The following is a 49,546-nucleotide window of genomic DNA, read 5'->3' as shown; positions in this document are numbered from 1 at the left end:
TGGGCGACCAAATTGTAGCCGGCGGTGCCGGACAAATACTGCTGGACGACAGCGAGCTTAAATTGTTCGGTGTACTTCGACATGAAAAACCCCAAAAGTTGGTGTCCAACTTTTGGGGTTCAGTTCAATTACTGGCGGGGCGTTTTTTTTATTCGAACTGGCGTTTGAAGGACTCGAACTGCGCCTTGAGCTCGTCGACCTCGCTGCGCAAGGCCGCCACTTCCTGTTCAAGCTGCGCGGTACGGCCGCCCGACGCAGGCGCGGATACCGTGCCGAACGCCGACTCTTCGCGCGCAAGCGCCGCTTCGCCGCCAAGCAGCTGGCCGTAGCGCGGCTCCTTGGTCCCCGGCGCAAGCGCGAGGCGCGCAACTACCGGCGGATATTTATCGATCAGGAACTGGAGTGCGGATTCGACTTCGGCCACCGATTTGAATTCGTGGATACGGCCGCTGCGGGTGCGGATCTCGCCGGCAGTCTGCGGGCCACGCAGCATCAGGATCGCCAGCACCGCCAGCTTATCCTGCTCCAGCGTCCACTTGATCCGCATGCGGTGTTCGTACTTGGTCACACGTGCGCCGGCCTGCGTAATGCCGTTGACGTACTTGCGCTGCATGAGGCGCTGCAGCACTTCGGCCACTGTCTCGTCCGACAGGTGCATGACCGGGTCGCGGCTGGACAGCTGGTTGCAGCCGTTGGTCAGCGCATTGAGCGACATCGGGTAGTTGTCGGGTGTGAGGGCTTCTTTTTCGGCGAGCACCGCGAGCACGCGGATCTCGAACGGATCCAGCTCGGCGGCGCTATCCGCGCCGCCAGTTGATTCTTCAATAGTCATCGATGTCCTTATTCGACCAGTTTGTTCAACTCTGCCGAATCCAATTTATCACACTCGGGCATGTGCGGGCAGGCGATACCGGCGGCCTTCAGGGTCGCCATCAGGCGCTCCATCAGGTCGTCCTGGCGCGCCGCGTGGTTGATCAGGCCGTGCAGCGCCTTGGACATCGGGTCATCGCCGTTGGGCGTGACGCCGTAAGCGGAGAACAAGTGGGCGCTGCGCGCATCGACGTCCTTGCGCACGATGTGGGCCGGGTTGCCGACCGCAGTCGCGCCCGGCGGCACCGGCTTGATGACGACCGCGTTGGAGCCGACCTTGGCGTATTCGCCGACGGTGAACGCGCCAAGCACCTTGGCGCCGGCGCCGATGATGACGCCGCGCTCGAGCGTCGGATGGCGCTTGGTCCCGCTGCGCAACGAGGTGCCGCCCAGCGTGACGCCCTGGTAGATGGTGCAGTCGTCGCCGATGATCGCAGTTTCGCCAATCACCACGCCGAAGCCGTGGTCGATGAAGACGCGGCGGCCGATGGTGGCGCCGGGGTGGATCTCAATGCCGGTGATGATGCGTGCAAGGTAGGAGATGAAGCGCCCTACCCACTTGAGGTTCGCGCGCCAGCAGGCGTGCGCCCAGCCGTGCATCATGATGGCCTGGAAACCCGGATAACAAGTGATCACTTCCCATGCATTGCGGGCCGCAGGGTCACGTTCGATGATGCTCTTGATATCGTCGCGGAGCTTGGAAAACATAGGAGGGCGGACAGAAAATGTTGCGATGCAGTCATGGTAGCGCATTCGCACCATGCTTGCTTACGAGGGGTCAAGAATGGCTGGCGGGGATTTCGTGCCGTTCGACACTCCCCCCACCCGCCGTCACGGCGCGAGCGCGCCGCGGAAGGATTTATCCTTCTTTCGCCATGCGCTGGCGGCGTGCTTCGTACAGGCACACGCCGGAGGCGACGGACACGTTCAGGCTCTCAACCGAGCCGAACATCGGGATGCTGATAAGCACGTCGCAGGTTTCGCGCGTCAAGCGGCGCATGCCCTCGCCTTCCGACCCCATCACCAAGGCCGCAGGCCCGCTGAAATCGGCTTCATACAGGCCGCGGTCAGCATCGTCGGAGGTGCCGATCAACAGAATGTCGCGTTCTTTCAACTCGCGCATGGTGCGCGCGAGGTTGGTGACAGTGATGTAAGGCACGGTCTCGGCAGCGCCGCTGGCCACTTTGGCAGCGGTGGCGTTCAGGCCGACCGCGCGGTCCTTCGGCACGATCACCGCGTGTGCGCCAACGCCGTCGGCAACGCGCAGGCAGGCGCCCAGGTTGTGCGGATCGGTGATGCCGTCGAGGATCAGCAGCAGCGGCGGACCTTCGATCGCATCGAGCAGTTCGTCCAGGTTGCGCGCGAGCGCCAGCTGGCTGGCGAACGCGATCACGCCCTGGTGGCGGCGGGTTCCGACGATCTTGTCGAGGCGTGCCGAATCGACCGGCATCACGCGCACGCCGGCTGCCTTGGCGGCGGCGATCAGGTCGTGCATGCGGCGGTCCTGGCGGCCCGCATCGACAAAGATTTCTTCCACCGATGAAGCCTCATGACGCAAACGTGAGGTCACCGCATGGAACCCGAAAATCATTTTGTTTTTCATTTCTTGTTATCGCTTCTTATTGCTAGTTTTGGATGCTGCTTTTTTTGTTGGCCGCTCCGCCGTCTTTTTTGCCGCCGGAGCCGGAGCCGCTGCCTTGGCGCGCTTCTTCGGCTTGGCCGGCGCCTGTTCGGGTACGTCGTACGCTTCGACGAGCTGGTAGCGCCCCGCGTTATCGCCGCCCTGCTTGCGCGACTTGGCCGGCTTGGCGTCCAGTGCCTTGTGCGCGGCGCTCTTCGGCTTGCCGGCGCCGGTGTCGGCAGCGGCGCTCGAACCCGCGAGCACGAGGTCGATCTTGCGTGCTTCGAGGTCGACGCGCGAGACCTGCACGGTGACGCGGTCGGTCAGCTGGAAGCGCTTGCCGGTGCGTTCGCCGCGCAGTTCATGGCGCGCTTCGTCGTACTGGAAGTAGTCGCCGCCAAGTTCGGTGATATGCACCAGGCCTTCGACATACAGTGCATCGAGCTGCACGAAGATGCCGAAGGTGGTCACGCCCGACACCACGCCGGTGAATTCCTCGCCCAGCTTGTCCTTGATGAAGAAGCACTTGAGCCATGCCTCGACGTCGCGCGACGCTTCGTCCGCGCGGCGTTCGTTGGCCGAGCAGTGCACGCCGAGCGCGTCCCAGATGGTCAGGTCTTTTTCCTGCTTCTGCGTGCCGGCCGCCTTGTCTTTCGCCTGCTGCTTGCGCGTGGCGTTCGACACGTTGGTGTTCAGGCCGGACAGTTCGATGCCCTTCGGCTCGTACTTCTTACCGAGCAGGATGGCCTTGATCGCGCGGTGCGTCAGCAAGTCCGGATAGCGCCGGATCGGGCTGGTGAAGTGGGCATACGCCTCATACGCCAGGCCGAAGTGGCCGATGTTGTCCGGGCTGTAGACCGCCTGCTGCATGGAGCGCAGCAGCATGGTTTGCAGCAGCGGCGCATCCGGGCGTTCCTTCACTTGCTTCATCAGTTCGGCGTAGTCGTTCGCAGCCGGCTTGTCGCCGCCGTTCAGGTTCAGGCCGACCTGCTTGAGGAAGGTGCGAACCTGCGTCAGCTTCTCTTTGGTCGGCGACGCGTGGATGCGGTAGGTGCCTGGATGCTTGTGGCGCTCCAGCAGGTCGGCTGCGCAGACGTTCGCCGCCAGCATGCACTCTTCAATCAGGCGGTGGGCGTCGTTGCGGGTGCGCGGGATGATCTTTTCGATCTTGCCCAGCGAATTACAGACGATGTAGGTTTCGGTGGTCTCGAAGTCGATCGCGCCGCGCACCGTGCGTGCTTTGAGCAGCGCGTGGAACACGTCGTTCAGGTTCAGCAGGTGCGGAACGATGGCCGGACGGCGCGCCGCTTCAGGGCCCGCGGTATTACCGAGGATGTCGGCAACTTCGTTGTACGTCAGGCGCGCAGCGGAGTGGATGACAGCCGGGTAGAACTGGTATGCCTGGATATCGCCCTTGGCGGAGATGACCGCGTCGCAAACGAGCGTCAGGCGGTCGACCGCAGGGTTCAGCGAGCACAGGCCGTTCGACAGCTTTTCGGGCAGCATCGGAATCACGCGGCGCGGGAAGTACACCGAGGTGCTGCGCTCGAGCGCATCGGCGTCGAGCGCATCGTTCGGCTTGACGTAGTGGCTGACGTCCGCGATCGCGACGATCAGGCGGAAGCCGTTTTCCTTGCCCAGCTGGACCGGTTCGCAGTAGACCGCATCGTCGAAGTCGCGTGCGTCTTCGCCGTCGATGGTCACCATCGGTACGTCGCGCAGGTCGACGCGGTCGGCCAGGTCGCCGTCGCGCACTTCAGCCGGCAGCCTGGCTGCGGACTTCAGCGCGGCGGCCGAGAAGATGTGTGGCACGCCGAACTTGCGCACCGCGATTTCGATTTCCATGCCAGGGTCGTCCAGCTCGCCCAGCACTTCGACGATTTTGCCGACCGGCTGCTTGAAGCGCGCCGGCTGTTCCAGCAGTTCGACGCTGACGACCTGCCCTGCCTTGGCTTTGCCAGGCGAACCGGAGACCAGGATGTCCTGGCCGATGCGCTTGTCTTCAGGCGCGACGACCCAGGCATCGTTCTCCTTGAGCAGGCGGCCGATGACGTGGGTGTTGGCGCGGGTGACGACTTCGACGATGCTGCCTTCAAGGCGGCCGCGGCGGTCGGTGCCGGTGACTTTCGCGAGGACGCGGTCGCCGTGCAGGACCTTCTGCATTTCTTTGTCGTTCAGGAACAGGTCTTCGCCCGGCGCATCCGGGATCACGAAGCCGAAGCCGTCGCGGTGCGCGCTAACCTTGCCGCTGATGAAGCCGGACTGGTCCGCCAGCACATAGGTGCCGTCGTCTGAAGCGCGGATCTGGCCGTCGCGTTCCATCGCGTTCAGGCGGCGTCCAAGCACGCCCAGTGCGGACGGCTTTACCTCGAGCATGCTGGCGATCGAATCAACATCGAGCGCTGCCACTGCGGAACGGAAAATGCCGAGAATTTCCTCGCGGCTGGGAATGGTATGTGTAGGTTGGTTCAAGTCGTTTTCTGTATTATTTTTTGGCGGCAGCGGCGCAGCATGCGCAGTGGTTGCCGACACAGTGAATATATTGACACGGTGATATGCGTAGTGTAACGGAAGGCTGCGGGATTCGCCTAACGAAGCGTGCTCGAAAAATACCGTGGCGAGAGCTTTGACATTTCAAATTGTTCCGCCTATAATTTTGGTCTTTCGCGGCGACGGCAACGTTGCAAGCGAAGAGCAGCAGGCGTATCAGGCGGAAGCGGCGCGGCGATAACGAAAGTTAATCTGGCGCAAAACTGCAAAGCCTAGTATGATAGCACAAGTCGGCGGCAACGCCGGATGTAGCAAAGCAGCATCAGTGCCCACGTGGCGGAATTGGTAGACGCGCATGGTTCAGGTCCATGTGCCGCAAGGTGTGGGGGTTCGAGTCCCTCCGTGGGCACCACTCTACCGGATGTACTTCCGTAGTCTTGCTCTTGCGCCGTGATCATCGGATTACGGCGTTTTAGTTTGGCGACAAGTAAAATGATGTTGTTGAAGTCGTAGTATCAGTGCCCACGTGGCGGAATTGGTAGACGCGCATGGTTCAGGTCCATGTGCCGCAAGGTGTGGGGGTTCGAGTCCCTCCGTGGGCACCACTCTACCGGATGTATATGTCCGCATTTGTATGCCGCAAAACGCCGTAATCTTTGTAAAAGGATTACGGCGTTTTGCGTTGCGCGGCCCGTTTCCCCTTAGTCCGCCAAAAACCGCCTTGTGTTGTACGCTTGACTTGGATCACAGACAAGCTATGCTCAGCACAATGAAACCCCTGATTTGCACCTGTACTGCCGCCCTGGCCGCCAGCCTGGCCGTTGTCGCACTGGCCGCGCCCGCCTCCTGGTTCCAGTGGCGCAGCAAGCTCGATGGCAAGCTGGTTTGTTCGCAGACCCCGCTCGGCCCGGGCTGGGCAAAGGCCACCGGGCCCTATCGAGACAGCCATTGCACAAAGTTAATCGCCGGTAAATAATACAAAAACGTTTAGGAGAAAACAGAAAGTCGTCGTTCCGCCGCAATTAATCCACCGAGGAGAAGTTAATGTTTACGAATCCCGAACAATTTGCATCCGCCACCAAGACGCTATTCGAACTCCAGATGACCACTTTTAACGCGCTGACCAGCAAGGCTGTCGATGGCGTGGAGCAGGTTCTCGCGCTCAACATGGCTACCGCAAAAAACTCGGTCCAGGGTTCCATGGCAGCAGGTAAGGAAATGAGCGAGGCCAAGGATCCGAAAGCTGCCATGGATGCAGCCGCTTCGCAGGTCCAGCCAGCCGTCGGCGGCGCGGTCGTCTACGGCGAGCAGCTGAAAGTCATCATCGAAGACATCCACAAGGAATTCACCGAGGCCGCCGACCATCACATGGCCGAAGCGAAGAACACCCTGTCGGCGCTGATCTACGACGTGACCAAGAACGTCAAGCCGGGCTCCGAGAATGCCGTCGACGTCATCAAGGCGGCCATCGACAACGCCTTCAAGGGCTACGAGGAAGTCACCAAGGCGACGCGCGAAGCGGTGAGAACCGTGGAGCAGGAAATCGCCAGGGCCACCGCACAAGTCAACACCGCAAAGACCGACAAGCAGGCGTAACAGCGCCCTGCCATCCTGCACCGCATGAAAAGCGCGGGCCGCCCTTCGGGACGGTCCGCGTTGTCGCATGCGGGCATATAAAAGAACAATAAGGAGACCTGAATGAGCAACTTCATTACGCTGCTGCCCACCCTGCTGATCGGTGCGCTGGCCCTGATCATGTTCGGCCTGGGCCTGTCGCTTACCCTGTCCGACTTCCGCCGTTTGCTTGGCCATCCGAAGGCGGTGATCCTGGCGTTGGTGCTGCAGGCGATGGTGCTGCCGGCGATTTGCTACGGATTGATCGTCGGGCTGGGCGTAGCGCCAGTTTACGCAGTCGGCCTGATGCTGCTGGCGGCTTCGCCGGGCGGCGTATCGGCCAACCTGTTCAGCCATCTGTTCGGCGGCAATGTGGCGATGAACATCTCGCTCACCGCCATCAACACCCTGCTTTCGATCGTCAGCCTGCCGCTGATCGCGAACTTCGCCATCGAGACCTTTGCAAAGTCAGGCCAGGTGGTGCCGATGCAGACCGGGAAGGTGATCGAGGTAATCGGCATCGTGCTGGTGCCGGTGGCGATAGGCATGGTCGTCAAGAGCCGGGCGCCAGGCTTCGCCGCTCGCATGGATGCGCCGATGAAGCGTTTCTCGATGGTGGTACTGGCGGCGCTGGCACTGATTGCGATTGCCAAGGAATGGACCGCGCTGACCGAGTCGTTCGCGTCGATCGGACTGGCCGTGGTCGCGTTCAACGCCATCAGCCTGGGAATGGGCTACTACGTGCCGCGCATGATGGGCCTCGATAAACCGAACGCGATCGCGATCGGGTACGAGATCGGAATTCATAATTCGACCCTGGCGATTTTCGTGGCGCTGTCGGTGCTGGGCGACTTCCAGCTGATGCTGCCGGCTGCGATCTATTCGGTCAGCATGTATGTGCTGGCGACCGCGTTTGGCTTCCTCGTTTTGGGAAGGAAGCAGGCCGTGGCTGGGGCTCCGGCCTAGCTCAATTCCCCTGTAACCCGAGCAGTTCTTCGATGTGGGCGAACGCGGAGTCGTCCTTGATGACGCCGCGCAGCCACACATGCAGCGGCTGCTCGCCCCACGCCGCAGCCTTGTCGGCCAGGTAGGCTACAGGACTGTGCGGCTCGGTGCGGCGGAAGTAGTCGGCCACTTGCCGCAGCTGCGCGATGGCGTGCGCGCGCGTCTGAAGCGGGCCTTGTCCGACCTGGCTCTCGTGCGCCATCGGTGTCATCGCCAGTGGTGTATCCGACGATTCAGCCACGGGGGGCCCGATGGCGTGGATCACATTTTCAATCGCAGACCGGGCTGCCGAAAATCCGGGGCCGTCGGCACCGAGGCGGTCATCCACGATCCGTTCCAGTTGAGCGATCGCCTCGGCGCAGTATGAGACGTCGGGCAAATGGGCCACCGGAATTTCCTTCACCAGCTGCGGCAGGCGCGCGGCGATCCAGCACAGGTTGCCGATACGCTGCTCGCAGGTGCCTTCGTCGGGCATTGGGTGGAGATTGTCCCAGTAGCGCTCGCAAAGTGCGGACGCCAGCATCAGGCTGTCGCCCAGGCCACGGAACGACGAAGTCTTCGCCTCAGCCTCGGCCAGCCAGACCGCCAGCCGCAGATCCTTGCTGCGTTGTTCGATCAGTTGCGCGCAGCGTGACGCGACAAACTTCCAGTCGGCTTCCTTCAGGCTGGTGACCCAGGCGCCCTGCTCCAGCGTCGGGTCGTCGGCCTGGCGCGCCTTCGAGATCGCGTCGACCTCGGGCGAGAACGCGATGTCATCGCCGCACGGAGCTTGTTCGCTGATCGGCGCGAGCATCTGCTCGATATCCAGCATGGCGGTCTCCTTAAGCCGGTTCGACGGCGTACTTGAACTTGCCCGCCTTGGTGGCCCCGACTTTGATCGATGACATCGCCCTGCCCTCGGCCATCCGCGCCAGCACGGTCCCGGCGATTTCGGGCAGCAGCGTGCCGTTCAGGATGGTATCGACATTCCGCGCGCCGGAATCGACTTCGGTGCAGCGCGCCAGGACCGCCTCGACCAGCGAATCGTCATAGCGGAACTCGGCCTGGTGGTTTTCAGCCACGCGGCGCTTGATGTGTTCCAGCTTGAGCCGGATGATATTGGCCAGCACGTCATCGGTGATCGGATAGAACGGCACCACGGTCAGCCGGCCCAGGAACGCATGCTTGAAATGCTTGACCAGCTGGGGGCGGACCAGATCAGCCAACTGCCCGGGGCCCGGCACTTCGGATGGACTCTTGTTCAGGCAGGCCTGCATGATTTGCGGGGACGCCGCGTTCGACGTGCAGATGATGATCGTATTGCGGAAGTCGATCTCGCGCCCTTCCGCATCATCCAGCACACCCTTGTCGAACACCTGGAAGAACAGTTCGAGCACGTCGGGATGCGCCTTTTCGATTTCGTCGAGCAGCACCACGCTGTATGGATTGCGGCGCACGGCCTCGGTCAGCACGCCCCCTTCGCCATAGCCGACGTAGCCCGGCGGCGAGCCCTTGAGCCCCGAGACGCTGTGCGCTTCCTGGTACTCGCTCATGTTGATGGTGATGAGCTTGCGCTCGCCGCCATACAGCAGGTCGGCCAGTGCCAGCGCCGTTTCGGTTTTACCGACGCCCGACGTGCCGACGAACAGGAACACGCCCTTTGGCTTGTTCGGGTCGTCCAGGTTGGCGCGCGAGGTGCGCACGCGCTGGGCGACGACCGAGCTGGCGTGCGCCTGGCCGAGGATGCGTTCATCGAGTAGCCCCTGAAGGTTCATCACCGTCCTGATCTCGTCCTTGACCATGCGGCCGAGCGGGATGCCGGTCCAGTTGGCGATGATCTCGGCGACCACGTGGCCGTCGACCTGCACCGGCACCAGTGGCGCTTCGCCCTGCACCGTGCGCAGTTCTTCGACCAGCTTGCGCAACGCGCCGGTATCGCCCTTGCCGCCGCTTTCCTCCAGCCTGCTGCGCAAGCGTTTGATCTCGGCGCAGATCGACTGCTCTTTCTCCCAGCGCGCACGCTGGCGGTCCTGTTCTTCGGTCGCCTCGACCCGTTGCGCGCGCAGCAGCGCGAGTCTGACGCCATGGTCAGCCCCGCCGGCTTCCTCGCGGGCCAGCGCTGCCGCCTCGACGTCGATCCGCTCCAGCATGTGCGTGCCGATTTCGATCAATGCCGGCGTCGCGTTCTGGCCCAGCGCTACTTTCGCACAGGCGGTATCGAGCACGCTGATCGCCTTGTCCGGCAGCTGGCGTCCGCTGATGTAACGGTGCGACAGGCGTACGGCTTCGGTGATGGCGTCGTCGTAGACGCGCACGTTGAAATGCTTCTCCATCAGCGGCGCCATCCCGCGCAGCATCGCGCAAGCGATTTCCTCGCATGGCTCCTCGACCTTGATCACCTGGAAGCGGCGGGCCAGCGCGGCATCCTTCTCAAAATACTTCTTGTACTCGCCCCAGGTGGTCGCGGCGATGGTACGCAGTTCGCCGCGCGCCAGCGCAGGCTTCAGCAGGTTGGCGGCGTCGTTCTGGCCGGCCGCGCCGCCGGCGCCAATCATCGTGTGCGCTTCGTCGATAAACAGGATGATCGCGCGCGGGCTTTTTTTGACCTCGTCGATCACGTTCTTCAGGCGGTTTTCGAACTCGCCCTTGACGCTCGCGCCGGCCTGCAGCAGGCCCATGTCGAGCGTATGGATTTCGGTTTCGCGCAGCACTTCCGGCACGTCACCGCTGGCGATGCGCAGCGCGAGGCCTTCAACCACGGCGGTTTTTCCGACGCCAGCTTCACCTGTCAGGATCGGGTTGTTCTGGCGGCGCCGCATCAGGATGTCGATCGCCTGGCGGATTTCGGGATCGCGCCCGATCACCGGATCGAGCTTGCCGTCGCGCGCGCGCTGGGTCAGGCAGGTGGTGAACTGGTCGAGGGCGGGCGTCTTGCCTGGCTCGCTCGCGGCCAGCTCGCCGACCGGATCGGCCCCGCCCTGCTGCGGCGATTCAGGCCGAGACTCGTCCGAACCGCGCGTGAGTTTGTCGAAATCGTGCTTCAGCTTGTCGAGCGGGATTTGCGCGAACAGGCGTGAGCCGCGGTGCGCCAGCTGCGACAGCTCGGGTTCGCTCAGGAGCGCGAGCAGCAGGTGTCCGCTGCGGATCTGGTTGGGCTGGGCGTTGCCGAGGGACGCAATCAACCAGGCATGTTCGAACAGCGTCGGCAGGTGGCGCGAGAACACCGGCGTGCGCGCGCTGCCGGCCTGGAAGCGGCCGATCTCGTTGCGCAGGTCGGTCTCGAGGCCGGTCAGGCTGATGCCGCACTGGTACACGATGCGCACGAAGTCGCTATTCTGCTGCTCGAGCAGCGCGAGGAACACGTGCTCGACATCGACTTCATACTGGCCCAGTCCGACGCAGATGTTCGCCGCTCGCGTCGCTGCGGTGCGAGTCGTGTCATTCAGCTTGCCGATCAGGGTTTTCAGGTTGATGTCCACAGCTGGTTTCCTTTTAAAAGATCCGAATGCCCGCTTATCCGATCCGCTTCACAGCGGGCCGATGAATTGCGAACATCTGGCGAGACATGGCAGGCGGTGATCATTGAATAGACGCGACGAGCATGGCGTGGCCGACGACCACAAATAGCAGGCCAACGACAGTTAGTTTTTTCTTGATCTTGACTCGCTGCAGCGCCAAGCGCGTGATATTGCGCACCGGCCTCGCTGACATGGTTGGGGTAGTAGTAGCAGACATGGTTATTAGCACACGGAGCCACCGATACTTTTTCCCGTCCGCAGATCAAACCCGAAATAACACATGTAGCCTGTCTCCTTATCATAGCTACATGAAATGCCGTCCTTCTGCCGAATACGAATACCATTGGCGCCGCATGCGCGTCTTATATCCGGTCCGATAGAATTGAATATCTCCTTCGCGAGACCCTCCTTGACTTCAAAAGAAATCTTCTTATTCTCTGAGGTCGGAGCGATGGGATCACCAATATTTCCGCCATAGAGCGAATATTTTCCCGAAAACGGCTTGAAACTCATTTCCCATTCCGGGATAGGTGCCGCGAACGTGGCGGCGCTAACGCAAGCTAGAATAAACAGGGGCAGATGTTTCATTGGAAACCTTTTACACCATGATCGAAACATGCAGATGATCGTCATGGTTTAACCATGGCTTCACTTTGGGAATCGATGAATCATTAAAAAGAATTACTCTCACGACACCCGTTTCCCATAGCAGTCCGATCAGTTTTTTCGTCGCATCTCGATCGTATGCCGGGTCGAATCGCGTTACGCGCGCTTCCTTGCCGTCCTTCCGAATCAACCGAATATCCTAATTGAGGCAGCCAGACGTCCTGGCTGCCTCGACTGATTAGACGATCTTGTTGGAAGACAGGTCCCAACCGCCCGAAGTGTTGCCACCGGAACCACCGCCAACTTTTTGTTGGGTGTACTTCCACTTGACCTTGGAGAATTTCAGTCCGAGGCTTTCCGTCAGGATATCGCCCTCGCCCACAGCGGGGCTGACATCGCCGATCAGCACGTTTTCCAGCTCGATCTCGAAATACTTGATGCGCTCGCCCTGGCCGTCCGCACGCATGAATTCCAGCTTGGCGCGCGGGATCGTCTTGCCCGACGAGCAGGTCTGCAGCAGGATCGGCGTGGCCAGGTCGGCCAGTTTCGCCACCTGGATCTCGCTGTGCTCGCAACGCTCGGCCGTGTGGCCGCCGCCGGTCGAGGCCGTCGCCGACTTCGGCTGGCTTACGCTCCAGGCCACCGATTTGCACTCGATCCAGTCGCGGTGTTTGTCGTCGGTCGACTCGCCCTTGATACCATCGATCTGCAGATATACGTCAATTGCCATGTTGAACTCCTAATGTGGGTGGGATGGTTCAGTTTTTGGTCGACTGCGGCAACTCCGCGACCAGTCGGAGCGAAACAGACAGCTCGTCGAGCTGGAAATGCGGACGCAGGAAGGACACGGCGCGGTACACGCCAGGCCGGCCGGGCACTTCGCTGACCTGCACGCTTGCTTCGCGCAGCGGGAACTGGGCTTTCTGGTCCTGGCTCGCGTTGTCGTCAAGCAGGACGTACTGGGTCAGCCAGCGGTTCAGGAATTCCTCGACGTTCGATGCGGCCGAGAAGCTGCCGATCTTGTCGCGCATCATTGCCTTCATGTAGTGCGCGATGCGCGAGACGGCGAAGATGTATTGCAGCTGCGACGACAGCACGGCGTTGGCATTGGCCGCCTCGTTGGCGTACTTGCGCGCCTTCTGCGCGGACTGGGCGCCGAAGAAGGCTGCGTAGGCGGTGTTCTTGCAGTGCACCAGCGAGATGAAGCCGAGATCGGACAGTTCCTTTTCGCGCCGGTCGGTGATGGCCAGTTCGGTCGGGCACTTGAGCGCGACTTCGCCTTCGTCGGTCTTGAAGGTGTGGGTCGGCAGGTTCTCGACCAGGCCGCCGCCCTCGACGCCGCGGATCGCCGCGCACCAGCCGTAGTTCTCGAACGCGCCGGTCAGCTTGGTCGCAAAGGCATACGCGGCGTTGCACCACAGGTATTTATGATGGTCGGTGCCGTCGACGTCCTCGACGAAGTTGAAGCCTTCGGTGGTGATGCCGTCGACCGGGTTGAACGGCAGGCGGCCGAGGAAGCGCGGCAAGGTCAGGCCGACATAGCGCGCGTCTTCGGATTCGCGGAAGCCCTTCCACTTTGCGTACTCAACCGTGTCGAACACCTTGGCGAGGTCGCGTGGCTTGCTCAGGTCGCCATAGCTTTCCAGGCCGAACAGTTCTGGCGAGGCCGCAGTGATGAAAGGCGCGTGCGCGGCCGCGGCAACGTGCGACATCTGTTCGACGAAATACATGTCCTCCGGCTGGCGCGAGATTTCGAAGTCGCCGATCAGCGTGCCGTACGGCGCCCCGCCGAAGGTGCCGAATTCTTCTTCGTAGACTTTCTTGAAGATCGTGCTCTGGTCGAATTCCAGCGCGGACTGGAAGTCCTTCACCAGCTCTTTCTTGGTCGCATTCATCATGCGGATCTGCTGGTTGGCGCCGGTGGTCGAGTTCTGGACCAGGTAATGCAGGCCGGTCCAGCTGCGCTCGAGCTTCTGGAATTCTGGCGCGTGCATGATCGCGCTGAGCTGCTCGGAGAGCATGCGGTCGATTTCGGCAACACGGGCGTCGAGGGTGGCCGACAGGTTGTTCGACATGACGACCGTGCCATCCATCACCTGGCTGACCAGTTCGGTGATGATGTCGCGCGCACGTTCATGCTCGCTGGTCGACTTGGCCACGCGGCTCTGTTCGACGATCTGGTCGAGCAGGCTGGTATCGAGCTCGACGGTTTGGGTGGTTTTGGTATCGGAGAGGACGGCTGACATTATTTGCCCTCCTCAGGTTTGGCCTTGCGCAGGCCGTCGAGCTTTTCCGTATTGCTGAGCACGTCGCTGAGGATGTCTTCCAGCTTGTCGTTGCCGGCCAGCTTGTTGCGCAGGTCGGCGAGCTTGGTGCGGGCTTCGAGCAGGCCCTTCAGCGGCGCGACCTGCTGCACCACCGATTCCGGACGGAAGTCGGCCATCTCGCGGAACTGCAGCTTGACGGCGAACTCGCCGCCCTCCCCGCTGAGCTGGTTCGGCACGCGGAACTGGGCGACCGGGGCAACGCCGCCCAGCACCTCGTCGAAGTTGCTGGCATCGACGTTGACGAAGTTGCGGTCCTTCAGCCGCTTCTTCTCGACATCGGGATTGTTGCCGAAGTCGCCCATGACGCCGACCACGAAGGGCAGTTCCTTGTTTTCGATTGCGTCGCCGACTTCGACGTCGTACGTCATCTGCACGCGGGGCGCGCGCACTTTTTGCAGACGCTTCTGCACACTATCATTTTTGGCCATGACAACTCCAAAGGGTGGCTGGAAAGTGGCCGGCGCTGGGCCGGCCCGGCGAGGGAACTACTTGAGGCCTTCGAACGGGTCGTCGCTCGAAGCCTTCTTTTGTGCCGAGGAAGCGGCAACCGGCGTTTGCGGCGGCTTCTTTTGCGGCGCGACCGTGGCAGTGCGTCCGGTGCGGTTGCCCGGCACCAGCTCGTCTTCGCCCAGGCTTGCGCGCAACAGCTTCGCGAGGTCCTGCGCTTCGGACCGGATTGTGCCGGCGAGATTGTGCTTACGGGTCAGGTCAGCCAGCGCCTTGCTCGCGACGCGCAGGCCGCTCACGGCAACAATGCTGTGCGAGACCATATCGCTGGAATCGCGCTGCAATGCCTGCTGGGCGAGGACGATGGCCTGGCCGTAGTCGTCGGCGTCGTAACGGATCTGGGCCATGCGGATCCATGGCGCTTTGTCGGTCGGGTAGGCCTGCGCCGCGTCGTGCAGGATGCCGAGGGCTTTGTCTCTCTGGCCCGCTTTGGCGGCAGCGTTTGCCGCTGCGACCGCCTCGGCAACCGTGCCGTGCGACCTGGCCGACACGGAAGGGTCGGTGGTGGCGCAGGCCGACAACAAGGCGACAACTGCAAGGCCGGGAATCAGTCGTTTCAACATGCTTACTCTCCAGTACCGTTTGTCCAGCCGCTATTATTGGACAGCAGAAATCCAGCAAATTGCGAAGAGTCAATAGAAGCTGGTTTCTCGATTGCATCGCAAAATATCCGGGGAAGTTGCGCAAGGTCACGGGTGCGGGATGCGCTTCGCTTTAAATAAGCGTTTCGGCTTTTCAACACCTGAAAGGTGAACATGGCGAAGACTTGTCTGCTTCCACTTCTGCTTGCTGGTTTCGCGCAGACCGGGTGTGCCGGCGGCTCCGCGCTGGAGACGATCGGATTGCGCAGGCCGCCCGAGCTTGCCGACGCGCTCAAGCCCGCGCGCAATGTTCCGATCAGCTTGCATGCGGCGAGCAAGTTGAATGTCGATGCGCAAGGCCGACCGCTCGCACTGGTCGCGCGCATCTATAAGCTGCGCCAGGAAGCCGCATTCCAACAGGCGCCCTACGATGCCTTCCTCAGTCCGCAAAAGGAAAAGGATGCGCTGGGGGCCGATCTGATCGACGTCAAGGAAGTGATGCTGGTGCCGGGGCAGCGCTACGAGATCGTCGAGAAAGTCAGCCGCGAAGCGTATTTCGTCGGCGTGGTCGCGCTGTTCCACTCGCCCACCCCGCAGCGCTGGCGGCTGGCTTACGCGGCAGCGGACGCGGCGCAAAGCGGGATTGCAGTCGGCGTCCATGGCTGCGCGCTCAGCAACGGCGGGGGTGCCAGAGCGATCGGAATTGGTGCGAAGCTCCTCTCCCCTGTCCTCTGTCAATAAAGCCGTGCAACATTTCCCGCAAGCTAGATCCCGGGGCAATCGTGAAAACTTTCAAACCATGAGCAAGGTGACCGAATGACGCCGCACATCGAACGCCGGGCCGCGAGAGAGCCCGCACGCAAGGATGGTGCAGGACCGCGCACGCTGGTTGACCTGATGTACGAAGGGTTTTATGCGCTGTTCCTGTTGAAGAACGGCTGCGGGCCGCACGACAAGACTGGATTCGTCGACCACATCACCCAGTTCCTGGACGACGTCGACCGCCGTGCGAAACAGCTTAGCGTCCCGCCGGAAGATGTTGAGGCGGCAAAGTACGCGTACTGCGCGGCAGTCGACGAAATCATTCTTCGCTCGCAATACGACATCCGCGACGCGTGGGAAACACGGCCGCTGCAACTCAGGCTGTTCGGCGACCAGCTCGCCGGCGAACACTTCTTCCAGAAGCTCGAGGAACTGCGCGCACGCGGCATCGTGCACCTGCAGTCGCTGGAGGTGTTCCATCTGTGCTTGCTTCTTGGATTCCAGGGAAAATACGCGCTCGACGCCCCGGACAAGCTGAACTACCTGTGCTCGCGGCTGGGCGACGAGATCGCCCGCATGCGCGGCAAGAACCGCGGCTTCGCACCGCATGCCGACCGGCCCGACCAGATCGCCAACAAGCTGCGCACCGACCTGTCGCTGTGGGTATTGACCTCGGTATTCGCCCTTGCAGGTCTAGGCGCCTATCTCGGATTCAACGCCATGTTGGGCCGCGATACGGACAAGACGCTGGCCGCGTACAACGACTTGGTGAAGCTGCCGCCACGCGCGGCAAATGTCACCATCACACTCCCTTAAAACCTCCGGGCAATGTTGCAAAACCAATCGGGGTCTGTCCCCGGGGTCTGTCCCCGGGGACGGACCCCGATTTTTGGAACTGTTATTGGGCGACTTTGAACTCGATGCGGCGGTTGCGGGCGCGGCCTTCGGGGGCGCGGTTGTCGGCTACCGGCCGGTCAGGGCCTTCGCCGGAGACGGCGATGGATTCAGGGTCGATCCCTTTCGTCACCACGTAGACTTTCACGGCCTCGGCCCGCGCCTGGCTTAGCGACAGGTTGCTGGCGCGCGAGCCGGAGTTGTCGGTGTGCCCGATCACCTCGACCTTCTTGTTCTTCAGCTTGAGCAGCACGGCGCTCATCTGGTCGAGGATTCCCATGCCCGATTCAGTCAACGTCGCCTTGCCCGACTCGAACTCGATGATGCGGTCGGCCAGCGCGGCGTCGAGCAGGCTTTGTTCGGAGGCGACCACGCGCAGCCCGTTGTTGACTGTGTAGGTCGGATTCAGGCTGGTGGCGATGTCGCTGGCGATGCGCTGCCGCTGCACCTCGTTGGCGACGTCGCCGCGCAGGCTGACCGCGTTGCCGTCCACCTTGAGCTGGCCGCGCGTGATCATCTTCAGGTTGGGACCGACCAGCCGCTGCACGTAGCTGTCCCAGTTGGCCGGCGTGGCGACCATGCCTACCGCGACCTGGTCAACGACACGCTCGGCACCATAGACTTCGCGCAGCCGCGCCAGCAGGCCAGCCTTGCTTGCTTCGTCGGCCACGGTGCCTGAAACAACCACCGGGGCGTTGCCGGTCGAGGCCAGGCAGCCGGCAGCCACCAGCCAGGCACCGGCGAACAGGATGGGCTTTTTCACGTTGTCACTCCGGTGAAGGTCTGCAGGAACAGCTGGCGTGCGAGCTTGAGCGGCAACTGCGGCTGGTCGAGATAGCTGGCGAGCGCGCGGACGTCGATGTCGCAGCCGACCTGTTCTTCGACCCAGTCAGTGTCGGCGAAGCTGATCTGCTGCTCTTTCGCGGCCAACGGGTCGATGATCGCGTGAAGCGTGCTCGCGGCCGTGCCGCTGAAGCCCACGACCAGCACAGGCTTGAACTCGATCTGTGTGATGAACAGCGCGAGCTCGAAGTCGGCATTTGCGAGGAACGGCGCGATCAGCTCAAGCCAGAAGGCGGCAACTGCGTAACGGGCGTCGTCGTTCAGCGGCAGCGGCAGGACCAGGCTTTTCTGGAGGTCGGCCGCACCGCTTTGCATCACCGGCTGCAGCAGCAGGCCAAGCGCGAGGATCAGCTGTTTGACGTCCGTGCGGAACAGCAGTGCCCCCAGCGAACTGACAGTGCCGGTGGCGAGGAATGTCGCCAGCGCGTTACCGTTTTGTTCATCGAGCTCAATCAGCGTCTCCGGGATCGCCTGCAGCTGCGGCGACGGGTCCGCTGCACCGATGACGTCCTGCGCCAGCCCTTCCAGCCGGCCCCAGAGCGGCTCGAGCACCAGCGGACAGCGCGACACGAACTGCGCCGGGTCGCCCACCTCGAGCATGCGCATCATCAGGAACGGAAAACGCCGCCCCGACTGGTCGCTGCTGGCCACCAGGTGGCCTGCGATTGCATGCTTGCGGCGCGGCCCGACGAAGGCGAAGCTGACCGGCGCCAGCGCGTCGTAGTTGATCTTCCAGCGCGCGTCGGCAGGTAGCTTGCTCATGACCTGCGCCATCCAGTTGTCGAGGACTCCCATCAGCGGCGAGTCCTGCGCGGCTTTGATAAAGTCGCTGCGCGCCGGGATCTTGCCGATGAAGCCGATCCGGCCAAATGCCGGCCCGCGCATCATTGCGCCACTCCGGCAGATACGACGGCCACCGTTGGCGCGGACGTTTCCATCGTTCGCCCGACAATCGATTCAGGCAGCCGCATGCCGTGGAAGCCGCGCCCTTGGGACGCCGCGTCGCCGTTACCTGAGGCCGAGGCGCTGCTGGTGATCTTCAGGTCGACCGCGACCGAGACATTACCGTTCGCCCAGCGCAGTTCGAACACTCCGCCTTCCTTGCGCTTGCGCGTCGCCGCATCGATCATCCGCTTCAGGCCGAACTGGCCCGCTTCATTGAACAGTTCCACGGTGCGTCCGTCGAAGGTCACCGCCGTAATCCTGACACCCGGGACGCCAGCAGGACTTGGATGGACCATATTGGTCCATGCGGGCGGCGTATTGCGGTAGCGGAGCAACTGGCCGTCGATGTCGATCGTGTACTCGGTGGTGCCAGGCGCCGGCAGCGCCTGGAGCTGGAACACGGTCTGCGGTCCGCTTTGCGCCGCCACGCCATTTGCCGACAGTGGCGCGACCCAGCCCGGGAAGGCAGCCACCGCTTGCGGCGCAAGGGTGATTCCCATGTCGGCCCAGGTGCGCGGCGCCAGCACGTCGCCGCGCCTGACGACCAGTGGACCCATCGACGTGTTGACGAACTTGGCGACGACGCCATCGGGGCCAAAGAACTGGCCAATTTCGGCGGGACTCGCTTCAACCTTCGACGCTGGCGCGAACGGATATTTGGTCGCCAGCGATTTCTGGAATGGTTCGAGCACCTGCACCTGCCAGGTCTTGTTGATCTCCGATTCGCTCGGCCCGACGATGACGGCGAATACCTGGATCAGCGGACGCACGAGGATCGGACGCAGCGCCATTTTCTGCGTGTCGGTCATCCCTGTCAGCATCTGCTCGTCGACGAACTTCAGGCCGTCGGACAGCTCGGAGCCGGTGCCTTCCAGCGTCTGCTGCATGAACTGCTTGGCGCCAGGCCCCGGATCGCCCTGGTTCTTCAGCTGGTTGAGGCGCGTGCGCAGCCTGGACAGGCTGTCGAGGTATCCGGTCATCAGGGAGGAATCCTTTTCCTTCATGCCTACCAGGCGCGCGACGCCAGCGAACTCGCGCCCGATCGGTCCCACGACCGAAGCGGCAGTTCCGCTCGCATTTGCCGGCTGGTCGATCACCGTCCGCGCCTCGCTCGGCGCGCGCCGCAGCACGGACTCCTTGAACCACGCGAACACGCCCTTCTCGACCTTGGCCATCGCGCCAGCGGCCGACGGGTTATCCCACGACGTCTGCTGGTGGATCGTGACCAGCAGCTTGGCGAGCGGCGAATTCTGCGGGTCGCCGAGCCGGTTCATCGCACGCACGCTGGCATCGAATCCATTCAGGTCCGCGATCGCCACGCCTTGCACGAACTTGAGCCACTCTTTCGAATACTCGTTCTTGTACATGTCGACCAGGTGCTTCTGGATTTGTTCCGGGCTGCCTTCCAGCGTCAGGTCGTTCTGCGACACCGTCTTGAGCACCCAGTCGGTGCTTTGCAGCTCCTTGTTCGACGCCTCCCTGATCGCGCCGGCCACGAACTTGTCCCACGCTTCGCGCGTGAAGGCGCCGGGCACCGCATGGCTGCCATTGAGCAGCTGGTGGTCGGGTTCACCCACGATGCGCGCCACCGTGACCGACGGATAGCGGGTCGATGCGCGCGCCTTGATGTCGGCATACACGCGCTCGCGGGCCGGCGTGCCGCGCACCACGCGGCGCAGGTTTTCGCGCGCGGTATCGAGCAAGCCCAGTTTCAGGGTGACCTGCGGCCAGGCCTGGTCTTCAATCTGTCCAAGGTAGAAGGTCATCATGCGTTCGGCGCTGCGGATCATCTGCTCGCGTGGCATCGTGCCACGGTTCGATTCGAGCCAGCCGCGCCAGTAACGCGTCATCTGGTCGTTCAGGTGACTCGGCTCGGCGCGCGTTTTATCGCCCAACATGAGGTAGGTCTTGAGCGCGGCGTAGGCGTCGGCCACATTGGTCGGCGACGCGTCCTGGAAAGGCCGGCCGGGTTTGACCGGGGCCGCAGCAGGCGCGTTACTGGCCTGCGGCTGGAGCTGGGCGGCGTTTGCGCTCATCTCCGTCAGCAGTCCTTCGATGCCGGCAACCACCGGTTCGACCAACACCGCGCGCACTCCCGCAAAGTATTCGTCGCGCAGCGTGCGTTCGAGCGTGTCGCCCTGGTACAGGCCGAACGACAGCATCAGGGGCCCGCTGGTGCGGTACTGCTCCAGCTGCGCGATGCGGTCCTGCAGGATGTCGAGCGCTTCGAGCCGCGACTGCAGGTCGATGCGCTTCTCCTGCAGCTTGACGACCTTGTCGAGGTCCGCCTGGACATTCGCCACCAGCTGCGCATTGCCCATGTACGACCAGCTCCACGCGGCGAGCGAACCGCCAAGCAGCAAGGTCGAGGCGAAGAAGGCGCCGTACTTGAAGCGCTGCGCATTCGGGCTGGTGTAGCGCGCAACCAGGTCCCTGTCCGCGAAGATCACCTTGCGGAACAGCTCGAGCAGGAAATAGCCGGACTGCTCTTCCGCCTGCGCCGCGCCCTTCTCTTCATGCAGGTCGAGGTCGAAGCGGCTGGCGACGCGCTTGGACGACAGGTTCTGCACCTGTCCTTCCTGCAGCGCGCTGGTGAAGTAGAAGCCCCGGAATACAGGTTTGAACTGATAGGTATTCTCTTCGAACAGCGTGGCGAGAAAGGCGCGCAGCGGGCTTTTGATCGATGCGAATTCAAGCGGGAAGGTGAATACCCCCGGCCGCATCGGCGCGCTGCGGTTGCCGGCCATGCTGGCCAGGCTCATTTCCTTGAGGCCGTCGTGGAGTTCGTCGAAGTGCTCGTCGAAGAAGCCCAGCACGTCCTGGTGCGTGCGGCGGCGGTTGTAGCGGATCGTCGCGCCCCACACGCGATCGCGCTCGGTGCGGCCGGTATCGTGGAAGAAGTCGCTGAAGCCGGCGATCAGGTCGGCCTTCGTGAAGATCACGTACACAGGCGCGTACACGCCAAGGCGTTCGGTCAGTTCCTGCACGCGCGTGCGCAGGTTCTTCGCGAGGTCGACCGCCTTCTCCGCATGCTCGCCCGTCAGTTCGGACACGCTGACCGCAATCAGGATGCCGTTGATCGGCGCGCGGCTGCGGTGTTTTTTCAACAGGTCGAGGAAGGAGAACCACTCGGCGCGGTCTGCCTCTTCCACCGAATAGCGCCCGGCCGTGTCGAGCAGGATGCCGTCGGTGGTAAAGAACCAGTCGCAGTTGCGGGTGCCGGCCACGCCGCGCACCGCCTTGCTGCCGGCGATGGGGAACTGGAGACCGGAGTGGCCGATCGCGCTGCTCTTGCCCGCCGCCGGGTTCCCGATGATCATGTACCACGGCAGTTCGTACAGCGCGGCGCTGCCGCTGACGAGGCCAAGTTTGGAGGTCTTGATCGTGGTGATCGCTTCCAGCATGCTCTTGCGCAGGGTCGCCACTTCGCCGGAGCCGGCCGCCGCCCTGGCTTCCTCGCCGGCCGGCATGATGGTGGCGCCCAGTTTGCCCGCGGCTCGCTTGCGGTACTGGTAGCGCGCGCCCCAGAAAATGGCCCAGCCCGCCATCAGTGCGAACGCGGCGGCCCCGACCCAGATCGCACCGAGCTGCAAGGTGTCGGCGCCAAGGAACATGAATGCCGCCAGCGCGGCCAGCCCGATGATGCCCAGGACGCGGCTATCGGTGAGGAATTGCCATAGTCGGCGCATAGTGGGCGGTCTCGAGGGTTGGAAAGATAAATCCGGCAGGCAATGTTGGCACCATTCCCGCAGCGGAAATTTGACGGTGGACAAGAATCCGCCAGCCCTCGACGGCCGCTACCTGCGCATCACGCCCTTGACGCGCAGCTCGGCGTGGCCGAAATCCATCATGGTCCAGCGCCCGCCCCAGGTCAGGCCGAGCGACTCGGCTACTTCACCGTAGAGACGGTAGCCGCGCATCGCCCACGGATCCTTCTCGGAAATGATCAGCTTGCCGTCGCGCCAGAAGGCGCAGTCCGCAGCCAGGCCGTACTGATGCCAGCTCTGGAAGGCGCGCGCGTTGGTGACCTGGGTGCCGATGCTGGCCAGCAGGTTCTGGCGCCCCGGGCTGCGGTAGCCTTCCAGCAGCGCCATCTCGTAGCCATGTTTTTCTTTCATGATCTTGAAGGCCAGCAGCAGGCGCTGGTGGAAGTCGGGATGCAGCAAGCCCCAGTTGCGGCTCGCGTCGACCAGCATCGGGCGCACCAGTTCGACCTCGCGCGTGGTGAACGCCATCGGCGGCAGCGCGGCGGGCGGCGCCAGGTTCTCGCCGGCAAGCAGCGCGACGACTGTCGGGTCCGGCGCCAATTCGGCCGACTCATAGCCGGGCAATGACTCTGGCTTGCCGACCATCAGCACCACGGCCATCGGAATCAGGATCGCAACGAACCCGGCGCTGAGGGAAATAGCGTGGCGCCGCACGAACCTGAGCTTCCGGGCCAGCATGCGGCCCATCCCGTGCCGTAATTCCGCCGCCTCGCGCACACCTGCATGGTGCAGGCTGGCGAGCCGCTGGTCGACACGCGCCCAGTGCCCGCTAATGATTTGCGCAACAAATTCCCTGCCCGAGGGAAAAACCACCAGCCAAATCGCGCTGCAAGCCAAACAAAAGTACAAAAATGCGATAAAGATCAGCATCGGATTCCCCAGTTTGTTTCTAATCGGAATGGCGAAGCCCCATCATAGGAGTTATACCGTGCGCCCTTCAGACGAAAATCAAAACGGGTCAACAAGGCCGAACCTCATGTCCTCCTCGCGCCGTTCAGCTGGCTCCGAGGACAGTATCCTGGCGTCGCTCGAGCGCGGTTCGCCGGGGACGCGCGCGCATCGCAGCTGGCTGATCATCGGCGGATCGGCGGCGGCGGTGCTGACCTTGATGATCGCGTGGCTGGCCTACGGCAACGCGACCAGCGTGCGCGCGCTGCCGCAATCGGCAGTCAAGCGGCCCGCCGACCCGCCGGTCGACGACGGCATGCTGAGCCAGACCCTGCCGTCGATCAGCATCCCGGCGACGCAAGCGGCGGCGATTGTCGACGAACCGGGGGCTGAAACCGCCAGCCGGCCGGCAATGGTGATGCTGCCGACAGAAAAGCTGGACGTTCCGGAAACAAGCGCGCCCGTCGCGGCACTCCCGCAAGAGGAGCGCGTATCCCGGCCCGCGCCGACAGTCAAACCGGCTCCGGCGAAAGCCGCCGCGTCCCGGCAAGCGGCGAGATCGACAAAGTCGCCAGCCGCACGGCCGGAAACCCGCACAGCCGCCGCGAAGAAGCCGAAGACGGCCCCGCCACAAGCGGCCGGCCACGAAGCCGACAGCGACGTCGCCTTACTCAGCGCGATCCTGGCCCACTCCACCCGCCACGCAGTCGAACGCGCCCAGATGGAAAAGGAAAGTTGCCAAGGCAAGAAGTGCGCATCCAAGGCCTCAACCAAGCCGTAAACATCCGTGAAAACCACGTTCCACAGGGGAAAACGCCGAATTTCCTGTGCCGTGGGGGCCGCAGACGATATACTGTATGCATGCACAGTAATCACTGTTTTTAGCGCCACCGCATGCAGGCAAGTCCGGCAGTTCCCCATGATTAAAGTTCTCGAAAATCCCTTCTATTACCTGGACAACTTTCACCAGGTGCTGGACTGGATCGGCAAACGCTACGGCGATTTGCTGACCGACGAGGAACGCGCCTTCATGGATGCCTTCCCTGCCCTCCCCCAGGCTTCGCGCGCGCTGTTCGTGCGCATGGTCATGCGCAAGGGAACCCTGTTCCGCGCCAGTAAACTTAGCTATGCCGAGATCGGCTGCACGGTCGAGGCCGCGCGCCACCTGCTGCCGACCGGATGGATCGAACACGATCCGGTCATCACCATCGACCAGTTGTTCGACCTGTTGTCCAAGCCGGAAATCTGCGCCGTGTTCGGGCTGCAGCACAATAAAAACGCCCGCAAGGCCGAGCAGCTGGAGGCGTTGCGTCCGGCCTTCGGCGACGCGCGCGCGTTCTCGAACTGGTTCCGCGATTCCGGCGACGCCGTCTTCAGCATCGTGGTCAAGCCGCTGTGCGACCGCCTGCGCCTGATCTTCTTCGGCAACCTGCGCCAGGACTGGACCGAGTTCGTGCTGTCGGATCTGGGCGTCTACAAGTACGAGCAGGTCGAGTTCTCGACGTCGTCGCGCGGGTTCCGCACCCGGCGCGACATCGACCATTACCTCAAACTCCACAGCTGCAAGGAGCGCTTCGAAGCAAACGAAGCGCTCGACGATGTGTTGCTGGCCGTTCCGGCGGAGGCATTCGGGAACGACTGGCTGGACAGCCGGCGCGCGCGGCTGCTGTTCCAGATCGGCCAGCAATGCGAGCGCCAGAAGGACTGGGACAAGGCCTACCGCGTCTACTCGCGCTGCGCCTTCCCCGGCGCGCGTGCGCGCGCGATCCGCGTGCTCGAAAAGAACGAGCAGTACAAGGAAGCGTTCGACCTGCTGTCGGCGGCGAAGCTGGCGCCGGAAAGCGACGCCGAGCACCAGCAACTGCTGCGCATCGCGCCGCGGCTCGCGCGCAAGCTCGGTCACGCCAAGCCGGCCTCGCGACGCAATCCGGCCGTCGCGCGCCTCGACCTGTGCCTGCCGATGCCGCAGGAGGACTGGTGGGTCGAGGGCGTGGTGCGCGACCACCTGGCGCGCGAGGATGCACCGGTCTACTACGTCGAGAACGCGCTGGTCAACGGCCTGTTTGGGCTGCTGTGCTGGCGCGCCGTGTTCTGTGCGATCCCGGGCGCGTTCTTCCACCCCTTCCATCGCGGTCCGGCCGACCTGTACAGCGCCGACTTTTTCCAGCGCCGCGAAGCGCTGTTCCGCGCCTGCCTCGACCAGCTCGAATCCGGCGCCTATGCCGAAACGATCCGCCGCACTTTCGCCGAAAAGCACGGCTTGCAGTCGCCGTTCGTGTTCTGGGAAGCGCTCAGCGCGGAGCTGCTCGACATCGCACTGGCCTGCATCCCGGCGGCGCACCTGCGCAAATCGTTCGAGCGCATCCTGCTCGACGTGAAAGCCAACCGCACCGGGTTCCCGGACCTGATCCAGTTCTGGCCCGCCGAGCGGCGCTACAACATGATCGAGGTGAAAGGCCCCGGCGACCGGCTGCAGGACAACCAGCTGCGCTGGATCGAATACTGCGCGGCGCACCAGATGCCGGTTTCGGTCTGCTACCTGCAATGGGCGGAGCAAGGCGCATGAGCTATGTCGTCGCCGTGCGTGGCTTGTGCGAGTTCGGCGCCAAACAGGGCGACCTCGACCTGCGCTTTACGCCCTCGCCCACCGCGCAGGAAGGCATCGCCGGGCATTCAGTCGTCACGGGCCGGCGTGGCCCCACTTACCGCACCGAGGTAAGCGTGGCGGGCGATTACGGCCCGCTGCATGTGCGCGGCCGCGCCGACGGCTACGACCCGGACCAGAACCTGATCGAGGAAATCAAGACCTACCGCGGCGACCTCGCGTCGATGCCCGACAACCACCGCCACCTGCACTGGGCCCAGGTGCGCGTGTACGGGCACCTGCTGTGCAAGCAGATGGACCTGCAGGAAGTCAACCTCGCGCTGGTCTACTTCGACATCGGCCGGCAGACCGAAACCGTGCTGCGCGAGACCCAGTCCGCCGAAGCGCTGGCGCTGACCTTCGAACAGCTGTGCGAACGCTTCGTCGCGTGGGCGCAGCAGGAGCTGGCGCACCGGGGCGCGCGCGACGAGGCCCTGGCGACGCTGCAGTTCCCCTACCCGGACTTCCGCCCCGGCCAGCGCGACCTGGCCGAGGCGATCTTCAAGGCCAACACCAGCCGCAGGTGCGTGCTGGCGCAGGCCCCGACCGGGATCGGCAAGACCGTCGGCACCCTGTTCCCGGTACTGAAGGCCGCGCCGCAGCAGAAACTCGACAAAGTGTTCTACCTGGCGGCCAAGACGCCCGGCCGCCAGCTTGCGCTTGACGCGGCGGACACGATCCGCAGGTCGGGAAAAGCGATTCCGCTGCGCGTGCTGGAACTGGCCGCGCGCGACAAGGCGTGCGAGCATCCCGACAAGGCCTGCCACGGCGATTCGTGCCCGCTGGCGAAAGGCTTCTACGACAGGCTGCCTGCGGCCCGCAGCGCAGCTGTGCAAGTGCAGACACTGGATCGCGCAGCGCTGCGCGAGGTGGCGCTGGCGCACGACGTCTGCCCGTACTATCTCGGCAGCGAGATGGCGCGCTGGAGCGATGTGATCATCGGCGACTACAACTACTATTTCGACCTGGGTGGCATGCTGTATGGCCTGACACTGGCGAATCAGTGGAAAGTCAGCGTACTGGTGGACGAGGCCCACAACATGGTGTCGCGCGCGCGCAAGATGTATTCGGCCGAACTCGATCGCGCCGGCCTGCGCGCCGCCCGCGCCACCGCCCCGGCACTGGTCAAAAAATCGCTGGATAAGGTCGGCCGCTGCTGGACAGAGCTTGACCGCGGCATCGGCGCGCCATATCAGGTACTCCCGGAGCTGCCGCACAAGCTGCTGGCAGCGCTGCAAAACGCCGGCAGCACCATCACCGACCACCTCGCCGAGAATCCCGGCCCGATGGACCCGGCGCTGCAGCGCTTTTACTTCGACGCGCTGCATTTTGCCAAACTGGCGGAATCGTTCGGCTCGCACTCGCTGTTCGACGTCACGCGAAACGATGCGCGCACGACCCAGCTTTGCATCCGCAACATCGTGCCCGCGCCCTTCCTTAAGCCGCGCTTCGGCGTGGCGCATTCGAGCGCGCTGTTTTCGGCGACGCTCAGCCCGTGGCACTACTACAGCGACCTGCTTGGGCTGCCGTCCGACACGGCGTGGGTCGATGTCGCCTCGCCATTCGAAGCAAAGCAGCTCGAGGTGCACGTGGTCACGCAGATATCGACCCGCTTCCAGCACCGCGCCCGTTCCGCCGCGCCGATTGCGGACCTGATGGCGCGCCAGTACAACGCGGCGCCCGGCAACTACCTCGCGTTTTTCAGCAGCTTCGACTACCTCGAACAGGTGGCAAGCGGGTTCGCGCAGCGCCACCCGGGCATGCCAATGTGGCAGCAGCCGCGCCGCATGCAGGAAGACGAACGCGCGCAGTTCCTCGGACGCTTCACGCTGGAGAGCCGCGGCATCGGCTTTGCCGTGCTGGGCGGGTCGTTCGGCGAAGGCATCGACCTGCCGGGCGCGCGCCTGATTGGCGCCTTCATCGCCACGCTCGGCCTGCCGCAGATGAACGCGGTCAACGACCAGTTGCGCCAGCGGATGCAGGAGATGTTCGGCGCCGGTTACGACTACACCTATCTCTATCCCGGCATGCAGAAGGTGGTGCAGGCCGCCGGCCGCGTGATCAGGACCCAGCAGGACGAAGGCGTGGTCTACCTGATCGACGACCGCTTCGCCCAGCCGGAGATCAGCGAACTGCTGCCCGGGTGGTGGCAGCTTACTGGATCAGGTTCCTGACCTTCTGGTAGCCGGTGCGGCTGATCGGGATACGCGCGCCGTCCTTCAATATCGCCATGTGGCTGTCCTTGCCGGCCTGCTCGATGCGGCTGATGCGTTCGACGTTGACGATGTAGGAACGGTGGATGCGCAGGAAGGCCTGCGGATCGAGCTGGCTTTCAAGGTCGGACAAGCGCTGGGTCTTGAGCCAGGACTTGCCCTCGGCGCTGATGCTCACGTAATCGTCCTGCGCTTCGATGAAGTCGATCTTGTCGGCCGCGATCACATGCACCTTGGCGCCGTCGCGGATCAAAATCCGCTCCAGCGGCTTGGTGCGATGCGCCGCTTCGGTGATCGCCGCCGCAAGGCCCGGCTGGCTGCCCATGCTGGAGCGCGCATGCGCCAGCGCTTCGTCCAGCCGCTTCTGGCTGAACGGCTTGAGCAGGTAATCGATGGCGTGGATCTCGAACGCCTTCAGCGCGTACTGGTCGTACGCGGTCACGAAAATGTAGCGCGCCTTGCGGCCCGCCAGCTCCACCACTTCAAAGCCGTCAAGCTTCGGCATCTGGATGTCGAGGAACACCAGGTCCGGTTCGAGTTCGGCGATGGCTTTCACCGCCTCGAAGCCGTTGGCGCATTCGGCGACAATCTCGACGTCCGCATGAGGTCCAAGGTATTCGCGCACGACACCCCGCGCCAGTTCTTCATCGTCGACGATAATCACGCGCATTTCATGTCTCCGTTATTGTGCGGGCGGGCAGCGTCAGCTCGACCCGGTATTTGTTGTCGCGGCGCGCGTGGCGGACGCCGCCTTCATGTCCGTAGGCGGTGGCAAGCCGCTGCTGCACGTTGGCCAGGCCGATCCCCGCGCCGGGCAAACTGGTGTCCTGGTCCTCGTCGACGTCGTTCTCGACGCTGATGCGCAACAGCGATGCGTCGCGCCGCGCGATGATGCTCACCAGCCCCCCGCCGGTCAGCCCGCCGATGCCGTGCTTGACGGCGTTTTCCACCAGTGGCTGCAGGATCATTGGCGGCAGCAGGCAGGTCCTGGCCTCGTCATCGATATCGTATTCCACCGACAGGCGCGCGCCGAAGCGGACTTTTTCTATCGACAGGAAGTCGCGCACCAGCGTGATTTCATCGTCGACGGTCGCCTGCGTGTGCGCTTTGAGGCCCAGCGTATGGCGGAAGAAGTCGGCCACCTTCAAGGTCATCTCGCGCGCCCTGGCAGGATCGATCGAGGTCAGCGCACTGATGGAGTTGAGGCTGTTGAACAAAAAGTGCGGGTCGATCTGGGTGCGCAGCATGCGCAGCTCCGCCTCCTGCGCCATCAGCTTCGATTCCAGCTCGCGCCGCTCCGCCAGGCGGGCGCGGTCGAATTCGATGGCCAGGTAGTGGGCGATGGCGGACAGTCCGTACAGGATGACGCCGAGGCCGAAGATCATCGCCTTCAGCGCCTGCGGCATTTCAAGGCCCGCCCACTCCACTTCGAGGGCGCCCAGGACGCCATTGAACGCCAGCCCCGCCCCCATCCACAGCGCGCCGGAAACAAGCGCCGCCAGGCCCAGCACCAGCACGATCGAGCCCACCTTTTTCTGCGACAGCGGATAGGCGCGGCACAGGTAGTAAGCGGAAAAACCGGCGGCGAAGGCGTACACCATCGTCATCGGCAGCGCGAACAGCAGCGCGTTGGTCCACCCGGCGCCGGTGGCGAGGACGACCAGCGCCGCCAGCACAAGGCCCAGCATCAACCAGACCGGCAGGAACAGCGCCAGCGACCGCCGGGTGGACAAAGGGCCCTTCATCAGTTACGGACTTCCACGCCGCCCATGATGGCGTGTCCCTTGACGATCAGGCGTTTCGAGTTATCCGGCGGCGAATTGGTTTTCTCCTCGAAGCCGCCCATGATCGGCGTGCCATGCAGGATGACCGTCCAGTCGCGCGGCACCTTGATCGAAATCCCGCCGAATACCGCGAACACGTTGATCACGGCTTCGCCCTTGATCGAGGAGTCGCGCATATCCAGCTCGCAGCCGCCCATGAACGCGGTGATCTCGCCGCCGCGGAAGTCCTGCGTCACGATGCGGCGATCGAAGCCGCCGAGGATGGCGGTGATGTCGACCACCGAGTCGTCGCTCTCGCCCGCCTTCAGCTCCGGCACGATATCGGCGCGGTTGCGCCGGGCCAGCGCCTTGAAGATAATAAAGCCGCCGACGCCGATCAGGAACAGCGGCCACATGGTGCGCACGCTGAAGTAGATGTAGCCGAGGCGGTGCAGGATCATCAGCACGCCGACGGAGGCCAGTGCGCCGCCCATCAGGTAGCCGCTCGGGGTGGACGAGTCCCAGATCTTCACCAGGCCGATGATGATGAGGATCGTTGGCCAGAAGTGGATCGCGTGGTGGAAGTCCCAGATATCCAGGTTATCGAGCAAGAACACGATACCGAAGGCGATCGCGATGCCGCCCATGATGACCTGGCTGGACAGGCTGCGGTTGGTCATATCACTTTTCATCGCGAAGCTCCTGGTTGGATGGAAAACGGCGTTGGATGATCGGCTCGATTACCAGCGTAATGCCCCAGCCGATGATCAGGATCGGCCAGCTGTTGCGCCAGGTGAGGCCAAACAGGTTTTCGAAGTTGGCGAACACCCAGATGCCGAGGAATACCATCCACAGGCCACTCGAAAAGTGCTTCGCGGTCGGGTAGCCGATCATCTTGTTGATCCCGATAATGACCAGGACCAGCGGCGAATAATGCCATATTGTGTCGACGTCGAACAGGTCGAGCCGGTCGAGGAAGAATGCGACGCCAAGGCCGATCAGCACCAGCCCCCATAACAACTGCCTGCGCCACTCGTACGATTTTTCGGTATTCACTTTGCCTCCCGTTGAAACAACAGCTTCAAGATACATCGGGGCGGCACGGCGGAGAACCGCTTTTCGGTGAACTGCGGCTGGCGCCCGGTGAACGGCGAATTATCCGGCCAACTGCGCCAGACATGAAAAAGCCCGCATCGGCGACGAGGCGGGCTTTTTGCGAAACAGCTGAAACTCAGGCCGGTGGCGCGGACTGGTGAGGCGCCGGCTGGTGCTTGACCTGGTTGCGGTATTTGGCGCTGGCGCTAGCCTTCTTGACGGCTTCGCGCGCGAGGTTGGTACGTTTGGTTTCCAGCTTCTCCTGCTTGCTGCGTTGCTGGGCTTCGTCTTTGTTACCGATACGATTGGTCATGCGTTTCTCCTGTTGGCGATATTTCTTAAATTATCTATGCCGCGTGCACGACGGGCGTATAGGACGACGCGAGATCGCGCCGTAGGACTGGATGAAGATCAGTTGCGGCCACCCGGCAGTTTCGCCTGCGGCATCATCAGTTCCCATCCAAGCTGGCGGCGGATTTCCTCGGGCGTCGGCGGCGGCCCCGCGGCGCGGTTGCGGCGCTGGAGATATTCGCGTACGAGGTGTTTCGGTGGATGGGTAAACGACGACATGATGGCCTCCGCTTCCGGTTAGGAATTGGCCAGCGCACGCAAAGGCGGCGCTGGCGCTGAATTGGTGCCGGTCCTTGAGGCGACCGGCTGACCTGCTGAGGCAGCAGCTCCCTTGGGTCTCCCGCAGGGCGCTTACTCACACAGGTTCATCTTAATCGCGTTCCGGCAACACAACCGTACGGTGACGCACATTCGCTCATAAACGCGGCCGGGAATAAGAAAACGGGGAGCTCGCGCTCCCCGTTTCGTTTCAGGCTAAACAGCTGCGATCAGAACTTGTAGCGCAGGTTCAGGTAGTACTGGCGGCCGCTGACGTCCAGCTTCTGCGGCTCTTCTTCGCTATAGCGATATTGCGCGCGCTTGGCGTCGGTCAGGTTGGTCGCGTTGAACGACAACACCAGGTTCTGGCTGATGTTGTAGCTCGCCGAGAATGCCAGCGTGGTCACCGGTGCGGCGATCGTCGGCGCGGTAGGCATCGCCACGCCGTTGATGATCGACAGGCCCTGGCTGTTCGCCGTTGGCGATGGCGCGGTGGAGCTGCTCACGTATTCGCCGCGGTAGTTGGCGACCAGGCGTGCCGACATCACGTCGTTCTCGTAGTAGCCGCCGAGGTTGCCGGCCCAGTCGGATGCACCGACCATCGGACGGCCGTCGTCCACCTTGGTCTTGGCGCGGCTGACGTTCGAGGTGAAGCCGAAGCCGGTCTCGCCGAACGGCTGCTCGTACGACACTTCCAGGCCGTTGATCTTGGCGCCCTGCTGCGACGACGAGTTGATCGCGAACGACTTGACGGTCTGGTCACGCGGATCGAGCAAGTCGACCGTCGAGGTGCCGGTCGCGCCGGTCTTGACGTAGCCGTCGATCTTCGAATGGAAGGCGTTGACCGCAACCATCGAGCGGCGTGCGAAGTACCAGGCCCACGACAGGTCGAGGTTCTTGGCGGTCAGCGGCTTCAGGTCCGGGTTAGGACCGGTGACGCGGCAGCCGTTGGCATCGCAGACCGGGGTGCCGAAGCCGGCGCCCAGCACGTTGTAGTTCTGGCGGCCGATGGTTTTGCTGGCGCCGAAGCGTACGATCATGTCCTTGTCCATCTCGTAGCGCAGGTTCATGCTAGGCAAGGCGTTGTTGAAGGTACGGTCGGTTGCGGCCTTGTAGTACATGATGCCGGCCTTCGGATTGAAGACGGCGCCGTCATAGAAGCTGGTCGCATCGCCGGCGGTGGTGATCGCGCCAGGGTAGGCCGCGCAAGTGGTTGCTGGCTTGCCTGGTTCGGTGCGGTCGCACGCCCCTGCAGGAATCGGGGTCGCGATCTGGGCGTTCACCTGGGTGCGCACGAAGCGCACACCGACGTTACCCGACATCTTCTCCCACTCGAGGTTGGCCATGACGTAGCCCGAGGTCTGGCGCTCGCGCATGTCGATCTCGGAGCTCACGCGGCGTTCGAATTCCGGCGAGGTGACTTTGGTCTGCGAATCGAAGTAGGCTTTCACCGCTTCTGGCGAGTAGGTGAAACCGCTGTTGTCCCAGTTGCCGCCGCCCAGCCCGTCGCCGAAGTCGTCCGGGTATGGCGTCACGCCTTGCTGGCCCTGGATTGCCAGGGTCCCCGACTTGAACGCAGGTCCGAAGCGGCCGCTGACGCGGTCGTGGTCGGAGTAGCGCAGGCCGGTTTCGAGCGACTGGAACACGCCCTTGTCGAGGCGGTATTCGGCGTCGAGCTGCAGGCTCTTTTCCTTGTCGGTGGTTTTGATGCCGGAGGCGGCGCGGCCGACCATCTTGTAGCCGCTGCCGTCCGCGTTCAGGCCAGGGACGTTTTCGCCGGCGCCGATGTAGTGCGAATCCGGCGCGTCATGCAGGCCGTTCAGGGCGTACGAGAAGCCGGTGCCGTAGCGGGCGAAGGTGGTGCCGGCGTCGCGGTCGGTCTTGCCGACGCCGCGCGTGACGCTGACCAGTCCTTTGACGGTCAGGTCCGAATTGACGCGGTACTTGCCGTCCAGGTCAAGGAAGGAGCTGGTGGCGTTGGCGCCGTCGCGGTAGAAGCCTTCCGAGTTACCGACGAACTGAGGCGTGGTGCCGGCCGGGAACACGATGTCGGCAGCCTTCAGCACGCGCAGGTCGTGGCCATAGATCGTCTTCTCGTTGACGATGACCGGGTTGCGGATCTGCGCGAAGACCTGCTGGCCGTTCGAGTTGGTGTTGATCGCAGTTGCCGAGGTGCCGCCCAGCGGGTCGTTCTTACCCAGCAGCATCGAGTAGATGCCGCCCGAGGTCAGCCGGCCGTGGTTGTTTGCGTTCATCGACGAGTGGAAACCCGTCATGTTGATGTCGAGGTCGTTGTTCGGCTTGAATTGCAGGGCGAACATGCCGCCCTTGCGGTCACGCACGCCTTCGACGAATTCCGAGCTCATCGAGCCTGGCAGGCGCACGCCGTTCAGGTCCGCGGCCTTCAGGCCGGTACCGGCCAGCGATTCGTCGGTAATGCCCTTCATCGTGGTGGTGTTGATCACGTCCCAGCCGCTGCTGGTGCCGTAAGCGAAGCGCGACACCGAGTCGCGGCGCACATAGCGCTTTTCCGCGAAGCCCTGGACGATCACGCCGAAGGTGCCGGCATCGTTCTTCCAGTTGACGGTCGCGGACAGGTCGGGCGCGCTCTTGCCTGGCAGTTCGGCGTAGCTGGCGCCGGCGCTGATCACGCCGCTCAGCTTTTCTTTCTGTGCCAGCGGCTTGCGGGTGGTCACGTTGATGGTGCCGGCCAGGCCGCCGTCGACGATGTTGGCCTGCGAGGTCTTGTACACGATCGCCTGGTTCAGGACCGACGACGGCATCAAGGACAGGCTGGTCGAACGCGAGCTCGAACCCTGGTCGGCGACGTACCAGTCGCCGCCGGAGACGGTGTGGCCGTTAAAGAGGATCAGCGACATGTCCGGGTTGGTGCCGCGCATCGACACTTTTTCCGCTTCGTCGTAGTCGGTACGCACCGCCACGCCGGCGAGGCGCTGCAGCGAGTCGGCCAGGTTCTTGTCCGGCATCTTGCCGACGTCTTCGGCCGTGATGACCTCGACGTTAGCCGTAGCATTCTGCTTCACAGCCAGCGATTTGGCCATCGAAGCGCGGATACCCGTCACTTGCACCGTCTGCATCGCTTCGCCGGAAGGCTGTTGCTGTGCGAAGGCTGGCATGGCAGCCAGGCTCCAAAGGGCCATGGATACAGCGGCCGCTACGGGCGTCTGCTTGAACATCATCGTGATCTCTCCTGTTATATATGTATGCGTTGGCAAGTTGTTCCTTGCCATCAACGGGAGTATTCATGATTTGTGGAATGGTTGAAAATCACTTATCTTGTTTCTTCCATAACCGGGGGGAATGACTTGGCAAGAACGGCCGGTTATGCCTTGTCCAAAACTTTTCATTGTCAAAACGCGGCGACTGCGGTTAGCGTGGCACTTTTCCTTACTCAACATTCCCAATGCGCCTCTTCGCCCTGCTCCTCGCCGCCTCCGCCCTGGCCGGTTGCGCCACCCGGCCCATCCCCGCAAGCAAGCCGGCGCCTGGCCCCGTCCCTATGCTGGAGAAGCAGGTTTTCCAGATGACGCCGCAGGAAGTGCACCGCTACATCGGCCACGCCCAGCAGGCCGAGCCGGACCTGCGCAAGCGCATCGCCGCGATCGGCAGGAAGAACATCGGCCAGCCGTACAAGCTGCACCTGCTGGGCGAATTCCCGTTCGAACTGCACGATTCGCTGCCCATGTTCAGCCTGGAAAACAGCGACTGTGTGGTGTTTGCGGAACACACCTACGCGATGGCGATGTCGAAATCGTGGGAAGAGTTCTTCTGGATGCTGCAGCGGATCCGCTACAAGGACGGCGTGATCGGTGTCGCCACGCGCAACCATTACACCGAAGTGGACTGGAACCTGAACAACAGCTGGCTGGTGACCGACATCAGCGCCGACCTGGCGGGACTGTCCGGTCCGTCGTACGAGCTGACCGTGGACCGCCAAAAATTCCTGAAAACGCGCCACCAGACCGAGCGCAGCATCCCGGTCCAGAACAGCCGCGAATACTTCCTGCCGACCGAACGGGTGGCCGAGGTTGCAGCGCAGCTGCAGGACGGCGATTTCGTGAACGTGGTGTCGACCCGCAACGGCGCTTACTGGGTCTCGCACGTCGGGCTGGTGGTGACAGGGCCAGATGGCGAGCGCCGCTTCCTGCATTCGTCCGAACCGCAAGTGCGCGAGGAATCGTTCGATGCCTTTGTTGCCCGCGCGCGCGAACGCGAGGAGCGCAGTGCGCGCGAAGGCAAGAACGGGCAGAAGCTGGCCGGCTTCAAGTTCCTGCGCCTGAACGACAACATCGTGGTGCCGCCGGCGGCGCCGCAGCCGCGCCCTGGCTTCGCCTCGGCGAACTGATCCCCTTCAGCTCCACACCAGCCGGGCCTGGCGCAGCCATTCCTGGCGTTCCGGGAAACCGCTGGTGCCGCCGTTGATGCGCCGGGTGATCTGCTCGAGGTCGCCGGCGTCGGCCAGCTGGTTGCAGCCGCGGCTGGCCCACTCGCCCGCCGCCACCGCCAGGCACCATCCCGGCGCCAGCACCGCGTCCGGTTCCTTCGCAAAGTCGGGGCCGGACGGCACGCAGCGGCGTACCCGCGCAGTCGCCGCCGCATAATTCCCCTTCCCTGTCAGCTGCAACAAGCCGCGGCCGCGATAGATATAGCCGTCCTGCGCGCTGGTGTTGCCCATGCGCCCGCCGTAGACCTCGTTGGCCAGCTTGCGCGCGTTGTGCGCGTACTCTTCCGGATCGAGCGGCCCGTGCGGCTTGAAGCGCCACGGCCACACCTGCACCAGCCGGCGCGCGCTGTAATTCAGGTTTTCATACTCCTTCGTCAGCGCGCCCGACTCATGCATCAGCTGGGCGATGAAGTGGGCGACCCGCAGCGGCGACTCGGCGATGCCGAAACGGTCCAGCACCGGCTGGCCGGCGGCAAAGGCGTCCACATACGGCGGGCGCACGCCGGGCGCCAGCTTGGTGATCTGCTCCAGGGAAACCAGGACTGCCATGGCGGTTCTCCACGCTGAACTCAGCTCATCGTAGGCGGCGCGCGAGCGTCCGCATCCATCTGAATCAATCGACAACTAAATAGACGCCGCCGCGCCTGGCATCGCCGGAACTGTGGCGCACCCTGCCACTCCAAAAATCACCCCGCCTTTCTCTTCACGGGACTGATGGCGATCCATTTTCAATGTTGCATTTATTTTAATTGTGAAGATAAATATATTCCAAAAATTAATTAAATATAATCGGAAATATTACCGAAGTCAGCGATTGACGGTTATCAAACCAGTTCATTGAAGGCGACCCGATAATAAACTTACGCGACAATAGACCATCTAAGCGAACCAATAAATTACGGCAAAAATTAATTTCACTAAAGATATTAAGATGCTAATTTGCCAGTCGCATATTAATAACAGTATATAAACCATGTCGACTTCCCACAGCAGCGTGCTCAGCCAGTTTTGCGTCGACATGATTTCCATGAATCGAAACGCAAAAATCGCGCTGGCGGTAGGCGTCGACCTGCTCGCCCTTCCCTGTTGCTTCCTGATTGCGATGCTGTTGCGGGTTGGCGACGTCACGCTGGCGATGCGCTACGGGATCAGCACCTATGTCGTGGTGGCGCTTGTCACCATCGTGGCGTTTTTGCTGTCCGACCTGTACCGCGCCGTCATCCGCTTCATCGACCAGCGCCTGCTCGCGGCGACCGGCATTGCGCTCGCGTTGGCGGTGCTGTGCGTCTACCTGGTGCTGCTTGCAGTCAACGACGAAGGGTTCCCGCGCAGCGCGCTGGCGATCTACTGGTTCATCGTGTTTTCGTATGTCGTCACCTCGCGCATTAGCGTCCGTAACTTCCTGCGCAACCATATGGGAGTACGGCGCGACAGCGACGCCGTCGCCATCTACGGCGCCGGCGAACCGGGCGCCCAACTGGCGCTCACCATGCGCACCAGCAACGAGTACCGGCCCGTCTGCTTCTTCGACGACAAGCACGTGCTGCACGAGCGCACCATTGCCGGCCTGCGCGTGTTCCATACCGACCGGCTGGTCGAGATGGTCAACTCGCTGTGCATCCGCTCGATCATCATCGCGATTCCCCAGGTCTCCCCTGAACGCCTGCGCAACATCATGCAGCGCATGGCCGAGGCCGGCGTCACGACGAAGATCCTGAGCCGCCTGCTCGACCTTGCCGACGAGGAGAAAACGCCGACCGAAGCGATACGCGAACTCAAGTTCGAGGAGCTGCTTGGGCGCGCGCCGGTGCCGCCCCGGGTCGACCTGTTTGCGCGCTGCGTGCGGACAAGGACGGTGCTGGTGACCGGGGCCGGCGGCTCCATCGGCAGCGAGCTGTGCCGCCAGATCGTCACCCTGTCGCCCAGCTGCCTGCACCTGCTCGACCATTCCGAATTCGCCCTGTACACCATCAAGCAGGAGCTGCAGGCGCGCTTCCCGACCTTGCCGATCGTGGCCCACTTGGGCTCGGTCTGCAACGCGGCGCTGGTCGAACGCATCCTGCAGGAAAACCGCATCGACACCATCTACCACGCGGCTGCCTACAAGCACGTCCCGCTGGTCGAGGCCAATATCGTGGAAGGCCTGCGCAACAACGTGCTGGGCGCGCAGGTGCTGGCCGCCAGCGCCGGACGCCACAAGGTCGAGATCTGCGTGCTGATCTCCAGCGACAAGGCGGTTCGGCCGACCAACATCATGGGCGCCAGCAAGCGCATCGCCGAGCTGATCTTCCAGGCCGCCGCCGTCACCCACGGCCCCGGCACCACCTTCTGCATGGTGCGCTTCGGCAACGTACTGGGCTCGTCCGGGTCGGTCATTCCCCTGTTTCAGCGCCAGATCGCGCATGGCGGGCCGCTCACCGTTACCCATCCGGAAGTCACGCGCTACTTCATGCTCATTTCCGAGGCCGCCCAGCTGGTGATCCAGGCCGGGGCGATGGCCAAGGGCGGCGACGTGTTCGTGCTCGACATGGGCGAGCCGGTCCGCATCGTCGACCTCGCCCGAACCATGATCATGATGTCCGGCCTGACCGAAAAAACCGCCGATTTCCCCGACGGCGATATTGCCATCAAGTTTATCGGCATATTCCCCGGCGAGAAACTCTATGAGGAGTTATTAACCGACGGAAAAGTATTTCCGAGCGAGCACCCGCGAATCATGCGCATGAAGGAAAGCGCGCTGCACCCGGGCGTATTGGATACCTATATCACCTGCCTGATGATGGCTTGCGCTACCAATGACCGCGGCATGATCGAATCAATGGTCAAAGCCATGGTGTCGGATTATACGCCGCAAGCGAATTCGCCTCCCGCATTACCGGTATCCGGCCCGGCCACCACCATTGAAATGGCCGGTTTGGCCAAGAAGATCGTTTCATATCGAATTTAGTTTCTTTTATTAACACAGCGGAGAAACAAGAAAATGCGCGACGCTCATCAACCGGGCCAACTGGCCAAGCTGCTTGGCAAATTCGAGGACCGCAGCGCAGTCATCGCCGTGATCGGGCTCGGCTATGTCGGGCTGCCGCTGTCGCTGCGCTACTCCACGGTCGGCTTCCGGGTGCTCGGTATCGACATCGACGCCGACAAGGTCGGGCGGCTGAACGCGGGCAGCAGCTACATCGAGCACATCGCGCACCAGAAAATCGCCACCGCCCGCGAGCGCGGCTTCGCAGCGACCAGCGACTTTGCGCGGGTGGCCGAGGCCGACGCGCTGATCATCTGCGTGCCGACCCCGCTCAACGTCTACCGCGAACCGGACCTGTCGTTCGTACTTGGCACGGTCAATGCCCTGCTGCCGCACGTGCGCCCCGGCCAGGTGGTGTCGCTGGAAAGCACCACTTACCCCGGCACCACCGAGGAAGAGCTGCGCCCGCGCCTCGAATCGCGCGGCTTTGTCGTCGGCGACGACGTGTTCCTGGTGTTTTCGCCGGAACGCGAAGACCCCGGCAACCCCGACTTCGAAACCCGCACCATCCCCAAGGTATGCGGCGGCTCGACCGAGGCCTGCCTGCAAGCCGGCATGGCGCTGTACGGCCCCGCCATCGACCAGGTGGTGCCGGTCAGTTCGACCCGGGCGGCCGAGCTGACCAAGCTGCTCGAGAACATCCACCGCGCCGTCAACATCGGCCTGGTCAACGAGATGAAAATCATCGCCGACAAGATGGACATCGATATCCACGAGGTGATCCGCGCGGCCGCCACCAAGCCGTTCGGCTTCACGCCCTACTATCCCGGCCCCGGCCTGGGCGGCCATTGCATCCCGATCGACCCGTTCTACCTGACCTGGAAGGCGCGCCAGTACGGGGTGCACACCCGCTTCATCGAGCTGGCCGGCGAGATCAACCGCGACATGCCGCAGTGGGTGATCGGCAAGGTCACCGACGCCCTCAATGAGCGCGGCCGCTCGCTCAAGGGCAGCCGCATCCTGGTGCTGGGCATCGCCTATAAAAAAGACGTCGAGGACATGCGCGAATCGCCCTCGGTCGAACTGATGGAACGGCTGCGCGCGAAAGGTGCGCTGGTCGACTATTCGGATCCGCACGTGCCGCATTTCCCGCGCATGCGCGAACACCGCTTCGACCTGTCCAGCGTGGCGCTGACGCCCGCGGCAATCGCATCCTACGACGTGCTGCTGGTGGCCACCAGCCACAGCGCCTTCGACTACGAGCTGGTGCGCCAGCATGCGCGCCTGATCATCGACACCCGGGGCGTCTACCGCGAGCGCCTGCCCAACGTCGTGAAAGCCTGACCCTCGCGCCTCACACAAAGGGAAACACCATGCGCTACTTTCCGCCCGCGGTGCTCGACCGCCGCATCCGCTTCGCCCTGGTCGGCTGCGGCCGCATCGCCGCCAACCATTTCGCCGCCATCGACAAGCACAGCGAACGCTGCGAACTGGTCGGGGTGGCCGACGTCGACCAGCGCTGCGCCGCGGAAGCCGCGCGCACTACCGGCGCCCGTCCCTACGCCAGCCTGGCCGAGATGCTGGCCAAGTGCGACGCCGACGCCGTCATCGTCGCCACGCCGTCCGGGCTGCACCCGGAACAGGCGATCGAGATCGCGCGCGCCGGACGCCACGTGATCACCGAGAAGCCGATGGCCACGCGCTGGGACGACGGCAAGCGCATGGTCAGCGCCTGCGACGCGGCCGGCGTGCGCATGTTCGTCGTCAAGCAGAACCGCCGCAACGCCACCTTGCAGCTGCTCAAGCGCGCGGTCGAAAAAAAGCGCTTCGGCCGCATCTACATGGTCAACCTGAACGTGTTCTGGACCCGGCCCGATTCCTACTACAGCAGCGCCAAGTGGCGCGGCACCTGGGAGTTCGACGGCGGCGCCTTCATGAACCAGGCCAGCCATTATGTCGACCTGCTCGACTGGATCGTCGGCCCGATCGAAAGCCTGCAAGCGTACACGGCCACGCTGGCGCGCGACATCGAAGTCGAGGACACCGGCGTCATCAGCCTGCGCTGGCGCAACGGCGCGCTGGGATCGATGAACGTGACGATGCTGACCTGGCCGCGCAACCTGGAAGGCTCGATCACCATCCTCGGCGAAAAAGGCACGGTACGCATCGGCGGCGTGGCGGTCAACGAAGTGCAGGAATGGCGTTTCGCCGAGCCCGACGCGGACGACGAGATGGTGCGCGAAGCCAGCTACGAAACCACCTCGGTGTACGGCTACGGCCATCCGCTGTACTACGACAACGTGATCAAGGTGCTGCGCGGCGAAGCGGAGCCCGAAACCGACGGCCGCGAGGGACTCAAGTCGCTCGAAGTGCTGGTGGCCGCCTACATGTCGGCGCGCGACGGCCGCCGCGTCGCCCTGCCGCTGGAGTACTGACGATGGACGCGGAGATCCATTCAAGCGCGTTCGTCGACGCCGGCGCCACGCTCGGCGACGGCACCCGCGTCTGGCATTTCGCCCACGTGTGCGCCGGCGCGCACATCGGCGCGGGCTGCTCGCTTGGCCAGAATGTTTTCGTCGCCAACGACGTGCGCATCGGCAACCGGGTCAAGATCCAGAACAACGTCTCCGTATATGACGCCGTCACGCTCGAAGACGAGGTGTTCTGCGGCCCCAGCATGGTGTTCACCAACGTCTACAACCCGCGCGCGGGCGTCACGCGCAAGGACGAATACCGGCCCACGCTGGTGCGGCGCGGCGCCACCCTGGGCGCCAACGCCACCATCGTGTGCGGCGTGACGATCGGCGAATACGCGTTCATCGCAGCCGGCGCCGTCGTCAACCGCGACGTGCCGGCGTTCGCGCTGATGGCGGGCGTGCCGGCGCGCCGCATCGGCTGGATGAGCCGGCATGGCGAACGCCTCGCGCTGCCGCCCAGCGGGCGCGCCGAAGCAGCCTGCCCGCACAGCGGCGACAGGTACAGGCTCGATGGCGCCCGCTGCGTGCTGATGGCGCCGCCCGCCTTCCCGATCCCTCCCTGACATCAACCGGACACAATTATGGAATTCATCGACCTCAAAGCCCAGTACCAGGCCATGCGCGAGGGTATCGACGCGCGCATCCATGCCGTGCTCGAGCACGGCCAGTACATCATGGGCCCGGAAGTGGCCGAGCTCGAACAGCGGCTGGCGGCCTACACCGGCGCGCGCCACTGCATCACCGTGTCGTCCGGCACCGAAGCGCTGCTGATCTCGCTGATGGCGCTGGGTGTGCGGGCGGGCGACGAGGTGATCACCACGCCGTTTTCCTTCATCGCCACGGCCGAGGCCATCGTGCGGCTGGGCGCGCGCCCGGTGTTCGCCGATATCGATCAAGCCACCTGCAACATCGACCCCGGCCTGGTCGAAGCGAAGATCACCCAGCGCACCCGCGCCATCATGCCGGTGTCGCTGTACGGCCAGCCGGCCGACATGGACGAACTCAATGGCATCGCGGCGCGCCATGGCCTGGCCGTGATCGAAGACGCGGCCCAGAGTTTCGGCGCGACTTACCGCGGCAAGAAAAGCTGCAACCTGTCGACCATCGGCTGCACCAGCTTCTTTCCCAGCAAGCCGCTCGGCTGCTATGGCGACGGCGGCGCCATCTTCACCAGCGACGACGAGCTGGCCACGGCGATGCGCGAGATCCGCGTGCACGGCCAGTCGCGCCGCTATGTGCACCCCCGGGTCGGCGTGGGCGGACGCATGGACACGCTGCAATGCGCGGTGCTGCTGGCCAAGTTCGAGCGCTTCGAGTGGGAGCTCGGCCAGCGCGCCAGGGTGGCCGCGCGCTACGACGCGCTGTTCTCGGGCCGGCTCGGCAAGGTCGGTCGCACCCGCGACCGCAGCAGCGTGTTCGCCCAGTACACCGTGGTGCTCGATGAGCGCGACCGCCTTCAGGCCGTGCTGCACGGCGCCGGCATCCCGACCGCGGTGCACTACCCGGTCCCGATGCACATGCAGCCCGCCTACGCGCACTACGCCAGCCCGGACGCCTGTCCGGTCGCGCTCGACATGGCGGGCAAGGTCATGAGCCTGCCGATGGGGCCCTACCTCGAGCCGGCCGCCGCAACCCAGGTCGCCGCCACCTTGCTGGCGGCGCTGGGCGAGCGGATGCCGTCGCGCGCCGACCTGCTGGCCGCGGCCAAATGAACCTGGCGCTGCCGACCTTCTGGAAGCACGTCCTCACCGTGCTGTCCGGGGCGCTCGGCGCGCAGGCGCTGCCGCTGTTGATGGCGCCGCTGATCACACGCATGTGCACGCCGGCGCAGCTGGGCGCCTTCAGCGTGTGGTTCGGCATCGTCGCAGTGGTGGCGATCGGCGCGACCCTGCGCCTGGAAGCGGCGATGGTGCTCGACCACGCCGGACAGCACCAGCGCACCTGTTTCCGCGTCGTGGCCTGGTCGGCGACGGTGATCGCAATCGGCGTTACAGTAACGGCGATCGGCGGGCGCGCGCTCGACCTGCCGTTCCTGCGCCAGCTGTCGTGGCTGGCCATCCTCACGATCGGCCTTGGCGCCTGGCTGACGGCCACCATGCAGACCACCCTCGCCTACGCCACCTCGCATAACGCGTTCGGCAATGCCGCGCGCGCCAAGGTCTGGGGCGCCAGCACCATCGCGCTCGGCCAGGTCGGCCTGCTGTACTGCGGCGCCGGCGGCGCGGCGCTGATTACCGGACACTTGCTCGGCCTGTGCGCCGGACTGGTGGCGGCGCACCTGCTGCTGTCGCCGCCGTCCGCGGCCACCGGCTGGCGCCTCGACGGCGAGCAGCGCCGCTACCTGCGCCGGCACGAGAAATTCTGGCGCTTCTCGCTGCCATCGAACCTGCTCAACGTGGCGGTCGGGCAGTTGCCCCTGTTCCTGATCGGCTTTCGCCACGGCGCGGTGGCGGCCGGCCTGTTCGCGCTGACCCAGCGCGTGCTGGCGGCCCCGGTTGCGCTGCTGGCGTCGTCCGTGCTGGAAGTATTCAAGCGCCAATCGGCGCACGATTTCCAGACGCTGGGCAACTGCGCGCAGGCCTATCGCTACACCTTCAAGGCGCTGCTGCTGCTCGCGCTGGGTCCGTCGGTGGCGCTGTTCCTGTTCTCGCCGTCGCTGTTCGCCTGGGTCTTCGGCGAGCCGTGGCGCGCCGCCGGCGAGCTGGCGCGCATCCTGGCGCCCCTGTACTTCCTGAACTTCATCGCCAGCCCGTTGAGCTACGTGTTTTTTGTCACGGGCAAGCAGAAAGCCGACCTGGTGTGGCAAGTAGCGCTGTTCGCGATGACGGCCGGCGTGTTCCTGCTGCCCATGTCGCTGCACGATAGCGTGCTGTGGTATGCGATCGGCTACTCGCTGCTCTACCTGGTGTACCTGCACATGTCCTACCAGTGCGCGCGGAACCGGCTGGAGGCGGCTTGAACCACGCCGGCGCGATACGCGGGCCAAGGGGCGAACAGGCGGTTGCCGTCTTCGCCTTCTTCCTGCTGTTCCCCGGCTTTTTCTTTTATCACACCCTGCTCGGCCTCGGCCTCATGGGCGCCTTCCTCGGCGGCTTCTTCGCCCCGACCTCGCTGCTGGTGGTGCTGCCGCTGATTTACATGTACCTGATGCGCATCCGGCGCGAGCCGAACCGGCTGGCCAGGCCAGACATCGCCTTCGGCATCTTCCTCGCGTATTTCTCGATTATCGTGGTGGCGAACGGCGCGCTGGGCGGCAAGATGGTCCACGTCGCCCATCACATCCTCGGCATCCTGTTCCTGCTGAACGTGTTCTTGATCTTCAAGGCCATCGACTACAGCGGCGCGCAGTTCCGCCGCGTCGGGCTGCTGAGCCTGTTGGGCATGTCGGCGATCGTATTTACCTACTCGATCGACGGCGTGTTCTACCTCGGCGCGCTCGGCATCGCCAGGGACGCCGACAGCCTCGCGACCTACCAGGGATTCTCGCGCTCCTACCTGTTCACCTTCGTCCCGATCGTCGCCTTCACCCGGTCGCCGTGGCTGCGGCTGATTCTGTACTGCATCGGCGCGCCGACCCTGTTCTTTAATACGGCGCGCAGCGAATTCATCGCCTTGCTGTTCATGATTCCCATTGCCGAGTTTTATCATTCGAAAAATAAACTGATCGTCGCGTTCGTGTTGGCTGCGCTCTTAATTACGGTAAAGATTTACCTCGACGACATTCTCGCCGTGTTGCCGAATAACCGGATCCTGGAGCTGCTTGACCTGTCACAATCGACCTCCGCCAATAAGCGGCATCATTTGACGGCATATGCCATCCTGACGATTAACGGCCATCCGTTTCTTGGCGATTTTGGCAGTTATCCGCCGGGACTGTATTCGCATAACGTATTGTCCGCGTGGGTGGACCTGGGATTTGCCGGCATTACCTACCTGATGGCGATGATCATCTGTCCCGCCATCGTGATGTTTATCCAGGAATATTTTACCAGTCGAAATCATTACCAGTTCCTGCTGCCATTTTCATTGGCGTGCATGACCGTGCTGCTATTGCTGACATCACATTTTTTCACCGACATGCTGATTGGCGCAACGCTGGGGTGCTATTCGACCTACTGGTACGGGCGCAAGCACGCGAAGCATCGCCTTCTGGTCCACGAACGAAACCCGGCGCTTGAATCATGACATTATCGGAAATTGCGAACGAAGTCTCCCGGCTTATCAGCGCAGGCGCGCAACTCCACCGGATGCCGCGCGCCCACCTCCAATTCCACCTTCGATTGCACCGGGAACATATCCAAGCGACCCACCGAATATTTACCCAGCCGCATCCGCGTTATCGCCTGATCAAAAACAAAACCGTGGGAATTGCACTAATTGATTTACGCAGGTTCAAAACCGCGGAAGATTATCTCGATACAGTGAAGAAGAAAGATTTCGCCGCTTATCACGCACACAAGGCAAAAATTCGCGGGTACCGGGTCCATCATATCGACCGTAATTTTTTTATCGACGACATATACGACATTCATACCTCCGCCGAAACACGCCAGGGCCGCCCGATGGACGATGCCTACCGCATAAAGGAAACATCGTTCCAGAATTATCCGCACTTCGGCTATTTCGGCATCCTGGACAAGCGTGAAAAACTGGTCGGTTATTGCACGATGGCCACCCTTGGCAACTTCGCCGCCACAGAGAGGGTGATCGGCCACAAAAACGGCGACGGTTTCATGTACCTACTTCTGACGGAGATCATATGCAGCCTGATCGAGGAAAAGACAGTCAGCTTCCTGATGTACGACACTTACCTGGGCGCGCAACCGGGACTGCGCAATTTCAAGCGCAAGCTGGGCTTCAGCCCCTATCTCGTCCGCTATTCGGTGGCGTGAACCCGCTGAGCAGCCTGCGCAAATGCTGCTCGACGCTGGCACAGATCATCCGGCTGCCGGTGGCGCCGCTGCGCTTCAACGCGACGCTGGAACCGGCCACGGTGCCGACCGTCTATGCGCAGTTCACCAAACGCCACCCGCGCTACAAACTGATCCGCAGTAAAACGCTGGGCGCGGCCCTGATCGACGTTGGCGCGCTGGACACGCGCAAGAAGTATTTGGACGGCATCAAAGGCAAGAACAACGGCGCCTACCATGCGGCGCGGGCGCGCAAGCGCGGCTACGTATGCAAGGAAATCGACCGCAACGCCTACGTCGACGACATCCACGACATCAACATGTCGGAGGACTCGCGCCAGGGGCGGCCGATGGACAAGGCCTACACCGAGAAGCGCGAGCGTTTCGACGTGCTGGGGAACTTCCGCTATTACGGGGTGCTCAACCCGGCAGGCAGGCTGGTGGCGTACGCGACCTTCGGCATGTACGGCAACTTCGGCGCGTTTTCGCAGCTGATGGGACACCGCAACAACGACGGCATCATGCACCTGCTGATCGTCGATGTGGTGTGCCGCCAGATCGACGAGGGCGAGCTGCAGTACATCATGTACGACACCTACTTCGGCGCCCAGCCCGGCCTGCGGCAGTTCAAAACCATCCTCGGCTTCAAGCCCTACCGCGCGAAGTACAGCCTCCAATCGCCGCCATGAACATCCTGCTCATCAACCACTACGCGGGTTCGCTGCAGCACGGGATGGAATACCGCCCCTACTACCTGGCGCGCGAATGGGTGCGGCTCGGCCACCGGGTACGCATCGTGGCCTCCTCGCGTTCGCATATCCGTGCACAGGCGCCCCAGATGCGCGGCGCGACGCGGCTGGACGAGACGATCGACGGCATCGAATACACCTGGTTCGACACCCCGGCCTACGCTGGCAACGGCAGCGCGCGGGCGCTGAACATGGCCACCTTCATTGTCCGGCTGCTGCGCGATGCGCGCCAGCTTTCGCTGTCCTTCCGGCCCGACGTCGTGATCGCCTCGAGCACCTACCCGCTCGACATCTGGCCGGCGCGCCGCATCGCCCGGCTGGCGCGTGCGCGCCTGGCGTTCGAGGTGCATGACCTGTGGCCGCTCTCTCCCATGGAACTGGGCAACTACTTGCGCTGGCACCCATTCATCATGCTGCTGCAGGCAGCTGAAAATTACGCCTGCCGCCACGCCGACGCCGTGGTGTCGATCCTGCCCAAGGTGCGCGACCACCTCGAGGAACACGGCATGGCGCGCCACAAGCTGCACATCGTGCCGAACGGCGCCGATCCCGCAGAATGGCTGGCCGAGCCGCCCGAACTGCAGGGCGATGCAGCCGCCACCCTTGCCGACCTGCGCGCGCGCGGCAAATTTATCGTCGGCTATGCAGGCACCCACGGCATGGCCAATTCGCTCGGCACCCTGCTTGGTGCGGCCGCGCAGCTGGCAGGCGAACGCGCCGCCTTCGTGCTGGTCGGCGGCGGCCCGGACAAGCAGCGGCTGCAGGCGCAGGCGCGCGACATGGGCCTGTCCAACGTGTACTTCTTCGACCCGGTCGCCAAGCAGCAGGTTCCCGCGCTGCTGCAGTGTTTTGACGTGGCTTACATCGGCTGGCCGCGCCAGCCCCTGTACCGTTTCGGCATTTCGCCCAACAAGCTGATCGACTACATGATGGCGGCGCGTCCGATCCTGCATTCGGTCGACGCCGGCAACGACCCGGTCGCCGACGCCGGCTGCGGCCTGACGGTGGCGCCGGAAGATCCGTGCGCGGTTGCGCGCGGGGTGCTGAACCTGATGTCGATGCCGGCCGCCGAGCGCACCGCCCTCGGACAGCGCGGAAAAATCTACGCGCTGCGCAACCTGAGCTATCCGGTGCTCGGCGAGCGCTTCCTCAACATTCTCGCGGACTTGCGCCCCTCCACATCCTGACCTTGCCCGACTGAGGTAGCGACCATGGCTGAACATACTCCGAACGACAGCGCCGTCGAGGCGCCCTTCCTCCCCTTCGCCCTGCCTGATATCGGCGAGGAGGAAATCAGCGAGGTGGTCGAATGCCTGCGCTCCGGCTGGGTGACCACCGGCCCCAAGACGCACCAGTTCGAGCAGGAATTCGGCGCCTACCTGGGCGGCGGCGTCGAGGCGATCTCGGTCAACTCCGCCACCGCCGGCCTGCACCTGGCGCTGGAGGCGCTCGGGATCGGGCCGGGCGATGAAGTCATCGTTCCCACCCTGACCTTCACCGCGACCGCCGAAGTGGTGCGCTACCTGGACGCGCAACCGGTGTTCGTCGACGCCGATGCGTGCACGCTATGCCTCGACCCGGCCGCCGTGGAAGCGGCCATCACACCGCGCACCCGCGCCATCGTGCCGGTGCACTACGCCGGGCTGGCCTGCGACATGGACGCGATCCTCGCGCTGGCCGCGCGCCACGGCCTGCGCGTGGTGGAGGACGCGGCGCACGCCTTCCCGACCCTGTACAAGGGCCGGCTGGTCGGCACGCTGGACAGCGACATCACCGTGTTCAGCTTCTATGCCAACAAGACCATGACCACCGGCGAAGGCGGCATGGTGGTCACGCGCGACGCCGCGCTGGCCAAACGGGTGCGCCTGATGCGCATCCACGGCATCAGCCAGGATGCCTTCGCCCGCTACACCTCGCGCACGCCGGCCTGGTTCTATGAAGTGGTCGCGGCCGGCTTCAAGTACAACCTGACCGACATCGCCTCCGCCATCGGCCTCGGCCAGCTGCGCAAGATCGACCGCTTCCTGGCGCGCCGCCAGCAGCTCGCTGCTAACTACACCAGCGCGCTGGCCGGGCTGCCCTTGCGACTGCCGCCCGACGCCCCGGCCGGCAGCAGCCACGCCTGGCACCTGTACGTGGTGCGCCTGACCGACGGCGCCCACATCGGCCGCGATGAGCTGATCGGCGAACTGTCGGCGCGCGGCATCGGCACCAGCGTGCACTTCATCCCGCTGCACCGCCAGCCCTATTGGCGCGACACCTGCGGCCTGGCGCCGCTGCAGTTCCCGGTGGCCGAAGCGAGCTTCCACGCGATGTTGAGCTTGCCGCTATACACCAAGATGAGCGACGCCGACCAGGCCCGGGTCATTGGCGCGGTGCGCGAGCTGGTGTCATGAGCAAGCGCGCGTTCGACCTTGCCGCGTCACTGTGCGGCTTGCT

The 49,546-nt window shown here is 63.5% G+C and carries 44 protein-coding genes and 2 tRNA genes (1 of these 46 cut by a window edge); 23 read left to right on the top strand and 23 right to left on the bottom strand.

Annotation, left to right across the window (positions count from 1 at the left end):
- Positions 1-148 precede the first annotated feature (148 nt).
- From HHL21_RS13055 to rnr, 4 genes are all read right to left on the bottom strand, one after another.
- The gene (locus HHL21_RS13055; protein WP_169466454.1) at positions 149-832 is read right to left on the bottom strand and encodes a YceH family protein; all 684 of its coding nucleotides are present in this window, start codon (positions 830-832) and stop codon (positions 149-151) included.
- A gap of 8 nt (positions 833-840) precedes the next feature.
- The gene (gene cysE / locus HHL21_RS13050; protein WP_169466452.1) at positions 841-1,623 is read right to left on the bottom strand and encodes a serine O-acetyltransferase; all 783 of its coding nucleotides are present in this window, start codon (positions 1,621-1,623) and stop codon (positions 841-843) included.
- 106 nt (positions 1,624-1,729) lie between these two features.
- On the bottom strand, positions 1,730-2,473 hold the full coding sequence (gene rlmB, locus HHL21_RS13045) for a 23S rRNA (guanosine(2251)-2'-O)-methyltransferase RlmB (RefSeq protein WP_169466450.1): 744 nt from the start codon (positions 2,471-2,473) through the stop codon (positions 1,730-1,732).
- Between the two features lie 6 nt (positions 2,474-2,479).
- Positions 2,480-4,963 (bottom strand): ribonuclease R, encoded by a 2,484-nt coding sequence (gene rnr / locus HHL21_RS13040; protein ID WP_169466448.1) that lies wholly within the window; start codon positions 4,961-4,963, stop codon positions 2,480-2,482.
- A 345-nt stretch (positions 4,964-5,308) separates the two neighbouring features.
- Between rnr and HHL21_RS13035 the strand changes: the two genes are divergently transcribed.
- The 5 genes from HHL21_RS13035 to HHL21_RS13015 all read left to right on the top strand — a co-directional run bounded on the left by HHL21_RS13035 (position 5,309) and on the right by HHL21_RS13015 (position 7,561).
- A tRNA-Leu gene (locus HHL21_RS13035) sits at positions 5,309-5,393 on the top strand.
- Positions 5,394-5,501: 108 nt separating this feature from the next.
- Positions 5,502-5,586, top strand: a tRNA-Leu gene (locus HHL21_RS13030).
- Positions 5,587-5,750: 164 nt separating this feature from the next.
- Positions 5,751-5,957 (top strand): hypothetical protein, encoded by a 207-nt coding sequence (locus HHL21_RS13025; protein ID WP_169466446.1) that lies wholly within the window; start codon positions 5,751-5,753, stop codon positions 5,955-5,957.
- 68 nt (positions 5,958-6,025) lie between these two features.
- Positions 6,026-6,577, top strand: coding sequence for a phasin family protein (locus HHL21_RS13020; RefSeq protein WP_169466444.1), 552 nt, complete (start codon positions 6,026-6,028; stop codon positions 6,575-6,577).
- 102 nt (positions 6,578-6,679) lie between these two features.
- Positions 6,680-7,561, top strand: coding sequence for a bile acid:sodium symporter family protein (locus tag HHL21_RS13015; protein ID WP_169466442.1), 882 nt, complete (start codon positions 6,680-6,682; stop codon positions 7,559-7,561).
- Position 7,562: 1 nt separating this feature from the next.
- Here HHL21_RS13015 and tssA read toward each other — a convergent pair whose 3' ends face one another.
- The 7 genes from tssA to HHL21_RS12980 form a co-directional block, all read right to left on the bottom strand.
- Entirely contained in the window at positions 7,563-8,411 is an 849-nt protein-coding gene (gene tssA / locus HHL21_RS13010) for a type VI secretion system protein TssA (protein ID WP_169466440.1), read from the bottom strand.
- A 10-nt stretch (positions 8,412-8,421) separates the two neighbouring features.
- A complete protein-coding gene (tssH, locus tag HHL21_RS13005; RefSeq protein WP_169466438.1) occupies positions 8,422-11,058 on the bottom strand; it encodes a type VI secretion system ATPase TssH in 2,637 nt (878 codons plus the stop codon).
- A gap of 261 nt (positions 11,059-11,319) precedes the next feature.
- Entirely contained in the window at positions 11,320-11,685 is a 366-nt protein-coding gene (locus HHL21_RS13000) for a hypothetical protein (RefSeq protein ID WP_169466436.1), read from the bottom strand.
- A 256-nt stretch (positions 11,686-11,941) separates the two neighbouring features.
- A complete protein-coding gene (locus HHL21_RS12995) occupies positions 11,942-12,433 on the bottom strand; it encodes an Hcp family type VI secretion system effector (RefSeq protein WP_169466434.1) in 492 nt (163 codons plus the stop codon).
- 28 nt (positions 12,434-12,461) lie between these two features.
- Positions 12,462-13,949: a type VI secretion system contractile sheath large subunit gene (gene tssC / locus HHL21_RS12990; RefSeq protein ID WP_169466433.1), complete on the bottom strand. Its 1,488-nt coding sequence runs from the start codon at positions 13,947-13,949 to the stop codon at positions 12,462-12,464.
- The gene (gene tssB / locus HHL21_RS12985; RefSeq protein WP_169466431.1) at positions 13,949-14,458 is read right to left on the bottom strand and encodes a type VI secretion system contractile sheath small subunit; all 510 of its coding nucleotides are present in this window, start codon (positions 14,456-14,458) and stop codon (positions 13,949-13,951) included. The genes tssC and tssB overlap by 1 nt, the downstream gene beginning before the upstream one ends.
- 57 nt (positions 14,459-14,515) lie before the next feature.
- On the bottom strand, positions 14,516-15,100 hold the full coding sequence (locus tag HHL21_RS12980; protein ID WP_169466429.1) for a tetratricopeptide repeat protein: 585 nt from the start codon (positions 15,098-15,100) through the stop codon (positions 14,516-14,518).
- A gap of 192 nt (positions 15,101-15,292) precedes the next feature.
- Here HHL21_RS12980 and tssJ point away from each other — a divergent pair, with 192 nt between their 5' ends.
- Positions 15,293-15,859: a type VI secretion system lipoprotein TssJ gene (gene tssJ / locus HHL21_RS12975; protein WP_169466427.1), complete on the top strand. Its 567-nt coding sequence runs from the start codon at positions 15,293-15,295 to the stop codon at positions 15,857-15,859.
- A gap of 75 nt (positions 15,860-15,934) precedes the next feature.
- Complete coding sequence (gene icmH / locus HHL21_RS12970; protein ID WP_169466425.1) at positions 15,935-16,696, top strand: type IVB secretion system protein IcmH/DotU; 762 nt, start codon at positions 15,935-15,937, stop codon at positions 16,694-16,696.
- A gap of 82 nt (positions 16,697-16,778) precedes the next feature.
- Here icmH and HHL21_RS12965 read toward each other — a convergent pair whose 3' ends face one another.
- The 4 genes from HHL21_RS12965 to HHL21_RS12950 form a co-directional block, all read right to left on the bottom strand.
- Positions 16,779-17,522 (bottom strand): OmpA family protein, encoded by a 744-nt coding sequence (locus HHL21_RS12965; protein WP_206085766.1) that lies wholly within the window; start codon positions 17,520-17,522, stop codon positions 16,779-16,781.
- A gap of 11 nt (positions 17,523-17,533) precedes the next feature.
- Positions 17,534-18,505 carry a type VI secretion system-associated protein TagF gene (tagF, locus tag HHL21_RS12960; RefSeq protein WP_169466421.1) on the bottom strand — a complete coding sequence of 324 codons (972 nt, stop codon included), beginning with the start codon at positions 18,503-18,505 and terminating at the stop codon, positions 17,534-17,536.
- Complete coding sequence (gene tssM / locus HHL21_RS12955) at positions 18,502-22,251, bottom strand: type VI secretion system membrane subunit TssM (RefSeq protein WP_169466419.1); 3,750 nt, start codon at positions 22,249-22,251, stop codon at positions 18,502-18,504. Before tssM ends, tagF begins: the two co-directional genes overlap by 4 nt.
- A gap of 108 nt (positions 22,252-22,359) precedes the next feature.
- Entirely contained in the window at positions 22,360-23,199 is an 840-nt protein-coding gene (locus HHL21_RS12950; RefSeq protein ID WP_169466417.1) for a M15 family metallopeptidase, read from the bottom strand.
- A gap of 106 nt (positions 23,200-23,305) precedes the next feature.
- Between HHL21_RS12950 and HHL21_RS12945 the strand changes: the two genes are divergently transcribed.
- From HHL21_RS12945 to HHL21_RS12935, 3 genes are all read left to right on the top strand, one after another.
- Positions 23,306-23,998 (top strand): hypothetical protein, encoded by a 693-nt coding sequence (locus HHL21_RS12945; protein WP_169466415.1) that lies wholly within the window; start codon positions 23,306-23,308, stop codon positions 23,996-23,998.
- Between the two features lie 138 nt (positions 23,999-24,136).
- Complete coding sequence (locus HHL21_RS12940; RefSeq protein WP_169466413.1) at positions 24,137-25,783, top strand: VRR-NUC domain-containing protein; 1,647 nt, start codon at positions 24,137-24,139, stop codon at positions 25,781-25,783.
- Positions 25,780-28,035: an ATP-dependent DNA helicase gene (locus HHL21_RS12935; protein ID WP_169466411.1), complete on the top strand. Its 2,256-nt coding sequence runs from the start codon at positions 25,780-25,782 to the stop codon at positions 28,033-28,035. Before HHL21_RS12940 ends, HHL21_RS12935 begins: the two co-directional genes overlap by 4 nt.
- Here HHL21_RS12935 and HHL21_RS12930 read toward each other — a convergent pair.
- The 7 genes from HHL21_RS12930 to HHL21_RS12900 form a co-directional block, all read right to left on the bottom strand.
- The gene (locus tag HHL21_RS12930) at positions 28,016-28,744 is read right to left on the bottom strand and encodes a LytR/AlgR family response regulator transcription factor (RefSeq protein WP_169466409.1); all 729 of its coding nucleotides are present in this window, start codon (positions 28,742-28,744) and stop codon (positions 28,016-28,018) included. The two genes, HHL21_RS12935 and HHL21_RS12930, sit on opposite strands and share 20 nt — an antisense overlap.
- 1 nt (position 28,745) lies before the next feature.
- A complete protein-coding gene (locus tag HHL21_RS12925) occupies positions 28,746-29,807 on the bottom strand; it encodes a sensor histidine kinase (RefSeq protein WP_308640237.1) in 1,062 nt (353 codons plus the stop codon).
- A gap of 11 nt (positions 29,808-29,818) precedes the next feature.
- Positions 29,819-30,529: a LiaI-LiaF-like domain-containing protein gene (locus tag HHL21_RS12920; RefSeq protein ID WP_169466405.1), complete on the bottom strand. Its 711-nt coding sequence runs from the start codon at positions 30,527-30,529 to the stop codon at positions 29,819-29,821.
- Positions 30,519-30,893 carry a LiaF transmembrane domain-containing protein gene (locus HHL21_RS12915; RefSeq protein ID WP_169466403.1) on the bottom strand — a complete coding sequence of 125 codons (375 nt, stop codon included), beginning with the start codon at positions 30,891-30,893 and terminating at the stop codon, positions 30,519-30,521. Before HHL21_RS12915 ends, HHL21_RS12920 begins: the two co-directional genes overlap by 11 nt.
- Positions 30,894-31,068: 175 nt before the next feature.
- Positions 31,069-31,245 carry a hypothetical protein gene (locus HHL21_RS12910; protein ID WP_169466402.1) on the bottom strand — a complete coding sequence of 59 codons (177 nt, stop codon included), beginning with the start codon at positions 31,243-31,245 and terminating at the stop codon, positions 31,069-31,071.
- A gap of 98 nt (positions 31,246-31,343) precedes the next feature.
- Positions 31,344-31,502 carry a hypothetical protein gene (locus tag HHL21_RS12905; protein ID WP_169466400.1) on the bottom strand — a complete coding sequence of 53 codons (159 nt, stop codon included), beginning with the start codon at positions 31,500-31,502 and terminating at the stop codon, positions 31,344-31,346.
- A 269-nt stretch (positions 31,503-31,771) separates the two neighbouring features.
- On the bottom strand, positions 31,772-34,678 hold the full coding sequence (locus tag HHL21_RS12900) for a TonB-dependent receptor (RefSeq protein WP_229496369.1): 2,907 nt from the start codon (positions 34,676-34,678) through the stop codon (positions 31,772-31,774).
- 287 nt (positions 34,679-34,965) lie between these two features.
- Between HHL21_RS12900 and HHL21_RS12895 the strand changes: the two genes are divergently transcribed.
- Positions 34,966-35,907: an N-acetylmuramoyl-L-alanine amidase-like domain-containing protein gene (locus tag HHL21_RS12895; RefSeq protein WP_169466399.1), complete on the top strand. Its 942-nt coding sequence runs from the start codon at positions 34,966-34,968 to the stop codon at positions 35,905-35,907.
- 6 nt (positions 35,908-35,913) lie between these two features.
- Here HHL21_RS12895 and HHL21_RS12890 read toward each other — a convergent pair whose 3' ends face one another.
- On the bottom strand, positions 35,914-36,555 hold the full coding sequence (locus HHL21_RS12890) for a glycoside hydrolase family 19 protein (protein WP_229496367.1): 642 nt from the start codon (positions 36,553-36,555) through the stop codon (positions 35,914-35,916).
- Between the two features lie 478 nt (positions 36,556-37,033).
- Between HHL21_RS12890 and HHL21_RS12885 the strand changes: the two genes are divergently transcribed.
- The 12 genes in view from HHL21_RS12885 to HHL21_RS12830 are tightly spaced (at most 33 nt apart) and all read left to right on the top strand, a layout consistent with a single transcriptional unit that may run on beyond the window.
- A complete protein-coding gene (locus tag HHL21_RS12885; protein WP_229496365.1) occupies positions 37,034-38,953 on the top strand; it encodes a polysaccharide biosynthesis protein in 1,920 nt (639 codons plus the stop codon).
- 33 nt (positions 38,954-38,986) lie between these two features.
- The gene (locus tag HHL21_RS12880; protein ID WP_169466397.1) at positions 38,987-40,315 is read left to right on the top strand and encodes a nucleotide sugar dehydrogenase; all 1,329 of its coding nucleotides are present in this window, start codon (positions 38,987-38,989) and stop codon (positions 40,313-40,315) included.
- A 29-nt stretch (positions 40,316-40,344) separates the two neighbouring features.
- Complete coding sequence (locus HHL21_RS12875; RefSeq protein ID WP_169466395.1) at positions 40,345-41,406, top strand: Gfo/Idh/MocA family protein; 1,062 nt, start codon at positions 40,345-40,347, stop codon at positions 41,404-41,406.
- A gap of 2 nt (positions 41,407-41,408) precedes the next feature.
- The gene (locus tag HHL21_RS12870) at positions 41,409-42,011 is read left to right on the top strand and encodes an acyltransferase (RefSeq protein ID WP_169466393.1); all 603 of its coding nucleotides are present in this window, start codon (positions 41,409-41,411) and stop codon (positions 42,009-42,011) included.
- 18 nt (positions 42,012-42,029) lie between these two features.
- Positions 42,030-43,160, top strand: coding sequence for a DegT/DnrJ/EryC1/StrS family aminotransferase (locus tag HHL21_RS12865; RefSeq protein ID WP_169466391.1), 1,131 nt, complete (start codon positions 42,030-42,032; stop codon positions 43,158-43,160).
- A complete protein-coding gene (locus HHL21_RS12860; RefSeq protein ID WP_169466389.1) occupies positions 43,157-44,407 on the top strand; it encodes a lipopolysaccharide biosynthesis protein in 1,251 nt (416 codons plus the stop codon). Before HHL21_RS12865 ends, HHL21_RS12860 begins: the two co-directional genes overlap by 4 nt.
- Positions 44,404-45,633 carry a hypothetical protein gene (locus HHL21_RS12855; RefSeq protein WP_169466388.1) on the top strand — a complete coding sequence of 410 codons (1,230 nt, stop codon included), beginning with the start codon at positions 44,404-44,406 and terminating at the stop codon, positions 45,631-45,633. The genes HHL21_RS12860 and HHL21_RS12855 overlap by 4 nt, the downstream gene beginning before the upstream one ends.
- A complete protein-coding gene (locus tag HHL21_RS12850; protein WP_169466386.1) occupies positions 45,630-46,340 on the top strand; it encodes a hypothetical protein in 711 nt (236 codons plus the stop codon). The genes HHL21_RS12855 and HHL21_RS12850 overlap by 4 nt, the downstream gene beginning before the upstream one ends.
- Complete coding sequence (locus HHL21_RS12845) at positions 46,337-47,047, top strand: hypothetical protein (protein ID WP_370659721.1); 711 nt, start codon at positions 46,337-46,339, stop codon at positions 47,045-47,047. The genes HHL21_RS12850 and HHL21_RS12845 overlap by 4 nt, the downstream gene beginning before the upstream one ends.
- Positions 47,044-48,294 (top strand): glycosyltransferase family 4 protein, encoded by a 1,251-nt coding sequence (locus tag HHL21_RS12840; RefSeq protein ID WP_169466384.1) that lies wholly within the window; start codon positions 47,044-47,046, stop codon positions 48,292-48,294. The genes HHL21_RS12845 and HHL21_RS12840 overlap by 4 nt, the downstream gene beginning before the upstream one ends.
- Positions 48,295-48,318: 24 nt before the next feature.
- The gene (locus HHL21_RS12835) at positions 48,319-49,503 is read left to right on the top strand and encodes a DegT/DnrJ/EryC1/StrS family aminotransferase (RefSeq protein ID WP_169466382.1); all 1,185 of its coding nucleotides are present in this window, start codon (positions 48,319-48,321) and stop codon (positions 49,501-49,503) included.
- On the top strand, positions 49,500-49,546 hold the 5' end (the start) of the coding sequence (locus tag HHL21_RS12830; protein WP_169466380.1) for a sugar transferase. The gene runs 544 nt beyond the window's last position; 47 of the gene's 591 nt are visible here — the first part of the coding sequence; the start codon lies at positions 49,500-49,502; its stop codon lies off the right edge, out of view. Before HHL21_RS12835 ends, HHL21_RS12830 begins: the two co-directional genes overlap by 4 nt.

Source organism: Massilia polaris (assembly GCF_012927275.1).
Lineage (GTDB): Bacteria > Pseudomonadota > Gammaproteobacteria > Burkholderiales > Burkholderiaceae_D > Telluria_A > Telluria_A polaris.
Note: the sequence above shows the minus strand (reverse complement) of the source record. Positions and strands in the feature narration are given on the sequence as shown.

What these genes read in the sequence shown, in the direction of transcription:
- HHL21_RS13055 (WP_169466454.1), bottom strand. Translation starts at nt 832, where the DNA reads ATGACTATTGAAGAATCAACTGGCGGCGCGGATAGCGCCGCCGAGCTG.
- cysE (WP_169466452.1), bottom strand. Translation starts at nt 1,623, where the DNA reads ATGCGCTACCATGACTGCATCGCAACATTTTCTGTCCGCCCTCCTATG.
- rlmB (WP_169466450.1), bottom strand. Translation starts at nt 2,473, where the DNA reads ATGAAAAACAAAATGATTTTCGGGTTCCATGCGGTGACCTCACGTTTG.
- HHL21_RS13025 (WP_169466446.1), top strand. Translation starts at nt 5,751, where the DNA reads ATGAAACCCCTGATTTGCACCTGTACTGCCGCCCTGGCCGCCAGCCTG.
- HHL21_RS13020 (WP_169466444.1), top strand. Translation starts at nt 6,026, where the DNA reads ATGTTTACGAATCCCGAACAATTTGCATCCGCCACCAAGACGCTATTC.
- HHL21_RS13015 (WP_169466442.1), top strand. Translation starts at nt 6,680, where the DNA reads ATGAGCAACTTCATTACGCTGCTGCCCACCCTGCTGATCGGTGCGCTG.
- tssA (WP_169466440.1), bottom strand. Translation starts at nt 8,411, where the DNA reads ATGCTGGATATCGAGCAGATGCTCGCGCCGATCAGCGAACAAGCTCCG.
- HHL21_RS13000 (WP_169466436.1), bottom strand. Translation starts at nt 11,685, where the DNA reads ATGAAACATCTGCCCCTGTTTATTCTAGCTTGCGTTAGCGCCGCCACG.
- HHL21_RS12995 (WP_169466434.1), bottom strand. Translation starts at nt 12,433, where the DNA reads ATGGCAATTGACGTATATCTGCAGATCGATGGTATCAAGGGCGAGTCG.
- tssC (WP_169466433.1), bottom strand. Translation starts at nt 13,949, where the DNA reads ATGTCAGCCGTCCTCTCCGATACCAAAACCACCCAAACCGTCGAGCTC.
- tssB (WP_169466431.1), bottom strand. Translation starts at nt 14,458, where the DNA reads ATGGCCAAAAATGATAGTGTGCAGAAGCGTCTGCAAAAAGTGCGCGCG.
- HHL21_RS12980 (WP_169466429.1), bottom strand. Translation starts at nt 15,100, where the DNA reads ATGTTGAAACGACTGATTCCCGGCCTTGCAGTTGTCGCCTTGTTGTCG.
- tssJ (WP_169466427.1), top strand. Translation starts at nt 15,293, where the DNA reads ATGGCGAAGACTTGTCTGCTTCCACTTCTGCTTGCTGGTTTCGCGCAG.
- icmH (WP_169466425.1), top strand. Translation starts at nt 15,935, where the DNA reads ATGACGCCGCACATCGAACGCCGGGCCGCGAGAGAGCCCGCACGCAAG.
- tagF (WP_169466421.1), bottom strand. Translation starts at nt 18,505, where the DNA reads ATGATGCGCGGGCCGGCATTTGGCCGGATCGGCTTCATCGGCAAGATC.
- tssM (WP_169466419.1), bottom strand. Translation starts at nt 22,251, where the DNA reads ATGCGCCGACTATGGCAATTCCTCACCGATAGCCGCGTCCTGGGCATC.
- HHL21_RS12950 (WP_169466417.1), bottom strand. Translation starts at nt 23,199, where the DNA reads ATGCTGATCTTTATCGCATTTTTGTACTTTTGTTTGGCTTGCAGCGCG.
- HHL21_RS12945 (WP_169466415.1), top strand. Translation starts at nt 23,306, where the DNA reads ATGTCCTCCTCGCGCCGTTCAGCTGGCTCCGAGGACAGTATCCTGGCG.
- HHL21_RS12940 (WP_169466413.1), top strand. Translation starts at nt 24,137, where the DNA reads ATGATTAAAGTTCTCGAAAATCCCTTCTATTACCTGGACAACTTTCAC.
- HHL21_RS12935 (WP_169466411.1), top strand. Translation starts at nt 25,780, where the DNA reads ATGAGCTATGTCGTCGCCGTGCGTGGCTTGTGCGAGTTCGGCGCCAAA.
- HHL21_RS12930 (WP_169466409.1), bottom strand. Translation starts at nt 28,744, where the DNA reads ATGCGCGTGATTATCGTCGACGATGAAGAACTGGCGCGGGGTGTCGTG.
- HHL21_RS12920 (WP_169466405.1), bottom strand. Translation starts at nt 30,529, where the DNA reads ATGAAAAGTGATATGACCAACCGCAGCCTGTCCAGCCAGGTCATCATG.
- HHL21_RS12910 (WP_169466402.1), bottom strand. Translation starts at nt 31,245, where the DNA reads ATGACCAATCGTATCGGTAACAAAGACGAAGCCCAGCAACGCAGCAAG.
- HHL21_RS12905 (WP_169466400.1), bottom strand. Translation starts at nt 31,502, where the DNA reads ATGTCGTCGTTTACCCATCCACCGAAACACCTCGTACGCGAATATCTC.
- HHL21_RS12900 (WP_229496369.1), bottom strand. Translation starts at nt 34,678, where the DNA reads ATGCCAGCCTTCGCACAGCAACAGCCTTCCGGCGAAGCGATGCAGACG.
- HHL21_RS12895 (WP_169466399.1), top strand. Translation starts at nt 34,966, where the DNA reads ATGCGCCTCTTCGCCCTGCTCCTCGCCGCCTCCGCCCTGGCCGGTTGC.
- HHL21_RS12890 (WP_229496367.1), bottom strand. Translation starts at nt 36,555, where the DNA reads ATGGCAGTCCTGGTTTCCCTGGAGCAGATCACCAAGCTGGCGCCCGGC.
- HHL21_RS12885 (WP_229496365.1), top strand. Translation starts at nt 37,034, where the DNA reads ATGAATCGAAACGCAAAAATCGCGCTGGCGGTAGGCGTCGACCTGCTC.
- HHL21_RS12880 (WP_169466397.1), top strand. Translation starts at nt 38,987, where the DNA reads ATGCGCGACGCTCATCAACCGGGCCAACTGGCCAAGCTGCTTGGCAAA.
- HHL21_RS12875 (WP_169466395.1), top strand. Translation starts at nt 40,345, where the DNA reads ATGCGCTACTTTCCGCCCGCGGTGCTCGACCGCCGCATCCGCTTCGCC.
- HHL21_RS12870 (WP_169466393.1), top strand. Translation starts at nt 41,409, where the DNA reads ATGGACGCGGAGATCCATTCAAGCGCGTTCGTCGACGCCGGCGCCACG.
- HHL21_RS12865 (WP_169466391.1), top strand. Translation starts at nt 42,030, where the DNA reads ATGGAATTCATCGACCTCAAAGCCCAGTACCAGGCCATGCGCGAGGGT.
- HHL21_RS12860 (WP_169466389.1), top strand. Translation starts at nt 43,157, where the DNA reads ATGAACCTGGCGCTGCCGACCTTCTGGAAGCACGTCCTCACCGTGCTG.
- HHL21_RS12850 (WP_169466386.1), top strand. Translation starts at nt 45,630, where the DNA reads ATGACATTATCGGAAATTGCGAACGAAGTCTCCCGGCTTATCAGCGCA.
- HHL21_RS12840 (WP_169466384.1), top strand. Translation starts at nt 47,044, where the DNA reads ATGAACATCCTGCTCATCAACCACTACGCGGGTTCGCTGCAGCACGGG.
- HHL21_RS12835 (WP_169466382.1), top strand. Translation starts at nt 48,319, where the DNA reads ATGGCTGAACATACTCCGAACGACAGCGCCGTCGAGGCGCCCTTCCTC.